This is a genomic window from Nodularia harveyana UHCC-0300 (assembly GCF_034931085.1).
Classification (GTDB): domain Bacteria; phylum Cyanobacteriota; class Cyanobacteriia; order Cyanobacteriales; family Nostocaceae; genus Nodularia; species Nodularia harveyana.
Map to the genome: position 1 here is coordinate 1 of NZ_JAYGHG010000041.1, position 40,704 is coordinate 40,704.

The window sequence follows — 40,704 nt, forward strand, 5'->3', positions numbered from 1 at the left end:
TCCAACTACAACAGAAATGGTTGATAAACTAATCTCAGTTGCACTCGACTTAATCAATCCTCAACATTTAAGAAACTGGTTTGCTAGTTGCTGCTACTGTACTTCATAATAGCCGGAAATGCTGTATAACTTTACCAAGCAGATAAAGCTAACTTACACCTCTTCAGAATTAGCTGCTAGAAACATCCTCTGAATATTTTCTCGCTTCTTCAACCCAGCTATCAAATAAAACTTGATTATTCTTAACCCACTCTTGGGCATGACCACGGACATCTGATATCCTACCTTCCCCCTCCTTGAACAGTTGATTTTGGACATTGATATCGTCAATGGGAATCTGGATAAGTTCAAAAAAACGTTTAGCAGCAGGGTTGCTATCCACAAATTCCTGATTAGCTAAAATTCGGATAGTATCAACGGCAAATCCGAGGTTTTTTCCATTAAATGAAGTATCTTTTTCTGTCAAATCTTTCTGAGATTCAGGTAAAGAAGTAAAAGGAACGTCTAGCCAGACGACATCTTTACCTAGTTTTAATACTGCACTCATCCACATAGGAGTCCAAGTGTAATAAAGGACTGGTTCACCTTGTTTCTGGCGAGTAATAGTATCTACAATCAGGGCTGAGTAATTTCCTCTATCTTGCTTCACTGTATCTTCTAATCCATAAGCTTTAATCTGATGCTGAATCGTTAACTCACAAGACCAACCCGAATTGCACCCAGTTAAATTCGCTTTCCCGTCGCCATCAAAATCAAAAAGTTTAGCAATTTCTGGATCTTTGAGTTGTGCAAGGCTGGTGATATTGTATTTATCCGCAGTTTTTTTATCAATCTGATAACCTTGCAGAGTATTGGGAGTCAGAAGCCCAACTTTTTCTAATTTCTCTTCGCCACCACCTTTTTCAAAAAATACCTGATGAGCTTTTGGCCAATAGGTAGGAGTATATTGTAAGTCGCCGTTTCCTAAAGCAACAAACATGGTCGCAAACTCAATTCGCTTTGGTTCTGGAGTTTCGTAACCAAGTTTTCTCAAACCGATGTTCACAATTTCGGTCTGGAATCGTTCTTCTTGTAAAGTGCTATGGGCAGACTGTACCGTCACATCTTGACCAGGCATTACTTTTCCACTGGATGTTGTGGAAATAGGTTGTTTGGTAATGGAAGCAATCAGTAACACTGATAAAATACTTGCCCCAAAGGTAGCGAAGGTAATTTTGGGGAATTTTGATTTGGACGTAAAAAGACCTATGAAACCGCGCTGTTTCCAGGGGACTTGATTACTATTGGTGTTAAAAACATTGGTCATCCGGTCTAGCATCACTGCAATTAAGACAATACTCAATCCCCCTACAGATGCTAATCCCACGTTTAACTGACCCAAACCCCGTAACACCATACCTCCCAGTCCTTCCACACCAATCATGGAGGTCACCACTGACATGGATAAAGCCAATAGGATGGCTTGATTTACCCCAGTTAAAATAGTAGGCATGGCTAAGGGAATTTGGATTTCCCAGAGAATTTGTCTGGGAGTAGAACCAAAGGCGATCGCCGCTTCCACTAATTCCTCTGATACTTGCCGAATTCCTAAGCTGGTCAGGCGAATTACGGGCGGTACAGCGAAGATAAATGTGGCTATAACTCCCGAAACTTTACCAATACCAAACAGCATCACCACCGGCACTAAGTACACAAATGAAGGCATGGTTTGCATGGCATCCAGTAGGGGTCGCAGCCATTTCTCTAAACGCTGATTACTGGCACTGAGAATACCAATTAAAATACCAACTAATAGACAAAAAGCTGCAGCCGTTACCACTAGCGATAATGAAACTATTGCCTGCTGCCAAGCCCCTAAAAAACCAATTAAACTCAGAGCGACAACGCTATAAATAGCAATCCTACCTCCCGCTATTTGCCAAGCTAGTAAACCAAGTAAAATTAGGAAAATTAATGGTGGAATGGATAGTAAAAACCATTGTATGCTCTCTAGGGTGAAAGCAATGGGAAGGCGAATGGCTTGGAAGAAGGGACGATAGTTATCAACAATGTAGTTAACACTGGAATTAATCCACTCAACTAATGGTAAGGTGTAAAGCTTAAAGGGGTTGAGAATTTTGTCTAAGCTCCCTTGATTAGTAGCAATCAAGTTAGAGCATAGGTTGAAAAAAAGTAACACAATTTAGTTTCTCCTGTTTAACTAAAATATTTTTGACCCTATTCATTTGTGTTGCTAATACTAGCAAGAGCATCCGTCAATCCTAGAATTCCTTGGAATTTACCTTGGTTATCAACTACTGCTACAGGTAGTCCTTGTTCGTAAAGAGGAAAAGTATTTTCTATGATGGTATTAGCTTTGACTTGAGGAAAGTCTATTTGCATTACTTCGGTAATGTCTAATTTCTCATGTTGTAGAGCGGATTCAAGGCTTTGTTTATTAAGTATGCCTACTGGTTTACCATGATTATCCACAACACAAATATCTTGGAGAAGATGGTGTGACATTTTCTCTAGTGCTACATTCGGCGAATCTTGAGAGAAAATGAAAGGAATAGTTTTATCGACTATTGATCCGATAGTGAGAACTTGGGCGCGGTTCACATCTTTGGTAAAGGTGCGGATATACTCATTCGCTGGTTGAGTAATTATTTCCTCTGGCGTACCAATTTGGACAATAGCACCATCTTTCATCACTGCGATGCGATCGCCAATTTTTAACGCCTCTTGGATATCATGGCTGATAAATACAATAGTTTTGTGTAGTTCTTTTTGCAATCGCAACAATTCACCTTGCATTTCCCGGCGAATTAAAGGATCGAGAGCGCTGAATGCCTCATCCATTAGTAGAATATCGGCATCTGTAGCTAAAGCGCGGGCTAAACCTACCCTTTGTTGCATTCCGCCACTGAGGGACGAAGGTAAATAATCGCCCCATTGAGCTAAACCCACCGATTCTAGAGTCTCTAGGGCTTTTTTACGGCGTTTGACCTGGTCCATCCCTTTAACTTTCAGACCATATTCGACATTTTCAGCCACCGTTTTGTGGGGAAATAGCCCAAATCCCTGAAACACCATAGACACTTTCGTGAGGCGAATCGACCGCATCCGTTTCTCATCAACATGAGCAATATCTTCGCCGTCAATATAAATATGCCCACTAGTAGGATTAATCAAACGATTAATACAGCGAACCAAAGTAGATTTACCTGAACCAGATAATCCCATTACCACAAACAATTCTCCTTCGTTAATGGTAAGAGATACATCAGCGATACCTAAAACATTACCTGTTGCCTCTAAAATAGAATCCCTAGTTCCACCTGAACGAAACAACTTGAGAGCCGCATGAGGTTTCTCTCCATAAATTTTAATCAGATGTTCAATTACAATTTTAGATTCTGGATGTTTCATTCCCTAAATTTCTATAGAAACCACTTGACATCTTTTACTGTTTTGAAGTAAGTCACCGCAAAAGTCGTATCCAGCAGTTATGTCATACTCTAACAGCCTAACAGACGAAGACCGGACAATCCTCCAATCCTTACTGCCTCAAATATTACCGCCTAATGGGACAAAGCCAGAAATTTTGGAGGCATCTTCTATCAACTCAAGAACGTCTGCAATTGCTTTTTGAGGTTTAGCCATCAGTCTGTATTTTACCAATGCTGAGAACATATATCCTTATTTTGATAATTTGAAACTCCTAGAATTTCCAAATAAATTAGCAAAAAAATCAATCATCACAGACATTGTATAGAGTAGGCTTTTGCAAATTTATTCTTCACTTATATTTTAGTTTCTAAGAAAATATCAAATAATTAACGCCAAATAAATATAAATGAAGATAGAGAAATATATGTTGCATCTAAATGAAATCTACGGTATAAAATTTAAATAATTTTTAACCACTTAAAACTCTTGCAAGAAGAAACTGTAAATTCATTAAAAGATATAAATTTAAGTTCTTATTACGCCCAAAATTTAGGAAAAGCATATTTGGGTGATAGCCTCGACCTGATTAAATCCATAAAGCCAGATAGTATTAATCTTATCCTCACTTCACCACCATTTGCCCTCACTCGTCAAAAAGAATATGGTAACGCCAGTGCTGATAAATACATTGAATGGTTTCTACCTTTCGCCCATGAGTTTAAAAGAGTTTTAGCAGATAATGGCTCATTTATTTTAGATTTAGGTGGCGCTTACCAGCGTGGTAATCCTGTACGCAGCATCTACCAATATGAATTGTTAGTAAAATTGTGTAAAGAAGTCGGCTTTTTTCTGGCGCAAGAATTCTATCATTACAATCCAGCGCGATTACCTACACCGGCTGAGTGGGTGACAATCAGACGCATTCGTGTGAAAGATTCAGTAAATGTAGTTTGGTGGTTATCAAAAACACCCAATCCTAAAGCCGACAATAGAAAAGTTTTAAAGCCATATAGCCAGAGTATGAAACAACTACTGAAAAATGGCTATCAAGCTAAAATCCGTCCCAGTGGACATGATATTTCTGATAAATTCCAAAAAGATAACCAAGGTGCAATTCCGCCAAATTTGCTAGAAATTGCCAATACAGAATCTAATAGCGCTTATTTACGACGCTGCAAATCACAGGGAATTAAACCCCATCCAGCGAGATTTCCGGCAGGTTTTGCAGAATTTTTCATCAAATTTTTAACTGATGAAGGTGATTTAGTATTAGATCCATTTTCAGGTTCTAATACAACTGGTTTTGTAGCCCAAAAATGGGAACGCAGATGGATTTCTTTTGAAATTAATGAGGATTATGTTAAGGGAAGTCGTTATCGATTCAGTGAATAGTCAGGTAAAATTACAAAATTAGGAGTGAAAAGCGAAAATTTATCACCAGGCGCTTAAATTTCTCCCTTGACCTGCATTTTATGAACTTGATCCGCTAACTCTTGACGGCTTTGATCATCTAGCTTGTCAATAGCTAACATTCCCATAAGAATAACCTCTTTGAGAGTTAACCGTGTAGAATGTGCCTGTTTCTGCACAATCTCTTTGATTATTGGACTGACACCAATTGCAGTACTAGCTCTAGCCACAGAATAAAAAAGAAACATTAATTACTTAGCCTAAATCTTAACACTTTCCACTAGTCTCTGGTATTTTTTAACTAAAAAAACCTTGTTAAATTAAACGGTTTTAGGACTGAGATTTAAAGAAATCGTAAATTCTCAAAGATAATCTGATGAACCTGCTTTACAGAACTCTACAATACAGGTAAATAGAAATAATCATGAAGCCTCAGTAAAATTTTCCTGAATGTAGCTGATTAGTACTGTGATAGGGAACAAAGATCAAGTAAAGGAAAGATAAAGCAATGAGGGAATATTATCTGTTGGCCGCAGGTTTGTTAGCAGGATTAGGAATACCAGCAGCAGCTTTAGCGCAAATGTCTATTATGCTGCCAGAAACTTCTAAATTTCTGCGGAATGTCACACAGAGTTCACCGACAGTAATAGATGAAAACGATATTAATCACCTTGAGATATCTGTACCGGAGTTAGCTACTTCACGATTACCAAGGTCATTACCTAATTTTAGTTCTCCACCATCTCACCTGCGTTTAATATCTGGTAGTCAACTTTACAACCAAAGATTTGCAGCGCTAAAAACAGGTCAGATTTATACACGTCTGGATGGTGATAGTTCGCAATTACCAAGAGATTCAAGTAAAAAGCGTCATCTCACTTATGAAGACTGGAAATATTTATTAGCTTTAGAAGCCAAAGCCATCAGCCGAGGACAAGGTAAAAATTATTTAGGTATCTTGGTGGGTGATTCTTTGAGTATGTGGTTTCCTCGAGAAAAACTCCCTACTGGCAAATTTTGGCTAAATCAGGGGATATCTGGAGATACATCTGATGGTATTTACAGAAGATTGCGAGCATTTTCCAGTACACGCCCCCATGTAATTTACATTATGGCGGGGATTAACGACTTACGTAAAGGGGAGAGTGACGGGGAAATTTTGCGTAATCATCGGCGGATTATCCGGAGGTTGAGGCAAAATCATCCGAATACTCAGATAATAGTGCAGTCAATTTTGCCTACGCGCTTACCAGCAATACCTAATAGCCGGATTGTTGAGATTAACAGACAACTGGCGCTGATTGCTAAGGCAGAAAATGCTAAATATCTCAACATTTATAATTGGTTTACGGATTTTGAAGGTAATTTGCGGGTAGAACTAACTACGGATGGTTTACATCTATCTGAGGATGGTTATGATGTTTGGCGTTCGGCATTAGAGTATACAGAATTGGCTCAATCAGAAAATTAATTTTCCAGTTGGTCAATTCCATGTTTTTACTAGTACAGAATGTATCCCATATTCAGTCAGGCTGTTGTTTTTTTATGTAGAAGCAGTGATGGTTGAGGACTGGAGAACTTGATTTAATTTGCCACTACGATAACCTTCTAAGTCGAGGGTGACGTAGATAAATCCCAGTTTCTGAAATGCTGAGACTACTGCTTGTAAATCTGTAGTTAAGACAAAATCTTTGATCTGTGCTGGTAATAATTCAATCCGGGCTGTATCTCCTTCGGAACGGACGCGCAAATTTTGCCAACCGAGTTTTCGCAGATAAATTTCTGCTCTCCCGACTCTTTGCAATTTGGCGACAGTAATCTCTTCACCGTAAGGAAAACGAGAACTGAGACAAGGTTGGGCTGGTTTATCCCACCAAGGTAAACCTAGTTGTTGTGAAAGTTGACGAACTTCTGCTTTTGTGACACCGACTTCTGCTAATGGCGATCGCGCTCCTCTTTCTGTAGCTGCTTGGATTCCGGGGCGATAATCGTGTAAATCATCGGCGTTCACCCCATCCATGACATAGGGATAACCTAGCTGTAAAGCTAAAGGTTTGAGAGTATCGTGTAATTCACTTTTGCAAAAATAACAACGATTTACGGGGTTAGAGGTGTAATTGGGATTGTCCATTTCATGAGTTGGGACAATTTTATGGTTAATTCCGATGGTTGCGGCTTGAATTTTGGCATCTTCTAATTCTTCAGGTAAGAGGGAAGGGGAAACAGCTGTGACAGCCAAAGCGCGATCGCCCAAAACATCATAAGCAATCTTAGCGACCAAAGTGCTATCAATACCTCCAGAGTAGGCAATCAAAGCCTGCTGCATTTCGCCGAATAAAACTTTTAATTGCGCCAGTTTTTTTGTTGACATGATTACCCCATCTGGGCAAGACCCTATACCATTCAAGCAATTCTATCTTAGCAAGGGTATTCAGTTTCTAGACTGCTGAATTTTATGGTAATTTAATATACTTGGCTACTAGATTCCCTAAATCAGATAAATCTAGGGGTTTAGAAATATAATCATTAACTCCAGCCGCCAAACAGGTTTCACGATCGCCTTTCATGGCCATGGCCGTTTGCATAATTATGGGAATCATCTCATATTCTGGTTCTTCCCGTAGCTGCTGCACCAATTTTAAACCATTGCCATCTGGCAGATAAACATCCATTAAAATCAGCATTGGCTGTAACCGTGTCAGCGCTGACCACATTTCGGTAGCATTTTTAGCCCAAGTCACCTGATATCCCAATCTACCTAGATAAATCGAAATTAACTCAGCATTAGGTAAATCATTTTCCACCAACAAAATATCTAGAGAAGAACTAGGGGTCATCAGTATAGATTGGGCTTCCTCATCCTGCTGATTTGCACTGCTAGCCGCCGCTATCCCCTCCATATCTCCCTGATCTCTCCTTGGTTTTCCCACAGGCTCCACAGGCAGGATAATTGTAAAACGGGAACCGTGATCAAATTCCGATTCCACTTCTAGACAACCACCATGAATTTCCACTAACTTCCGAGTCACCGTTAATCCTAAACCAGTACCTTCATGGCAATTAACTAGCGGATTGGCAATTTGAAAATAGGGTTGAAATAATCGCCTTTGGTTTTCTTTAGAGATCCCAATACCAGTATCCCAAACAATAAAATGTACAAATTCACCTTTAGCTACAACTTCTAAACCAACACTGCCTGTTTTGGTAAACTTCACAGAATTAAATAGCAAATTCAACAACATTTGCTTTAGGCGTAGAGGATCAGCAACTAAATTTGTGACATCGGGGTTGAGTTCGAGGCGCAGTTGCAAACCCTTATTAGCTGCTTTCTCTTTGACTAGTGCCAAAACATTACGACATATTTCCGGCACATTGATATTTTCCCATTCCACCTCCAGTTGGTTGGCTTCAATTTTGGAGAGGTCTAATATATCGTTAATCAGTGTCAGTAAATGCTTACCACTAGACTGAATGATCCTTAAATACTCTTGGTGGTTTTCTCTTGTGGGGTCATAGCCTTGAGCTAAAAGTAACTGGCTAAAACCAATGATAGAACTTAATGGCGTGCGGATTTCGTGACTAGTATTCGCCAAAAACTGGTTTTTTAGTTGATTACTACGCTCTAGTTTTTCATTAGAACTACTTATTTTTTGGGAGTATTGCTGTAAAGATTGTATTTTTTTGAGTTGTGCCAGTGCCGCTACACATTGCTGAATGGCTCGTAGCAGGAATTCTGATTTGAGTGGAGATGGGAATAATATGACTGATGGCTCGTCAGATTTGGGTGATGTTTGGGAGACTATGAGCCAACCAATTATACCCCCAGTATCATCAGTTAAGCGCCAGACATCATTTGTTTCTTGCTTTTCTAGCTGCTGTAGATCTAACACTGCTATAGCTGTTTGTAATTTCAATTGCAGTTGTTGATCTTTTGTCTTCAGAACTAATTGTGAGTATGGAGAGCAAGAAGCAGAAATATAGGCAACTTCAGCCATTTTAGCTCGCGCTGGAAATAGAGCGATCGCCACAGTTATACCATTTAAAGCCATGCTAAGTTGATTCACCACAGTTTGGAAAATCTCCGCCTCTGTGGTTCTAGACTGCGAAACGTTACTATAAGCAGAAACTAGACAATCATTGAGGCGACTTTGCAACTGGTTCAAGCTGCGTTCTAGCGACAACTCGGCACGAAATTGTTGCATTTTTCTTAAAAGACTGGGGGTGGCATCTACTGATGAGTTTGGTTCTGGTAAGCTTGAATATTGCTGCATTGTCAACTAGACCGTTGAACAAGTTGGGCTTGGCATAAAAAACAAAACAATATTTTATGTATATTAACTCACAATTGTCATTCGTTGATTTTCACCAGTAAAAGAAAAATTATTGTATAGAATTAACTCCCTCAATTTTGTTTCACTAAAAAAATTTTAATCACACTAATGGATACACAAATTCTTCAATTAATCGTCAATGGCATTGCCGTGGGAAGCATTATTGCTCTAGCCGCAGTGGGACTGACCCTCACCTACGGTATTTTACGGTTATCTAATTTTGCTCACGGTGATTTTCTCACTTTGGGAGCCTATTTGACCCTGTTAGTAAATACTGGGGGACTAAATATTTGGCTATCCATGATTATGGCAGCCATAGGCACAGTAGCAGCCATGCTACTTTCTGAAAAATTATTGTGGTCAAGAATGCGCTCTATAGGTGCTACTTCCACGACGCTGATTATTATTTCTATTGGACTGGCCTTATTTTTACGCAATGGGATTATTTTCTTTTGGGGTGGACAGAACCAAAGTTACGATTTACCAGTCACCACTGCTTTAAATATTTTTGGTCTTAAAATAGCGCAGAATCAATTATTGGTATTGGGGTTAGCAGTGGTAACAATTTTGGGGCTGCACTATCTCTTGCAAAACACCAAAATTGGGAAAGCGATGCGTGCTGTTGCTGATGATTTAGATTTAGCGAGAGTTTCAGGGATTAATGTGGAACAAGTCATCCTGTGGACTTGGATTATTGCTGGTACATTCACCTCTTTAGGTGGCAGTATGTATGGATTAATTACGGCTGTGCGTCCGAATATGGGCTGGTTTTTGATTTTGCCGTTATTCGCTTCCGTAATTTTAGGCGGTATTGGTAATCCCTACGGTGCGATCGCCGCCGCTTTCATCATTGGTATTGCCCAAGAACTTAGCACTCTCTGGATAGGTTCAGAGTATAAACAAGGTGTAGCCCTATTATTAATGATTTTGGTGCTGCTCATCCGCCCCAAAGGTTTATTTAAAGGAACGATTTAAGCAGCACCTCTCCACTTCTAATTAGTCAATGATGTGGAAATAATAAGCCGCTACCAAGAAGTTACCAGCTAAGAGCAGCAATGCCCAAGCACTACGAAAAGCGTAGGGTGGTTTAGCACCTGTGGCTGGAACTGGGGAATTTTGAACTTTAGCCATCAGTCATTCTCCTTCTTTGTTGACTTTCTCAGAAATACCAAACAGTTGCGCCAAAAACTCAAATTCTTTAGAAATATTTGTGTCTTTGGTCATTGGGAACTGGGAATTGGTCATTGGTCATTGGGAAGTTTTTTCTCCCCTGCACCCTGCACCCTGCCCCCCTGCCTCTTCCTACTCCCCAGCATGATAAGAACTCCGCACTAGGGGACCAGAACGGACATGGTTAAATCCCATTTTCCATGCTATTTTACCTAACTCATCAAATTCTTCTGGTGTCCAGTATCTTTGCACTGGTAAATGCTCTAAAGAAGGACGCATATATTGACCGATAGTCAAGCGATCGCATCCTACAGCCCTTAAATCCGCCATAGTTTCCACTACTTCCTCCCTGCTTTCCCCATGTCCCAGCATTAAACCTGATTTCGTAGAAATAGTCGGATCAAGTTCTTTAACCATCGCCAGCACTCGCAGCGAGCGATCATACTTTGCTCCTCGACGTACAGGGCCTGTTAGTCGCCTTACCGTTTCCACATTATGATTAAAACAAGCTGGCTGGGCAGCGACAACTATGGCTATCCTTTGCCGTTGTCCTAATTCTCCAGCACCAATACCACCCCAGAAATCTGGTGTCAGCACCTCGATTTGAGTTTCTGAATTTAACAAGCGAATAGTATCAATTGTCTTGACAAACTGCCCCGCTCCCTGATCTGGCAAATCATCACGGGCGACAGAAGTCAGCACCACATAACGCAATCCCAAAATTTGCACAGCTTCTGCTACTTTTCGCGGTTCCTCTGAGTCAATAGGCATCGGCGCATGACCTTTATCTACTTGACAAAAAGCACAAGAGCGTGTGCAGACTTGACCCAATAGTAAAAAGGTAGCAGTTTTTTGAGCATAGCACTCCCCCCGGTTAGGGCATCTTCCCTCCTCGCAAATTGTGTGAATTTGGCGCTGCTTAATGATACGTTGTACAGTAGAAAGCTCACTGGCTTTCCCAATGGGGCGACGTAACCAGCTAGGCATTGCCGTAATTTCCGACTTAAGTGGGGCTGGTTGTGGCGAAGTCATAGACATCCAAGCAATATCCAAAAGTACCTGCGGGCGAATTTCCTCTGTACTGGAGCAATATTCAAGCCCTAAGTATCACCATGACACAAATTTTATAAAATATAAGCACTAGTTTTTTAGAATACTGCCTTGACTGCCATTTATAGTGAAATATACTATTCCCTAATGACCAAAGAATTTGGATATAGTGGGAACACCATCAAAATCGATCAGCAAAGTCGTTATTTACACTTAAATTATCTGTTAGAGCAATAAGTCGTGGCAAGCAACAAAATTTTAGTTATCGATGACACTACCGTAGTCAGGTTAAAAGTAAGACAAATGTTGCCTCCCGGCAATTTTGAGGTATTAGAAGCAAAGGACGGTGTGGAAGGATTAAATTTGATCCGCCAAGAAAAGCTCAGTTTGATCATGTTGGACTTTATCCTCCCTAAAATGAGTGGTTGGGACGTTTTTCAGGAAGTTCAAGCACAGCCTGAATTAAGGAAAATTCCCTTGGTGATCATGTCTGGTAGTAAGGAAGAGGTGAGAGAAAAACTTACTGAACCCTTTGAGTACTTTGAATTTTTGGGTAAGCCTTTTGACCAAAAGCAGCTAATTAGTGCCATTAAGTTAGCAATGGCTAAATCTAAAAAGCCTCGCCCAGAAGCAAGTGCAGTTGCCGCTACACCTACTCAGAATGTTCCTGTAGCCGCTTCTCGTGTTCCCAATACGGTAGTAGTACCTTCTGATCATCAGTCAGCTCACCCAGCAGAAATTGAGCTGCTGAATCAAAAAATTATCAAAATGCAAGCGGAAATCGATGGTTTAAAGAAACAACTAACTCAGGTTGTGACTTTTATCAAACAAAAAATCAAGTAGTATCTGCAATGTTTTTTGTACCTGCCGTACCATAGCTCACAGAAGTAAATATGGATAGTTTTGATCACAGAGATGACTTAAAATTCAACAAAAAAGTCACTCAGGAATCTGGTAATCGAAACAGATTTTTATCGATGAAGGTGTCAACTAGTGGCACTCATAATTTGTAGGTATACGCCCTGTGAAGGGATAATATCTCCCTATTTTATATAGGAATGCGAGAATGAAGATTAGCAACCTCAAAATCTCTAATCAGTAGCGCATTTATCTATCTAATATTCCTGCCATAATTACTCTATTTCAGGGTAAAGGCAGGATTTTTTATGCAAAAACTCTGATTACGGAATTAACCCAGATATCCTACGCCAATAGTAATCATTGAGGCATTTTTGGGAAAAATAATGAATAAGGAGTAAAAAATAGCGATCGCCAATCCTGTTACACCGTTCTCCTTATTCTCATAAAAGCACATTAGATAAGTAGTTAAAACTGGTATCACCCACTCAGGCGATTAACTTAGGTCTCACAACACCTACTTACTCCGAAAGTACCACAAAATAATACCAAGGGATGTCAGTATATTTAATCAATAAATATAAACTTCATCAAAACCCTGAAAGAAAAATGTCTTACATACCAGAAAAAGCTCTAATTTTAATCGTAGATGATGCAAATACCAACTTAAAAGTGATCTCTGATGCATTAACTCATTCAGGCTTTGAAATTACTACTGCTATTGATGGAGAAATCGCCCTTCAACGAGTACAAGATAGGCTACCTGATTTGATTTTATTAGATGTCATGATGCCTAAAATAGATGGGCTAGAAACCTGTAAAAAATTGAAAGAAAATTTACAAACTCGTGATATACCTGTAATTTTTATGACAGCAGTTTCTGATACAGAAACTAAAGTTAAATGTTTTGGTTTAGGAGCAGTAGACTACATTACAAAACCTTTTCAAGAAGAAGAAATCTTAGCAAGAATTAATATTCATCTACAATTACGATATCTTAATAAAACCTTAGAACAACGAGTAGTAGCCAGAACAACAGCACTTTCAGAAGCATTAAAAGACCTACAAAAATCTCAAATCCAACTTGTACACAGAGAAAAAATGTCTGCTCTTGGTCAATTAGTAGCAGGGATTGCTCATGAAATTAATAATCCAGTTGGGTGCATTTCTGGCAATATTGGACATACTTCAGCATATTTCCAAGACATGATCAAGTTAATCAACCTCTATCAACAGCACTATCCTCAGCCAGTTACAGAAATTCAACAGCAAATCTCAGACATAGACTTAGATTTTCTTCAGAGTGATTTACCTAATTTAATTGCTTCTATGAAAGAGAGTGTGGAACGGATTCACAATATTAGCAATAGTTTACGCGTATTTTCTCGCCAAGATAGCGATCGCAAAGTTTCTTGTAATATTCATAACGGCATTGAAAGTACAATCATGATCCTCAAACATCGTTTAAAACCGTCCCAAAGTCGTCCTGAGATTAATATCATCAGAGACTACGACAAGTTACCTCTTGTCAAGTGCTTTAGCGGCCAAATCAATCAAGTCTTTATGAATTTATTAGCTAATGCTATTGATGCTTTAGAAGAGTCTAATATAGGGCGCAGCTATCCTGAGATTGCAACTCATCCCAATCAAATCACAATTAAAACTAGACTCAGTGAAGATTCCCATCATGTTGTGATTAACATCACAGATAATGGTGTAGGAATGTCAACCGATGTCCAGCAAAAAATATTTGAGCATTTATTTACTACTAAACCAGTGGGTCAGGGAACTGGCTTCGGATTATCAATTGCTCATCAAATTATTGTCGAAAAACATCAGGGAACTTTATCAGTGAAATCAACACCAGGTAAAGGTTCAGAGTTCATCATCACCATTCCCATTGATGAAAATTGGTCAGAACATTAAAACACTTGATTATATATCTCATATTTTTGAGACTTATAGAGTTAACTTTAAGCCTTTTTGGGGCAACATAAGTACATCATTCTTTATTCAAACTTATGTATCAGAGTATTAGTAGTAAACCAGTAAATACACTCAATTTAACTTGGAATCGTGATCTTTTTCTACGCACGTTGATTAGAACATTATCAGGTACTCTACAGGATATAGTCGGCTTAGAAGAAGCCTCTGGATTTATTAGCGTAGTTGGTCAAAGCATGGGTGGAGAGATGAACCAAGACTATAAATCTGCCTTAGAAGTCTCAAAGCTCTCTCGTCAGCAAATTGCTTATGTCTTAGTTGATTTAAAAAGACGAATCCAAGGAGATTTTTATGTTATTGAGCAGAATGATGAAAAAATAGTTTTTGGGAACCGTACTTGTCCATTTGCTGAACAAGTAATTAATCGTCCTGTAATGTGTATGATGACTTCAAATGTTTTTGGAACCATAACAGCTAATAATCTGGGTTACGCCAAAGTGGAACTACAAGAAACTATAGCAAAAGGTAATAGTGGATGCAGAATTACTGTTTACTTAAAACCCACTGAGGAAGCAGAAGACGCAGATGGTAGAGAATATTTTAAGGGAATAGAGGCTGAAGCTTGATTAACTTTTTCACCCTGAGCTAGCACTTTATGGTTAGCTCAGTATACTTTCACTAAGTATAGTAATACTTTAAACTTGAAAGCTTGATGACTCCTGAACAATTTCTTGAATTTGCTAGAGTTTTGCCAGAACCCTTACTCCTTGTCAATGGCGAGGGTCAGTTATTAGTTGGTAATCAACCAATGGCAAATATGCTAGGTTTACGCCGTCAAGAAATCTCAGGCAAAATACTCTTTGATATCGTCACTGATTCTTCTCAAGACCTGAAAAATTACCTCCAAGCTTGTGCAAGTAGTAGAGCAATGGTTATTGGTAGTTTGACTTTACGCAAACATGATGGACAAACTTTAATCTGTCGTAGTCAGGGAGCAGTTATTCAACCTTCTTCTCCCGAATCTCCACCATTAATTCTTCTTCGTTTAGAAACTAGAGCTACAGCCAGCAATAATTTTCTCATACTCAATAAAAAAATAGATGAATTAGCCCAAGAAATCCGCAAACGTAAAAGAGCCGAAGCAGCACTTTTAAAAGCTAATGAAGAGCTAGAAAACCGTGTAGAAGAAAGGACTATTGCCGTTAAGGAGGCACTAAAAAAACTGCAAATTACTCAGACTCAACTGATTCAAGCTGAGAAAATGTCTTCAATAGGTAATATGGTTGCGGGTGTTGCCCATGAAATTAATAATCCTATCAGTTTTATTGATGGTAACCTTCATTATGCTCAACAATATACTGAGAATTTATTTAAATTATTACAACTTTATGAACAGGATTGTCTGAATATTTCTCAAGAAATCCAAGAGCAAATAGAATTAATGGATTTAGATTTTATCATGCAAGATATGAATAAACTCTTCCAATCTATGAAGCGAGGGACAGAGAGGATTCAGGGAATTGTCAAATCTTTACGAAACTTTTCTAGACTAGATGAATCAGAACTCAAACGAGTGAATATTCATGAAGGAATTGACAGTACTCTAATGATTTTGCAGCACCGTTTACAGGCTAGAGGTCAATATGCAGAAATTAAAGTTAACTGCAAATACGGAAAAATTCCTCCGATTACTTGTTATGCTGGTCAATTGAATCAGGTATTATTTAATATTGTGGCTAATTCTATTGATGCACTACAAGAATCAGCCGTTAAAGGTTTGTTAATAAACTACCCGGAAATTCAGATTCAAACTCAACTAATCAATGAAGGTTGGGTGTGTATCTCTATTACCGACAATGGATCAGGAATGGATGAAAAAGTACGCACCAAAATATTTGATCCTTTTTTCACAACTAAACCCGTAGGTAAAGGTACAGGTTTAGGTTTATTTGTCAGTTATCAAATTGTCGAAAAACATGACGGAGAATTAAGTTGTTTTTCTACTCCGGGAAAAGGTACAAAATTTGTGATTAAAATTCCTATAAATAGGGGCGCAAATCTTTGCACCCCTAAAACGTCATTAATGACTTAAAAAGAGTTTAATCTACAACTCTTCTCTTTGGTTTGTGGAGATGGAACTGATCTGAGTTTTCTCAATTAGTGTTCCTTGTAGCATGGCAGTATTAGAGATAGAATTGTTAGCCAGTGTAAATAGGGGGTTGGATAAAATCCCGGCAATGGTAGTAGCAATTAAAGTTACTATCAGCCCCACTTGCAAAGGTCTAAATCCAGGCAACTTCCAGCTAATTTCTGGATAGTTTTTCACTACCTCGGACATTTCTTGGGGTTCTTTGACTACCATCATTTTAACCACGCGAATGTAGTAGTAGATGGAGACAACACTGGTAACTAAGCCCAGTAAAACTAACCAATAAAGTCCAGCTTGCCAACCTGCCCAGAATAGGTAAATTTTCCCAAAAAACCCAGCTAATGGCGGAATACCACCCAAAGATAGCAGGGAGATACTCAAGCCTAGTGTTAAGAGTGGGTCTTTTTGATACAAGCCAGAGTATTCGGCAATTTGGTCAGTTCCTGTGCGTAGAGAGAACAGAATGATGCAGGTAAATCCGCACAGGTTCATAAACAGGTAGACCATGAGGTAAAATACCATGCTGGCGTATCCTGCTTGAGTGCCGGCAATCATACCAATCATCACAAATCCAGCTTGAGCAATGGATGAATAAGCTAACATCCGTTTCATGCTGGTTTGGGCGAGGGCGACGACGTTACCCAATACCATACTGAGAACTGCAAGGGCGGTGAAAATAAATCTCCATTCGTCAGCGACGAGGGGGAAGACTGTTGTAAGTAGGCGAATGGCTAGGGCAAATCCAGCTGCTTTGGAACCGACAGATAAAAAGGCAATTACTGGGGTAGGAGCGCCTTCATAAACGTCTGGTGTCCACTGGTGAAAGGGTGCAGCCGAGATTTTAAAGCCGATACCTGCTATCACGAAAATGAGAGCAATTACCAAGCCTAAAGATTGACCAACATTAGCTGCGGCTATGCTATTGGCGATCGCACCTAATTCTGTTTCTCCACCGGATAAACCGTACAGCAGCGAAACGCCGTATAAAAATATTGCTGTACTGGAAGCTCCAATTAATAGATATTTCAGCGCAGCTTCGTTAGAGCGGGGATCACGCTTAGTATAACCCGTGAGTAAGTAAGAGGAAATACTGAGGGTTTCTAGTGAGATGAAAATCATCACCAACTCACTAGCACCGGATAAAAACATTCCTCCCAAACTTGCGGTCAGCAAAATAGCGATGAATTCCGCTAAAGCAGTACCAGTTTGCTCAATGTAGCGAATTGACATCAATATAGTGACGACAGCAGATAAAGCTATAATACCGCGAAACACAATACTGAGGTCATCACCAATAAAGCTACCGGTAAAAGAGATGGGATTAGTTGCATCCCATTGAAGATACAGCGCGACCACCGCAGTCATTAAACCTGCGATCGCCACATATCCAATCCACCGGGAAGATGTACGTCCCAAAATCAAATCAACAATCAAAACCCCTAAGAGGGTGACAATTACAATCCCCTCTGGCAAAATCGTTCCAGCATTCAACTGGGATGTAAGATTAGCAAAATCCATGAGATATATAGGTTTTGACGATTAGACATTAAGGCTAGCTGAGTTTATTCTATCTATTGTTATTCACCAAAGTTGTATTTATCTTTTTGGAAACGAGAATTTGGGGTTGGTGACACTTCGACAAACTCAGTGCATCGCTGGGGACTGGGGGTTGGAGACTGGGGAACAGGGAGAAAGTTTTTTCCCAATGACCAATTACCAATAAGTAAGCAGTTCAGTGAATCACTAAACTGCCGATCATGAAATAATTTTTTATCTATAAATTAGCAAATTGATGATGATTTGCCTTGAGGAATCAACGCCAGGTTTAATAGCGCTGTGAGTATCCACCACCACCAGAGCGGCTACCTCTGTCCTCCCGTGGTCTAGCTTTATTGACTTTAAGTTGACGACCCATCCATTCAGCACCGTCTAGAGCCTCAATTGCGGCATCTTCTGCGGCTTCTGATTCCATTTCTACGAAACCAAAACCCCGTGGCCGTCCTGTCTCTCTATCGGCGGGTAACTGCACCCGCTTGACAGTGCCGTAATCGGAAAATACTTTACTGAGGTCTTCGTCTGTGACGCTGTAGGATAGATTCCCTACGTAAATTGACATGAAACTCTCCAGAATCCATTGATGCAGAGATGTTTATCCGGAGAGCCACTTGTAATTATGACTAAAAACAAGATCCGCATCACCGAAATTCACTACTCCGACATTATTCTAACATAACTTGCATCTCTAAACAGCTAAAACTTTACCCTTTTTTTGCAAATGTATGGTAGGATTATCTGTGGTTTGATAAATTCCTTATTTACATTTATCAGCAAAACTAACCAGCCTGACTAAAACTTTCGGTTAATTTTGAGTCAGAGTTAGGATAGATTTTTGCTAAAAGAAAACTTAGAGACAAATAAATCAAGATGCATTTAAATCAAGATGCATTGATTTTCTCCCCCTCAATCACGTCTCCATTTTCAGTAAAGGAGTTAAGGTAAGGTATTAACGTTACTAAACTTCAGGGGTATTTTGAAAACTATATTCGCCAATCATGCCCTAGATAAGTTAAAGATTAAAATAGCTGGCAATTCACATCCAGCATTCCTCTAACCTACCCTCTAGGAAAAACGGGGTTATATATTGAGCATTGAGCGTATTTTCGCCCTAGCAGGCGGCTGGTGTGAGGATAAAATCACAGCCTTAAACGTGAATTTTATCTTGAAAATTCACCGAAATTACCTCAATTTCACTGTTTAGCTGGACAGCTACTCTTTTTATTGAAATTTCCATGTCAACTCTCGTCATCGTCGAATCTCCCACCAAAGCTCGTACCATTCGCAACTACCTGCCAAAAGACTATCGCGTGGAAGCGTCTATGGGTCATGTCCGTGACCTACCCCAATCAGCTAGTGAAATTCCCGCCGCAGTGAAAGCGCAACGCTGGGCGCAACTGGGGGTAAATGTAGACGCAGACTTTGAACCAGTGTATGTTGTCCCCAAAGACAAAAAGAAAGTTGTTACCCAGCTCAAAGATGCTCTCAAAGGTGTTGATGAACTGATCCTGGCAACTGACGAAGATCGGGAAGGTGAAAGCATTAGTTGGCATTTATACCAAATACTGAAGCCAAAAGTTCCCACCAAGCGGATGGTATTTCATGAAATTACTCAAGATGCCATCAAAAAAGCTTTGAAAAACTGCCGCAATATTGATGAGCAGTTAGTTCGCGCCCAAGAAACACGGCGTATTTTAGATCGATTAGTTGGCTATACCCTATCTCCCCTACTGTGGAAAAAAATCGCCTGGGGATTATCTGCGGGGCGAGTACAATCTGTAGCTGTGCGACTTTTAGTCAAAAAAGAACGCCAACGCCGCGCCTTTCATGAAGGAACATATTGGGACTTGAAGGCTAGCTTGGTGCAGGAAAAAACTGCCTTTAATGCCCAGTTAACCACACTGGGAGGAACCAAAATAGCCACTGGTAGCGATTTCGATGCCGCTACTGGAAAAATTACAGCAGGTCGTAATGTCTTGTTGCTCAACGAAGATCAGGCTTTAGCCCTCCAGGAACGCCTTAACGGTAAAACCTGGAATGTCAACAGCATTGATGAACGCCCAGTAACCCGTAAACCTGCACCACCGTTTACTACTTCAACACTGCAACAAGAATCCAACCGCAAACTCCGTCTCTCGGCTAGAGATACAATGCGAATTGCTCAAAATTTGTATGAGCAAGGGTATATCACCTATATGCGTACAGATTCAGTACATTTATCGGATCAGGCGCTGACAGCTGCTCGTAGCTGTGTAGAACAACTTTATGGTAAAAACTACCTCAGCCCCGAACCTCGGCAATACACTACTAAATCTAAAGGCGCACAAGAAGCCCACGAAGCCATTCGTCCGGCGGGGAGCATCTTCCGTACTCCTCAAGAAACTGGTTTAAGTGGTCGAGAACTGACGGTTTATGATCTGATTTGGAAACGTACCGTTGCTAGTCAAATGGCTGACTGTCGGCAAACTCAAATTACTGTACAGTTGCAAGTTGAAGACGCTGGCTTTCGTTCTGCTGGTAAACGCATCGATTTTCCGGGATTCTTGCGTGCTTATGTAGAAGGTTCAGATGATCCAGATGCGGCTTTAGAAGATCAAGAAATCATTTTGCCGAATTTGCAAGTTGGGGATCATCCTACTTGTACAGATTTACAAGCCGTGGGTCACGAAACTCAACCACCAGCTAGATATACTGAAGCTACGCTGGTAAAAACCTTAGAAAGTGAAGGCATTGGTCGCCCCAGTACCTACGCTAGTATTATCGGCACAATCATCGATAAGGGTTACGCCCAATTAGTAAGTAATGCTCTGATTCCTACCTTCACTGCTTTCGCTGTCACGAACCTTCTAGAAAAGCATTTCCCGGATGTTGTAGATCCTAGTTTCACCTCGAAAATGGAACAAACCCTAGATGATATTGCTACAGGGGAAGCTAACTGGTTGCCCTATTTGCGGGAATTTTATCTGGGAGACAAGGGTTTAGAAACTTTAGTCAAAGAACAGGAAAGTCAAATCGACGCTGGTCAAGCCAGAACGGTGTTACTGGAAAATTTGGAGGCTAAAGTCCGGATTGGGAAATATGGACCCTACATCGAAGTTGACCATGATGGTACTGTGGTTACTGCCTCAATTCCCAAAGACCTGACACCTTCTGACCTTGATCCAAAACAGGTGGAAGTCCTATTGCGCCAAAAAACCGTGGGGCCAGATCAGGTCGGACGACATCCTGAAACTGGTGAACCAATTTATCTGAAAATTGGTACTTACGGCCCTTATGTGCAGTTGGGTGACAAAACTGAAGAAAATCCCAAACCCAAACAAGCGTCTTTACCCAAAGGAGTCACACCAGAAAATGTCACCTTGGATATGGCTGTGGGTCTTTTGGCTTTACCTCGGACATTAGGGGTTCATCCGAATACAGGTAAGAAAATTCAAGCGAGTTTAGGGCGTTTTGGCCCTTATGTTGTTCATGACCAAGGTAAGGACGGTAAAGACTATCGCTCGCTTAAAGCTGCTGATAATGTGCTAACAGTTTCTCTGGAACGGGCATTGGAGTTATTATCTGAACCGAAAAAGGGACGTGGTTCTAGCGGTGGCAAGTCTAAGGCGGCTTTACGGGAATTGGGTATGCACCCTGATGAAGGTACGCCAGTCAATATTTATGATGGCCCCTATGGCCCTTATATTAAGCATGGCAAAATTAATGTGGGCATCCCAGAAGGTCAATCGGTAGAAAATATCACCTTATCTACAGCGCTAGAATTATTAGAAACCAAAGCATCTACGAAAAAAACTACTCGCAAAACGAGTAAATCAACAACTTCTCGATCTAAGTCAACTACTAAATCATCTCGGACTAGCCCTAAAAAAAATGATGCGGAAGATTAGTTAAAGGTCAAGAATCAAAAGTTCATAGTTGCTAACTATGGACTTTTGGCTTTTATAGCAGGTCACACTTCGACAAGTGTTACAGTTAGACAGGCTGGTAACTCGGCTGGTTTAATGATCTATTTTTGTGCTGGTTGAGCTATTGACATACCTCCTCGTCCTAAAGAAGCGAGGATTCCTTGACACTTCGCTGGAACACGCCACAAGTGGTCTTATCGTCCCTCCATGTCCGTTTAAAGTCTCCCAATGCCCTATGGCGACTATGCCCAAATTTTAACATAAAGCCGTCCTAGAACGCGATGCACTGAGCGTGTCGAAGTGACGGGGCTTGTATCCCATTATTTTCGGTCAGCACTTTTCATCTCTGCCTAAAGAAGCCGGGCTGTCAGCATATTTTCTTGTAATGTGATAATCTAAAAAACAAGGGGAATCACAAGGCCAAATTCTGGTAGTAGCTCACTCCCAGAATGAGGAATTTGTATCCGCCTCTTATCAAACTAGAGGTGCAAAAGTACGCCAGTTCTGCGTAGCTGCTAGTCAAAGTATTGAGGTAGTATCTCAGGAGCGATCAGTTCAATGGACTATATAGATAAAGTGCTAGAAAAGCTTAAAGCCTTGGCACGTAAGCTCATTGAAGGCTTATTAGGGCCAGAATGTGAGCCGGAACCAGAACTAATTCCTATTCCTGTCAATGAGCGTTCACGTCGTCGTTAAGTATCTGAAATAAGTTGAACTCGTCTTCGCCATTGATCAGCATTTTAGTGCTGCATGGGCCTAATCTAAATTTACTCGGACAGCGAGAACCAGGAATATATGGTTCATTGGGGCTGTCTGAAATTAATCGCTTGTTAAAGGAAGAAGCTTTGAGGTTTCAGACGCAAGTGATTCCTGTGCAGTCAAATCATGAAGGGGTTTTGGTAGATACTATTCATGGGGCTTTGGGACAACACCAGGGAATTTTGATTAATGCTGGGGCTTACACCCATACTAGTGTAGCTTTGCGTGATGCGATCGCTGGTGTTAACATACCTACAGTAGAAGTACATTTGAGCAATATTTATCGCCGGGAAGACTTCCGCCACCATTCTTTTATCGCGCCTATAGCCATCGGACAAATCAGTGGTTTTGGTGTGCAAAGTTATTTGCTGGGACTACAGGCTCTGGTGCATCATTTAAGGAATAAATAGGTTAAGTAAGATTTATTTTTTCTGAATATGCGCTATCTACTGATTAATCGGTTTAAAGGTGCTTTATTAGGGGCATTACTGGGGGAAGTTTTAGCTAAGGATGCTAAAGCCGAGTATGGTATTAGCTCTGATACTAGCCAAATAGCAGTTTTGGGTACTAAAAGTTTAATCGAGTTAGGCAAATTAGATATAGATAATTGGCTAAAGTCTGATCAAACAAAATCTCTTCAAGATAGAACTGATGGCGTTTTGCGAAAAGTGATGATTGCCACTTTACCGGTGGCTCTGTTTTTTCATGAGAATAGGACGACCCTGCGACAAAATTTGCTGTGTATGTTGCAAATATGGGGTGATGACCCAGTTATGAGAGATTGCACATTAGCAGTAGGATATGCGATCGCACAATGTCTCACGGAAAACATTAGTCCCCGAACCCTGATACCGGAAATCATCGCCTTTATTGGCGAAACACCAACACTCTTACCACAAAAATTATTAGAACTTAATGATTTGTTAGCCAAAGGAGTTGGTTTAGAAACGGCACAAGCTGCATTCAATAGACCAGAAGAGCCAACTCATGCGATTGCTATGGCATTTTACTGTTTTCTCAGCACCCTGGAAGACTTACATTTAGCGGTTTTGCGGGCTACTCACAAGCATAATACTCGGCGAGAAGAAACTGATAATTTAGATTCACAAATCATCAGCTTAATCACTGGCGCTTTATCAGGAGCTTACAACAGTACGGCTGGTATTCCCTTAAAGTGGCAGCTTTTATTATGTTCCGCTAACTTAGACACTGGGGAACGAAGAAATTTTTCTAAGGTGCTAGAATTAGCTGATGCACTTGTTGCTGTATGGTCAGGAGTGTATGATCCCGCCCTACATCTCAAAGATTACTCAGAGGAGGGATGTGCCAAATGTGCAGAACAGGACACGCTTCCTGTCTTTGCATCTCCTCGCGTTATCCAGTCGCGCTAATTTTATGGTCACTGTTCAACGTGTAGGTGCAAAATACCAGATCATAACTAGAAAATTTAGTACTTTCATACTAATAAAATATCACCTTAGTCTGTAGGTAGCTATTGTGTGCAATTGGCTTTAACCAGATCCCATTACCGATGTTTTCATAGAATCCAGCAACCCTGAGGATTTCTTGAGGATTATGTTGTTTTGAGTCATCAAAATCAACAGCCAGAGATTATGAAACAGCAGCCATTTGTTAAATCCCGTAATAGCGAACATCAAAAAGCAGAAGTAGCAATCAGAACAATGGCAAAAACGCTCAGAATTCGGCGGAGGATGGATGCAGTATGTCTAGGCTGGGTGCATGACCAGCGTTCCTCTGTTGTTTTGGCGATCGCTGTCATATCTCTTACAGGGGTAATGGGACATAAACTATACAATCAACCCCAGTTAGCAGTGGGTACTCCTGCACCAGAAACGATGAAAGCACCCTATACTGCTAACATTCAGGATCAAGAAGAAACAGAGGCGCAACGCCAAGCCGCTAGTAGAAGTTCCATTCCTGTGCTGATGGTCGATGTCCAAAGGACCGAAAGAATCAACAAAAACTTACAGCAACTCCTGAATGAAGGCGATAAAATTCGCACTACTGCCGGGGTTTTTCCTTTTTTTGATACATCAGTGGTATCCATTCCTACCCAGCATTATCTGCGCTCATGTTCTGCTTCAGAATGGAAAACCCTACTGATCACTTTAAAAAATACTAGGGAAGGAAAATCAGACTTATCAGTTAGGGGAAACAAAAATAATTTGGGAAATAAACAACTAGGGGGAATAGCAGAAAAACTTCCCACGTCTGACTATTTGCCTTTGTTTCCATCATCGACGGGTTCAGTGATTCCTGAACAGCAATCACTACCTACTTTCCTCAATTCAGGTAATTTACCCCTACTTCTCTATCCTTTAGAGGAAAAACCAGTTAACTTTACCCAAAAAACTGAGTTTACTCAAGCAGTAGCGGAACTAAAAGCTTATCGCACTAGAACCTCAGAGCCAAACTTAGATTCACTCATAGTTCAAACTTCCCAAGTTCGCCAAGCATACAGCCAAGCCAAAATCCAAATTTTATTGGCCAACAAGCCCAATATTCAGAGAGTTTACACCGAAACTGCGCTGCTGAAATTATCAGATAAGGAATGGGTAAAAGCAAAAACAGGCGTTCAACAGAGTGCGGATAGGATGTTGGCTCAGGGTATTCCCGAAGGTTTACCCTTAAGCATTTTACAGAATGCGGTTAGCCTACAGGTACAGGAATTTGTCCCCAAAAATGCCGAACCCTTAGCAACTAAATTGCTTTTAGCTGTACTACAACCAAATCTTAAGAATGATGAAGAAAAAACGAAACAACAAATACAGCAAGCATCAGATAGAGTAGCACCCGTGATGGTGGAGGTGCGGGAAGGAGATGTGATTGTTACCAAGGGCGAGGGTATTACTAAATGGCATTTTGATGTATTAGAGCATTATCAATTAATTAGCCAGAACAATAATTGGCTACAACTGACAAAATTAGCCTGTATTGTGACTATAGGAATTGGCGTTTTTGTTTTAGTAAAAAGACAAATCAAGTGCAAATTGCGTCAGCGTGATTACTTGTTAATACTGCTGCTGACTTTAAGTATCCCAGGAGTGCTGGCCTTTGGCTTACCATATACCACTTGGAGCGCTGTTGGTTTATTGTTAGGTAGTTTCTATGCACCTGCTTTGGGTGCGACTGTTGTGGGACTACTACTGCTAATTTTACCTACCACTGTGGAGATTAGTCTTATTTCGCTGTTGGCTGGTGGGGCGGCGGGAATATTGGGTAGCAGTATGGCACAAAAATTGCGATCGCGCGAAGAATTAGCCTTATTGGGTGTGGCGATCGCAGTAACTCAGGGTGGTATCTACCTGATCATCAAGTTCCTCATCGGTGCAGGGTTTGGTGGAGGTTGGTATATCGTACTTCAAGAATCAGGATTATTTGCTTTATCTGGTTTAGTTTGGAGTATTATCGCCTTGGGCTTAAGTCCTTATCTGGAAAAGGTATTTGATCTAGTTACCCCCATTCGATTAGCGGAATTAGCCAATCCTAATCGCCCCTTATTAAAACGACTGGCGACTGAAACACCTGGAACCTTTCAACATACTTTATTGGTGGCAACTCTAGCTGAAGCTGCTGCTAAAAAGCTGGGATGTAATGTAGAACTGGTCAGGGCTGGAACTTTATATCATGATATCGGCAAAATGCATGACCCCCTGGGCTTCATTGAAAATCAAATGGGGGGACCGAATAAACATGAAACAGAAATTAAAGATCCGTGGAAGAGTGCCGCAATTATCAAAAAGCACGTAACTCAGGGATTGGTAATGGCACAAAGACATCTTTTACCTACAGCGATTCAAGCTTTTATTCCTGAGCATCAAGGAACAATGTTGATTGCCTATTTTTATCACCAAGCACAACAAATGTCCCAGGAAGACCCCAGCTTAGTGGTAGATGACGCAGATTTTCGCTATGACGGACCTACTCCCCAATCACGAGAAACCGCCATAGTCATGCTAGCAGACTCCTGTGAAGCGGCGCTGCGATCGCTCAAAGATGCCACACCAGAACAAGCCTTAACCATGCTCAATAATATTCTCCGTGCCAAATGGCAAGATAATCAAATGGTAGATTCAGGACTGACACGGCAAGAAATGTCAGAAATCAGCCAAATCTTTGTCGATGTTTGGCAACAATTTCACCACAAGCGCATTGCTTATCCCAAATTAAAGGCCGGTAAAAATGGGTAATTCGTAATTCGTAATTCGTAGTTCGTAATTCGTAATTCGTAATTCGTAATTCGTAATTCGTAATTCGTAATTCGTAATTCGTAATTCGTAATTCGTAATTCGTAATTCGTAATTCGTAGTTCGTTAAGCTTGGGTAAACATTAAAATTCCTACTTGGAATAACCCAATAATAAAACCTAACACACCACCCAAAGTTACAATTGCCTGTAATTCATTTTTGACAATTCCCTCAATTGCAGCTTCTAAATCAGCAGGTGAAGTTGATTTTACACGGTCAATAATAACTTGGTCTATGGATAATATAGGAATTACCTGGGCGACAATTTTTTCTAAATCTTTTTCTAAATAGCGCTCTAAAATTTTAGCTAATTCTTGACTGACAACTTCTAAGGAAGAATTGACCACAGGGGAAGTGCTAAGACGATTAAGTAGTAATGTGGCGATATTTTCCCAGTTCACAGAATCAGTTAAACCTTGGAGTAAATCTCCTCCACTAGCCTGGATATAATGACGTACACTTTCCCGTGTAGTCTTTCGCAGTTGGCGGACTGTCCCAATAGGTAGGTTTTGTAACGATAAATCAAGGAGAACTTTTTTCAGGCGATCGCGCATTTGCAAGACTTGAATTAGTTCTGCTAAACGAGCATTTGTAGCATCTTTCTCATCTAAACAAAAAGTTCTCAGCCTTGTGAGAGTATTTCGTAAACCAAATAAATTTGCTACGACCCAATAAGTACCACTTGTCTTTTCTCGAAAGCTTTCATCAATAGTTTGAATAGTGCGATCCGTCAAAAAATCAACAATTACTTGGCGCAAGACATCTGGAGGTAAAACTACCTGTAACAACCAATCAGCGAGCCTTTTAGATTGTTCTTCACTCAGTTGTAATTCCAGCAATACTTGATCAAAAATTTGATTAATCTGTGCCTCTAAAAAATCTTCTCGCCTGGCTAAAACTTTCAGCAATCGCGGTAATGATTCTCCTAACAAATCGCGTAAAATTCCCGCCACAATTTTGGCGCTTTTCTCATTTTTATCAGCTTTAATTTGTTCAATTGCCAATTGTAATAACCACAAAATAGCTGACTCTACTCGTTCTGTTTGTAACAAGCGTCGTGCCAGATTTTGCAATTCTCCTGGAGTCAACAACGACCCCATAATTGTATTAGAAATATTCTTTGCTAGACGTTCCTGGTTGCGAGGAATCAAGCCAGGAGTAAATGGGATTTTTCGCCCAGCTATATAAATTGCTCTGTAGGGGCGAAATAACATTTTTATGGCTATATCGTTAGTGAAATAGCCAATGATGCCACCCAGTACCGGGGGTAATAAATAAAACCAAACGTGAGACCAATCCAAAGTAAAAATTAATAAAATTGGCATTGATAGACGATAAGAGATGAGTTTTATGCAAAACTCTGAACTCATTTACTGACTACCAGCACTCCCATCATATCGTTCGCAATGGGGTAGTGTGTAACCAATGTAAAACCAGCTTGACTGGCTAACTCTACTTGCTCTTGTCCGGTGGGGAATCGATCTAAACTGGGACTAATGTAGGCGTATTCTTCTTTTAAACCCATGTTTTGAGCAAGTGGTACAACTATACTATTTAAATACCATTGTTGAAAAGCGCGAATTTGCTGATTTCTGGGACGATGAAAATCTAAAATTGCTGCTTTCGCACCAGGCTTGAGAACGCGATGTAATTCTTGGAGACTACGGGGAATATCTGTAACATTTCTTAAACCATAGCCCATTGTGGCAGCATGGAAGTAGTGATCATCGAAAGGTAAATTGAGTGCATCCCCTTCTATCCAAGAAATAGGCGGTTGGGGGTACTGATTTTGGCAGCGTTTTTCAGCAGCCGCTAGCAGGTTGGGAGAGAAATCGAGACCATAGACCTTTCCCATACTGCCGACAGATTTAGCTAAACGAAAAGCCAAATCACCACTCCCGCAACATAAATCCAGGCAGGTGTCGCCTGGTTTAGCTGCACTCCATTTGACTGTCATTTCCTTCCATATCCGATGTTGTCCCAGGCTCAACCAATTATTTAAATCGTCATAAACTGGAGCAATACGGTCAAAAATATCACGAATTTCTGGATTCATTGGTTAAGATTGCCGACTAAAAATATTAGTGATTACCATGACCTCCACCGAGAGTTTGGTTTCCATTGAATGTTGCTGTAAAGCAGATGGCTACTAGTTCTACTGATAGACGAATCAGGTTCAATTCATCTTCTCGCAAAGAGAATGGTTTGTGCCACTGGAGGGATAAAATGCCCAATATATTATGGCGATATCTGATAGGAATTACTAAATGTGCTTCCACACCAGTATTCTTATAGTGACTGACATCAGCTAGTTTGGGATCTTTGGCTACATTTAATGAAACTTGCATTTCCTCACTGGCGATCGCCTCACTGGTGAGTGGATCTTGATCTAGCCAGTTTTCGACGGGACTCTCAGGAGAATAAAAACCTTGATTTGGTACTAACTGATTTTCCTGAACTAGCTGTAAAATGCACCTGTCTGTGGCAAAACTATCACTAAACACCTTAGCAATTCTTGTTAAAGCGTCTTCTAAGCTATTATCTAGCTGTGTTAACTGTACTAAAACAGTCAGCAATGCCATTTGAGCATTAGCACGGCTTAATTCTTCTGTCCGTTGCTTGAGTAGGTCGTAAGTTTCTGCGGCTCTTTGTACAACTGCCTTCAGTTCCCCTGGGTCCCAAGGCTTGGTAATGTATTTGTAGACTTGGCCAGCATTAATCGCTTCCACCAAATCTTCAATATCTGTAAACCCTGTGAGGATTATTCTGACAGTATCTGGAAACTGGGGTACAGTCTTGCTGAGAAATTCAGTTCCTTTCATTTCTGGCATTCGCTGATCGGAGATGATCACAGCGACTTCACCTTCTGTAGCCAATATTTTGAGAGCATTAATACCACTATCGGCTTTCAGAACATTAAATTCCCGCCGAAAGGTGCGATATAGCAAATCGAGATTATCTGGCTCATCATCCACTACCAGGATTTTGAGTTTTTGCGGTCGTGCCAAATTTGATAATTGACGGAGACTGGTCTGAGTTTCAGCAATGGGATTATCCATAAAATAGTTCTGGTCAGTGTGAGGCATTTTGTTATATTCCATACCTAGATTAATAGAGAATAGGCTGGAACACTTGCGTAAATCCACGGTTGTAATTCTGCATTATTACTAGTTTACGGAAAATGTGACAACTATTAGCACCTCCAGTCCAAGTCATAGGAAAGGTGATAGGATTACTAGGCTTAGGCATATTAAAATATTGTTTTAATATATTGTTTTAATATAAAGTTTCCTGAAGAGAAATTAAAGTCACGCTTTCAAGTTGAAGCTCCCACGCCAGAATTATGACTAATCTACCTTTCAATGCTCCAAATCCTGAAAATGCTGTGAACGACGATGTAGTTAAAGAGTTACTACGAAAGCTGAGGCAGAAGCAAGGTAACTGGGTAGAGTGGGGAGAGGCGATCGCCTCTTTGCAAAAACTTGGTTACAATCCCCAGGAGATTTTTGAGGAAACTGGATTTGAGCCAATTCAACAAAATCAGGTAATTGTTGGTTCTCAAGTATATAATTCTTTGGCACAAGGTGGTGCAACGGATGCAACGCGATCGCACTACGCTACACGGGGTAGTGATATTTTATATGAATTACGCTTGCTGACCCACGAAGAACGGGCGGCGGCGGCTGAACTGACCTTTATCCACAAACTAGATATGGATGAAGCGCGGGAAGTAGCAAAAGCAATTAAAGATTTCTCCCGCTTTAAAACTTTACCCGCAGGTTTTTCTGAACATCCAGGGGATGCTGTAGCTTATCAGTCTTGGAAACTAGCACGGCAATATACAGATTTGCAAGAGCGATCGCGTTTAATTGCCAAAGGGTTACGTTTTGCTCACACGCCCACAGCCAGAAACCAAATCGAACAGTTACTAGTGGATTTTACTGTCGTCTCCCAGCGACAAGCACCCATCTTACCTTTTTATCGCTTTGAGTCGGAAGAAGAATTACCTCGCATCGTTCCAGTAGCGGGTAAGTTACCATTAACACCAGAAGACCTACAAGGTGTGCCTATGGTAGAAAGCATTCAACCATTTGGTTTAGTTAAATTTGCTGGGGAACAAGCTTGGGTACCATTACCTGGTTGGCAAGTGTTGTTAAGTGCAGAAGATCCAGTGGTAATTTTATGTAATAGCGATCGCTTCCCTAACCAGGAAACAAATCCGCCCAGACCATTGCTGGTTGTCGTAGACCGCGCCGCGCGACAATGGGATGATTCCAACTACTTCGTTGTGGAACATGGCGGTGAATTAGACTTTCAGTGGTTTGAAACAGATCCCCAAATTCCCCTGCTAGGACGCATTATTGTCATTGTCCGTCCTAAGAAAATCTTCGATGAAGTGATCAGCAAAGATTTCTGGCAAATTGACGAATAATTAAGTGAGGATTTAAAAAATTCGGCGTTGCTGATTTCAAATATGAATTAGGTTCACGCAAAGGCGCACCAGCGTAGCGAAGCACGAAGTGCGTTAGGCGCAAAGGTAGGAAGAAAATAAAGGTAATTTTGGAGTTTCATACTTTAGTTCAGCAACGCCAAAACCTTAATTCCCATCCTTATTGACACCGATAAAGCTGATAGGGAACACCTATGCGATAGTGTTGTGAACTGTCTATAGTGCAAATACTCTCCCCAGACAGTCCCACCTCCTGGGGATATTCCTTTCTTCTCATTCCGGGGCCAACTATCCATAAATTCATCTGAGATGTGACTGATATTGGCATTTCATCAAGTCTATTCCAGAAATCAGGCGACTTGGGCGACCTGTTTAAAAAAGCCAAACTATCTGAACCGTTTGTCTGATTCCTAACTTTCTCTAATTCCAAAGCGAAACTTAATCCCAAAGCCACATCCTGATAATTGTTGTATCCCACTACCAACATCAGAGGAACAGAGGGTTCTAAATTTATGTTTCGTGCAGTTTCTTCAGGCTGAAAAGGTTTTTGAAAGACAAAATTAGAAACTACAAAAACACAGCTGAGAACACCCACAAACAAAACGATAAATTTTGACTTGTGATTTTTGCTAATACTAGCTGCTAATAAAGCGCAAAAACTAGGATAATAAACAAAGCTATAGCGAGGAATAATAGTGATATCTTTGCCTAATAAATAGGCTATAGCCAAAAATTCAATTAATACAACAATAGTAAAACTTAAAAGAGTTAATGTTGCTAAATGGGTTCTATCATCTAAACACAGTATTTTTAAACCTTTCCATACCTGCCAACCTAACCACAGAGCAAAACTTACCATCAAAAATCCACAGATAGCTGTAATTAGCAAAGGCTGATTTTCTACAGGTAAAGCAATCACCATTAAAATCCAACTAATTAAAGTTTGATATATGGGCGCAATGTGCATAGTGGCTGGTAACCAGTTGGTTTCAGCAGTTTTAAAATGAAGCAACGTTACCCGCAGCCAGGGAATAAAAGTAATTATAATTCCAGTAATTGATATAACTAAAGTCAGGTAAATTTGGCGTTTATTAATAATCTTAATGTTACACCAATAGGTTAATAAGATTAATGTGATAACTTCAGCAATGAAAGCCAAAATAAAAAAGTAGTGAACATAAAGACCAATACTATTAATAATTGACCATAAAAAAACTACCCAAATTCTGAGGCATTTTTGCTGAAAAATATCTTGCTGAATTTGCATTAGTCCCAATAACGCTAAAGTTATCAGAAACATAGGCATGGTGTAGTGGCGTGCTTCTTGAGATAGGTATACAGCAAAGGGAGAAATAGCCATAATAAATGCGGCGATAATTCCAGATGCTGGGTAAAAAGCAATGCGATTTATACCATAAATGGCGGCGATCGCACCTACGCCAAATAAAGCCGATAGCGATCGCAATTTTGCCACCCACTCGGAACCCAAAGGAATCATCCACCCTAACCAACGATACATTCCACAAAAAAACAACGGCGGATGGGTAGACTGATTAACCAGATTTTCGGCAATTTGATGACAACTAACCCCAGGCTGGTAAGTAAAAATTTCTGGGACTTTTTGCAGGGGAAATAATACATCTAAGGGCAAATCATCATAATTTTTCCCTAAACTGAAAATAGCAGTAATTACCTCATCCATCCACAGAGGTTTTAAACCTAAATGCCAAAAGCGTAAGACAGCACCCAGTGAGATCGCTCCAGCTAAAATTAGATAATGTAGATAGGGTTTGCGATTTGTCATTATTTATTCATACTGAAAAATTATTGCCTAAATATAGATAAATTTATACTTTATTTTGATCAAAGTTGCTAAATCGACCATTAAATAATTTAATTTAAAATCTTAAACTTTATGTCAGACAATTATTCTAGGGCTACTGTGTCTCCAGAATCTCTCCAGGCACAATTACAAGAGAAAATTTTATCTATCCGCAATGGTCTACGCCCAGGACAACAGCAGATGGCTGATTGGGAATCGGGGCCTTTGGCTATTTCCGCCGTTCCTGGGGCTGGTAAATCTACTGGGATGGCCGCAGCAGTAGCGATCGCCATCGCCCGTCAGTACCAAGTTAAAGCGGAATCACGCCCGTCTTCCCGTAGTCAAATTGTAGTTGTTACTTTTACTCGTTCAGCAGCTGCTAATATTAAAGCCAAAATTCGCAAATACCTACGAGATGATTTATCTTTACCGCCAACAGGCTTTGCTGTCTATACTCTGCATGGTCTAGCTTTAAATATTGCCAGTCGTCATCCTGATTTATCCGGTTTAGAACTAGATAAAGTGACATTAATTACACCTAATCAAAGCCACCGTTTTATTCGCACAGCCGTAGAAGAATGGATTAGTAATAATTCCGGGATTTATTTGCGGTTGTTAGAAGGTAATCAGTTGGACGGTGAAGAGACAGAAAAGTTACGTCGTCAGTCAGTGTTACGAACGGAAGTTTTACCAGATTTGGCTAGTACAGTCATTCATGAAGCTAAAAGTTCTGGAATATTACCAGAAAAACTGTGGCAGTGGAGTCAAAGCACTACAAATGAATATGGCATTTTAAGGATAGCGGCGGGATTATATGCAGAATATCAAAATTTAATGCGATCGCGTGACTTCATTGACTACGACGATATGATTTTAGCCGCCCTCCGTGTCCTGGAGAATCACAGCGCCCGTCGCATTGAACAAAACCAAGTTTTTGCCGTATTTGAAGACGAAGCCCAAGACTCTAGCCCTTTGCAGACACAGCTATTAGAGATTTTGGCAAGTCAGGAAGGAGATAATTCTTCACTCCCTACTCCCCACTCCCTACTCAACCTAGTGCGAGTTGGTGATCCTAATCAAGCGATTAACTCAACTTTTACACCTGCTGATCCGATTTATTTTCGGGATTTTTGCGGAGTATGCGATCGCGTGGGGAAATTAGCCACAATGGATCAAGCCGGACGCAGTAATCAAATGATCATCGCTGCCGCTAACTTCGCTTTAGAATGGGTAAATAGCTTTTATCAACAGAAAAACCCGCACTCATTACCCTTTCTTGCTCAAAAAATCCGCCCTGTTGATAGTAGCGACCCTCAACCCCATGCTAATCCAGCACCGATAGGAACAGGACTAGAACTTTATACGCCCCGTGATATTTATCACACAGTTGAATTACTTTCCCAAAGAGTGGTTGAGTTATTTGCTGAAAATCCCCAAGATATTAGTGCAGCAATTTTGGTGCGAGAAAATCGTCAAGGACGCTGGCTGGGAGAAAAGTTAACTTCTGTGTGTAAGGAGCATAAAATTACACTTTATGACGTGGGGGAAAGCGATCGCCGTTCTCATATACCCCAGGAAATTTTGGCATTATTGCAATTTTGCGATCGCCCTCATTCTCCTGACTATCTCAAAGCAGCTTTAGAAGTATTGGTACAGCGTCAATTGATTCCTACCCAAGACCTCAACCCCCTCGCCACTGTACCAGAAGAATTTTTGTATCCCAGTCCTCTCGCAGCACCCCAGACAGAGATAGTACAAAAAGCTGCTCATTTGTGTCGGAGTTTACTCCGCGCCCGCTTAGAACTGCCTCTATATCACCTGATTGGCTTTTTGGGCTTAACCTTAAAGTACGATAAACCAGAACTAGCAACTGCTCACAAACTGGCAGAACGGCTAACCCAGCAAATAACTGATAAGCTTTCTCTGGAAGGAATGCTGTCAGTGTTAAATGAAATCGTCACTTCTGAACGGTTTGAACCAGTGGAAACCGATGATTTAGACGCGCATTACACCCGTCGCGGTCAACTGACAATCATCACCATGCATAAAGCTAAGGGCTTGGATTGGGACTGTGTATTTATGCCCTTTTTACATGAAAACTTGATTCCTGGTAAGTTTTGGGTTCCGCCCAAAAGCAAATTTTTAGGTGAGTTTACTTTATCAGAAGTAGCTCGCGCCCAAATTCGCACTGCAATTCACGGCGAATCTGATATACCTAATGTCTTTGCAGCTTGGAGACAAGCAGAACATTTAAAAACCTCTGAGGAATATCGTTTACTCTATGTTGCTATGACAAGAGCAAAGCGCCTATTGTGGATGTCTGCATCACAGCAAGCGCCTTTTACCTGGAGTAAACCAGAAAATTTACAAGCACAACCGCCTTGTCCGGTGTTTCCAGCGTTAACAAGCCAGTTCCCTGAATCTGTAGTCAGTTTGACAAGTTAAATGGATGAAGATTCAGGTAAATAGTATATAATTATGGATTGTGTCGAATTAAAGTGAGACCATGCCTAAACTCAAGACTCGTAAAGCAGCGGCCAAGCGATTCCGTGCCACTGGTAGCGGTAAAATTGTCCGTCGCAAAGCTTTCAAAAATCACCTTTTAGAACATAAGTCTTCTAATAAAAAGCGTAGCCTGTCCAAGTCCACACTTGTGAACGAACGCGATGAAGATAATGTGCGCTTGATGCTTCCTTATTTGTAAGTTCTTCAGGAAATAAAATATGACAAGGGTAAAACGCGGTAATGTAGCTCGTAAACGCCGCAATAAAATTCTCAAACTAGCGAAAGGTTTTCGTGGTTCCCATTCAACTTTGTTTAGAACCGCTAACCAACAGGTAATGAAGGCGCTACGCAGTGCTTACCGCGATCGCAAAAAGAAAAAGCGCGATTTTCGTCGCCTGTGGATCACTCGTATCAACGCGGCATCTAGACAACATGGTTTGAGCTACAGTCAGTTGATGGGTAATCTCAAAAAAGCTGATATCCAACTAAACCGCAAAATGTTGGCACAATTGGCAGTTCTCGATCCCGCTAGCTTCGGCAAAGTTGCTGAATTGGCACTTCAAGCTAAAGGATAAGGATGGTAACGGATGAATCACCGATGTAACAGATGGCTGGCTCTAAGGCTAAAAATTAATCCGTTACATCTGGTATTATCCGCTACCATTTTTTGTGTAATTTCCTTTGCTTGGGGATTTATGGTATCTGCCGCCCCAATGCCGGAAATTCAGCGTCGGGGTTATTTAAATATTGCCGTTAAGGATAACTTACGACCCTTGGGATTTAGAGATACTGAGGGGAATTTACAAGGTTTAGAAATTGACTTAGCAAAACGTCTGGCATCAGACTTGTTAGGTAAACCAGATGCTGTAAAATTGCAACCAGTAGCCAACCGCGATCGCCTATCTGTGGTCTTGGACAAAAAAGTTGATTTAGCGATCGCCAGGGTAACAGCCACCGAGTCCCGCGCCCGGATAGTCAGTTTAAGTTTTCCTTACTACTATGATGGTGCTGTAATAGTCACAAAAGATGCCTCTGTTAGTCAGCTAAGTGACTTGGAGAACCGCAAAATTGCCGTAATTAAGAATTCCAGCACAATTGCCCAAGTGCGGTACTATGTGCCAAAAGCCAAGTTAGTGGGAGTTAATTCCTATCGGGAAGGGCGATCGCTTACAGAAAATAATACAGTAGTAGCCTTTGCCGCCGATGCTAGTGTTATTACTGGTTGGGTCCAAGAATATCCTCAATACCGAATTTTACCCACCAAGCTATCCACAGAACCATTGTCTGTAGTCATGCCCAAGGGGTTGCAGTACGATCAGTTAAGACGACAAGTAAATCAAGCGATCGCTCAATATACAGCAGAAGGTTGGCTAACAGAACGTGCTAAATATTGGGGCTTACCGTTAATCAGTCCATAATTATAAACTAAAGAAATATCTCCCTCATCTCCCCAGTGTCCGATAATAGATACAGAAGTAGCTGTTAAAATTTGTATTTGCAGGCAATGGATAAAAATTTAGTCACTATTTATTTGTCAATTTTTGTAGGTCTGCTTTCATTTGCAGTTGTGAATGTTTTCCGCCAAATCTTCAAAACTCGCAGGCGTGAAAGTGCATTGTCACGGTTACGCAAGAAATTGGAGAAAGAAAAAGGTACAGCTCAAGAATATTACGAGTTAGCCAGTATTTATTCCGAAAAAAAAGTATTTTCTCAAGCAATAGTGCTATTTCAAAAAGCTATTAAAGCTGCTGAAGAAGAAGAGGAAGAAGAAATTAGCGCCCCTATTTACAACGGTTTAGGCTATGTTTACTTTAGCCAAGAGCAATATGACCTAGCAATTCGTCAATATAAAGAAGCTCTAAAAATTAAACCAGACTATGTGACAGCACTAAATAATCTCGGACACGCCTACGAACGGAAAAAACTCACGACTCAGGCGCTACAAATGTATGAAGAAGCCTTAAAACTTGCCCCCAATAATACCATTGCCAAGCGCCGGGCTGAATCTTTACGACGTTTAGTTTCTGCTTGATATTGTCCAGAATCTTTTATCTATAGGAATCATATTTGATTTCTGAAAAAAATAAGTATTGTAGGGTGCGTTAGGATGAAATCCGTAACGCACCGTTATTAAGGCTTTGGTGCGTTACTAAATTAACCAGACATCATATTAAATTTTATTGATGATCCTGACTTTCACCGAACTTCAACCCCCTAATCCTGATATCGCTGTAGCTTTTACCCTCCCACTCACAGCAGAAGAACGCCATCGCAGTCGTCATCGCTGGGAAACTGAGGATGGTAAAGTAGTATTTTTCCGTTTACCCAGAGGAACGTTACTACGCGATGGTGATATTTTGCAAGATGAAACCAATAGCTGTTTACTAAGAATTACTGCCAAACCAGAATCAGTTTTAACGGTTTCTGCTGAAACATCACTTTTGTTAATGCGGGCTGCATACCATTTAGGAAATCGTCATGTACCTGTAGAAATTACCTCTACCTATTTACGGTTATTACCAGATTCAGTGTTACGGACAATGCTAGAACAACTGGGACTAGAAATTACAGAGGAAATCTTACCATTTCAGCCAGAATTAGGCGCTTATGGACACCATCACCCTCACTAATACCAACTTTTTATACATATTACAGTTAGCTAGTCCAGCGTTGCCTGTAGGAGCATATAGCTATTCTGAAGGATTAGAAATTTTAGTGGAAAAGGGCATCATTTCAGATCAAGCCAGCCTGAAACATTGGATAGAGGCAGAACTGTATTATGGAGCGATTCGGTTAGATGGGGCGGTGATGGTACGTGCCGAGAAATCAGCCAGTATAGGCGATAGGTCAGCTTTATCTCATTTGAATATGTGGTTATCTGCTACTAGAGAAACCCAAGAATTACGGGCATCTAGTTGGCAAATGGGGCGATCGCTTACCCAGTTGCTTGGTAAACTACAACCAGAGATTATACCTTTGGTGAATGCTGTGGGTAATCCTTGCAATTATGCGATCGCTTTTGGTATTGCTATTGCTCATTGGCAAATTGATATTCAAGCTGCTTTACTGGCATATCTGCATAGCTGGACAAGTAATTTGATTACTGCTGGAGTCAAACTCATTCCCCTCGGTCAAACTGCGGGACAGGAGTTATTGTTGGCATTACAACCATTAATTAGCACTGCTGTATCGGAAATACTAGCTTTAGAGGATGACCAACTCAGCTGTTGTAGTTGGGGTTTATCCTTAGCTAGTATGCAGCACGAAACGCAGTATACAAGATTGTTTAGGAGTTAGATAAAAGATAATGAGTGCATTGCGTGTTGGGGTAGCTGGCCCAGTGGGTTCGGGAAAGACAGCTTTAGTAGATGCTTTGTGTAAAGCTTTGCGCCAGCAGTACCAGCTAGCTGTAGTAACCAATGATATTTACACCCAAGAAGATGCTCAGTTTTTGGTGCGTTCTCAGGCCTTGACAAGCGATCGCATTTTGGGAGTAGAAACTGGTGGTTGTCCCCACACCGCAATTCGGGAAGATGCTTCCATGAATTTAGCTGCTATTGAACAATTAGAAAACCAATTTATTGATTTAGATGTAGTATTTTTGGAAAGTGGCGGCGATAACTTAGCAGCTACCTTCAGTCCCGAATTAGTAGATTTAACAATTTACGTTATTGATGTAGCTGCTGGTGATAAAATTCCCCGCAAAGGTGGACCCGGTATTACTAAATCTGACCTGTTGGTGATTAATAAAATTGACCTTGCACCCTATGTTGGTGCAAATTTAGAGGTCATGAAACGAGATACGCAAAAAATGCGCGGTGATAAACCTTTTATTTTAACCAATCTAAAGACTCAAGCCGGGTTAGCAGATGTAATTAAATTTGTATCTTTACATATATAGAGATAGTTATATAGAAATCCTAGCCCAAATGTAAGAAAATACTGAGATAAAAACTCTTATTTTATAGGCGTTTGAGGCTTATTGAACTCTCAGATATTATTCAGGATTGCTATACTTGGTGAGTAAGCCAATTTTTAACTATAGATACTACTGAAATCCTATGCCTATCTTGTTTTGACCATGCTTGTCGCCCCCTCGAGTCATCCATCTCTTAGGTTAGTAGTTGCGTTCTGGTAAATTCATATCTACGCATTTGGTTATGTTTTTTCTTTGCCAATAAACAAGAATAAATATTCCATTAAAGATGTTGAATCAGCAAAATAATTGGGATAACCTTTTTTAAGATCCTGGATTGATTTAGCTTCAACTAATACGATATCAATATTTTCTTTTTGGTGTTTTTGTTCAAGCTCCATATATTTTTCTGTTGCTTCTGATAATTGGTTATTATTAAAGTTTTCAATATTTACTGTTCTATTATCTATTCTATTATCTATGTCAAGCATCAATAAAAATCTTCCTTTAGTTTTTTCTATTTGTTCTGTAAAATTTGCAAAAACAGTATAAGTAGTCAACTTCTCCAAAACTTTTAGTTCTTCGTCTAATTGCTTTAAATTTCTTGCTTTCTCAGCATTAATCGGCTCGTTGTTTTCAAGGTTTGATACTAAAGAACTAACTAATTGAAAAAATAATAGCCATTTTTGCTCTCCTATACCTGCTTTTAGTTGCTGATTTGTAAATGTTCCTATTATTTCTACTCCTGTCGCCCAGTAATGCTGAAGTTTACTTCTTAGTTGGATTTCTATTTTAAATCCCTCAAAGGATTCTTTTTTACCACAATACTCTGATATTAAATGAATACCTTTATATCCTGTATCCTTTGGCTTTTGAATATAATCATATTCTTTAATAATATTAAAATTTTTCTTATTTACTATCTCATCTTTCAATTCATAAATTAATTCGTTATCCGATAATATTGCTCTACATCCTCCAATTTTGTTTCCAATCCTCATTCTGCCTTCATTTGAAAAAACAAGCAAAGATAAAAAAACAAAAACCCCTTCTGTTAAAGAAGAGGCTTTGTTGTAAAGATAAACCTGGCATCGAGCTATTTTTGCGTAGGGCTACCCCTAAACTATCGTCGCCGCAGTAGCGTTTCACCTCTGAGTTCGGGAAGGGATCAGTGTGGTTC

At 40.4% G+C, this 40,704-nt stretch carries 35 protein-coding genes and 1 rRNA gene; 21 read left to right on the plus strand and 15 right to left on the minus strand.

Annotated features, from left to right (window positions below):
• Positions 1–169 precede the first annotated feature (169 nt).
• Together proX and VB620_RS18685 are read right to left on the minus strand one after the other, a co-directional pair.
• Positions 170–2,179: a glycine betaine/L-proline ABC transporter substrate-binding protein ProX gene (proX, locus tag VB620_RS18680; RefSeq protein WP_323197657.1), complete on the minus strand. Its 2,010-nt coding sequence runs from the start codon at positions 2,177–2,179 to the stop codon at positions 170–172.
• A 38-nt stretch (positions 2,180–2,217) separates the two neighbouring features.
• Positions 2,218–3,411 carry a quaternary amine ABC transporter ATP-binding protein gene (locus VB620_RS18685; RefSeq protein ID WP_323197658.1) on the minus strand — a complete coding sequence of 398 codons (1,194 nt, stop codon included), beginning with the start codon at positions 3,409–3,411 and terminating at the stop codon, positions 2,218–2,220.
• A 507-nt stretch (positions 3,412–3,918) separates the two neighbouring features.
• Between VB620_RS18685 and VB620_RS18690 the strand changes: the two genes are divergently transcribed.
• The gene (locus VB620_RS18690) at positions 3,919–4,824 is read left to right on the plus strand and encodes a DNA-methyltransferase (protein WP_323197659.1); all 906 of its coding nucleotides are present in this window, start codon (positions 3,919–3,921) and stop codon (positions 4,822–4,824) included.
• A 53-nt stretch (positions 4,825–4,877) separates the two neighbouring features.
• On the opposite strand, the gene VB620_RS18695 is transcribed toward VB620_RS18690, so the two are convergent.
• Positions 4,878–5,090, minus strand: a complete 213-nt coding sequence (locus VB620_RS18695; protein ID WP_323197660.1) for a hypothetical protein — start codon at positions 5,088–5,090, stop codon at positions 4,878–4,880.
• A gap of 260 nt (positions 5,091–5,350) precedes the next feature.
• Between VB620_RS18695 and VB620_RS18700 the strand changes: the two genes are divergently transcribed.
• Complete coding sequence (locus VB620_RS18700; RefSeq protein ID WP_323197661.1) at positions 5,351–6,313, plus strand: SGNH/GDSL hydrolase family protein; 963 nt, start codon at positions 5,351–5,353, stop codon at positions 6,311–6,313.
• Positions 6,314–6,385: 72 nt separating this feature from the next.
• Here the strand turns inward: VB620_RS18700 and larE are convergent, their stop codons facing one another.
• Positions 6,386–7,213, minus strand: a complete 828-nt coding sequence (gene larE / locus VB620_RS18705; protein ID WP_323197662.1) for an ATP-dependent sacrificial sulfur transferase LarE — start codon at positions 7,211–7,213, stop codon at positions 6,386–6,388.
• Between the two features lie 82 nt (positions 7,214–7,295).
• Positions 7,296–9,113, minus strand: coding sequence for a hybrid histidine kinase/response regulator HrmK (gene hrmK / locus VB620_RS18710; RefSeq protein ID WP_323197663.1), 1,818 nt, complete (start codon positions 9,111–9,113; stop codon positions 7,296–7,298).
• Between the two features lie 168 nt (positions 9,114–9,281).
• On the opposite strand from hrmK, the gene VB620_RS18715 reads away from it, so the two are divergent.
• The gene (locus VB620_RS18715; protein WP_323197664.1) at positions 9,282–10,148 is read left to right on the plus strand and encodes a branched-chain amino acid ABC transporter permease; all 867 of its coding nucleotides are present in this window, start codon (positions 9,282–9,284) and stop codon (positions 10,146–10,148) included.
• 21 nt (positions 10,149–10,169) lie between these two features.
• Here VB620_RS18715 and psaX read toward each other — a convergent pair whose 3' ends face one another.
• Positions 10,170–10,304 (minus strand): photosystem I protein PsaX, encoded by a 135-nt coding sequence (gene psaX / locus VB620_RS18720; protein ID WP_323197665.1) that lies wholly within the window; start codon positions 10,302–10,304, stop codon positions 10,170–10,172.
• A 171-nt stretch (positions 10,305–10,475) separates the two neighbouring features.
• Positions 10,476–11,375, minus strand: coding sequence for a lipoyl synthase (gene lipA / locus VB620_RS18725; protein ID WP_323197686.1), 900 nt, complete (start codon positions 11,373–11,375; stop codon positions 10,476–10,478).
• Between the two features lie 258 nt (positions 11,376–11,633).
• On the opposite strand from lipA, the gene VB620_RS18730 reads away from it, so the two are divergent.
• The 4 genes from VB620_RS18730 (at position 11,634) to VB620_RS18745 (ending at position 16,287) form a co-directional block, all read left to right on the plus strand.
• The gene (locus VB620_RS18730) at positions 11,634–12,236 is read left to right on the plus strand and encodes a response regulator (protein WP_323197666.1); all 603 of its coding nucleotides are present in this window, start codon (positions 11,634–11,636) and stop codon (positions 12,234–12,236) included.
• A 624-nt stretch (positions 12,237–12,860) separates the two neighbouring features.
• On the plus strand, positions 12,861–14,177 hold the full coding sequence (locus VB620_RS18735; RefSeq protein WP_323197667.1) for a sensor histidine kinase: 1,317 nt from the start codon (positions 12,861–12,863) through the stop codon (positions 14,175–14,177).
• Between the two features lie 95 nt (positions 14,178–14,272).
• On the plus strand, positions 14,273–14,821 hold the full coding sequence (locus VB620_RS18740) for a methanogen output domain 1-containing protein (protein ID WP_323197668.1): 549 nt from the start codon (positions 14,273–14,275) through the stop codon (positions 14,819–14,821).
• An 86-nt stretch (positions 14,822–14,907) separates the two neighbouring features.
• The gene (locus VB620_RS18745; RefSeq protein ID WP_323197669.1) at positions 14,908–16,287 is read left to right on the plus strand and encodes an ATP-binding protein; all 1,380 of its coding nucleotides are present in this window, start codon (positions 14,908–14,910) and stop codon (positions 16,285–16,287) included.
• A gap of 12 nt (positions 16,288–16,299) precedes the next feature.
• Here VB620_RS18745 and VB620_RS18750 read toward each other — a convergent pair whose 3' ends face one another.
• Together VB620_RS18750 and VB620_RS18755 are read right to left on the minus strand one after the other, a co-directional pair.
• On the minus strand, positions 16,300–17,862 hold the full coding sequence (locus tag VB620_RS18750; protein ID WP_323197670.1) for an NAD(P)H-quinone oxidoreductase subunit N: 1,563 nt from the start codon (positions 17,860–17,862) through the stop codon (positions 16,300–16,302).
• 307 nt (positions 17,863–18,169) lie between these two features.
• Positions 18,170–18,460 (minus strand): RNA recognition motif domain-containing protein, encoded by a 291-nt coding sequence (locus VB620_RS18755; protein WP_323197671.1) that lies wholly within the window; start codon positions 18,458–18,460, stop codon positions 18,170–18,172.
• A 673-nt stretch (positions 18,461–19,133) separates the two neighbouring features.
• Between VB620_RS18755 and topA the strand changes: the two genes are divergently transcribed.
• The 5 genes from topA (at position 19,134) to VB620_RS18780 (ending at position 26,773) form a co-directional block, all read left to right on the plus strand.
• Positions 19,134–21,785, plus strand: a complete 2,652-nt coding sequence (gene topA, locus VB620_RS18760; RefSeq protein WP_323197672.1) for a type I DNA topoisomerase — start codon at positions 19,134–19,136, stop codon at positions 21,783–21,785.
• A gap of 576 nt (positions 21,786–22,361) precedes the next feature.
• Positions 22,362–22,499, plus strand: a complete 138-nt coding sequence (locus VB620_RS18765) for a hypothetical protein (RefSeq protein ID WP_017804373.1) — start codon at positions 22,362–22,364, stop codon at positions 22,497–22,499.
• Between the two features lie 14 nt (positions 22,500–22,513).
• Positions 22,514–22,972, plus strand: coding sequence for a type II 3-dehydroquinate dehydratase (gene aroQ / locus VB620_RS18770; RefSeq protein WP_323197673.1), 459 nt, complete (start codon positions 22,514–22,516; stop codon positions 22,970–22,972).
• Positions 22,973–22,999: 27 nt separating this feature from the next.
• Entirely contained in the window at positions 23,000–23,953 is a 954-nt protein-coding gene (locus tag VB620_RS18775) for an ADP-ribosylglycohydrolase family protein (protein ID WP_323197674.1), read from the plus strand.
• A gap of 222 nt (positions 23,954–24,175) precedes the next feature.
• A complete protein-coding gene (locus tag VB620_RS18780; RefSeq protein ID WP_323197687.1) occupies positions 24,176–26,773 on the plus strand; it encodes an HD family phosphohydrolase in 2,598 nt (865 codons plus the stop codon).
• Between the two features lie 123 nt (positions 26,774–26,896).
• Here the strand turns inward: VB620_RS18780 and VB620_RS18785 are convergent, their stop codons facing one another.
• From VB620_RS18785 to VB620_RS18795, 3 genes are all read right to left on the minus strand, one after another.
• A complete protein-coding gene (locus VB620_RS18785) occupies positions 26,897–28,132 on the minus strand; it encodes a DUF445 domain-containing protein (RefSeq protein WP_323197688.1) in 1,236 nt (411 codons plus the stop codon).
• A gap of 65 nt (positions 28,133–28,197) precedes the next feature.
• Positions 28,198–28,887: a bifunctional demethylmenaquinone methyltransferase/2-methoxy-6-polyprenyl-1,4-benzoquinol methylase UbiE gene (ubiE, locus tag VB620_RS18790; protein WP_323197675.1), complete on the minus strand. Its 690-nt coding sequence runs from the start codon at positions 28,885–28,887 to the stop codon at positions 28,198–28,200.
• A gap of 25 nt (positions 28,888–28,912) precedes the next feature.
• Positions 28,913–29,890, minus strand: a complete 978-nt coding sequence (locus tag VB620_RS18795; protein ID WP_323197689.1) for a response regulator — start codon at positions 29,888–29,890, stop codon at positions 28,913–28,915.
• 284 nt (positions 29,891–30,174) lie between these two features.
• Between VB620_RS18795 and VB620_RS18800 the strand changes: the two genes are divergently transcribed.
• Positions 30,175–31,263, plus strand: a complete 1,089-nt coding sequence (locus tag VB620_RS18800) for a RuBisCO accumulation factor 1 (protein ID WP_323197676.1) — start codon at positions 30,175–30,177, stop codon at positions 31,261–31,263.
• A gap of 178 nt (positions 31,264–31,441) precedes the next feature.
• Here the strand turns inward: VB620_RS18800 and VB620_RS18805 are convergent, their stop codons facing one another.
• A complete protein-coding gene (locus VB620_RS18805) occupies positions 31,442–33,085 on the minus strand; it encodes a glycosyltransferase family 39 protein (RefSeq protein ID WP_323197677.1) in 1,644 nt (547 codons plus the stop codon).
• A 111-nt stretch (positions 33,086–33,196) separates the two neighbouring features.
• Here VB620_RS18805 and VB620_RS18810 point away from each other — a divergent pair, with 111 nt between their 5' ends.
• The 8 genes from VB620_RS18810 to ureG all read left to right on the plus strand — a co-directional run bounded on the left by VB620_RS18810 (position 33,197) and on the right by ureG (position 39,509).
• The gene (locus tag VB620_RS18810) at positions 33,197–35,548 is read left to right on the plus strand and encodes an ATP-dependent helicase (RefSeq protein ID WP_323197678.1); all 2,352 of its coding nucleotides are present in this window, start codon (positions 33,197–33,199) and stop codon (positions 35,546–35,548) included.
• Between the two features lie 61 nt (positions 35,549–35,609).
• Complete coding sequence (gene rpmI, locus VB620_RS18815; RefSeq protein ID WP_323197679.1) at positions 35,610–35,807, plus strand: 50S ribosomal protein L35; 198 nt, start codon at positions 35,610–35,612, stop codon at positions 35,805–35,807.
• A 19-nt stretch (positions 35,808–35,826) separates the two neighbouring features.
• Positions 35,827–36,183, plus strand: coding sequence for a 50S ribosomal protein L20 (rplT, locus tag VB620_RS18820; RefSeq protein ID WP_323197680.1), 357 nt, complete (start codon positions 35,827–35,829; stop codon positions 36,181–36,183).
• A 12-nt stretch (positions 36,184–36,195) separates the two neighbouring features.
• The gene (locus tag VB620_RS18825) at positions 36,196–37,026 is read left to right on the plus strand and encodes a transporter substrate-binding domain-containing protein (protein WP_323197681.1); all 831 of its coding nucleotides are present in this window, start codon (positions 36,196–36,198) and stop codon (positions 37,024–37,026) included.
• Positions 37,027–37,112: 86 nt separating this feature from the next.
• Positions 37,113–37,640 carry a tetratricopeptide repeat protein gene (locus VB620_RS18830; RefSeq protein WP_323197682.1) on the plus strand — a complete coding sequence of 176 codons (528 nt, stop codon included), beginning with the start codon at positions 37,113–37,115 and terminating at the stop codon, positions 37,638–37,640.
• Positions 37,641–37,794: 154 nt separating this feature from the next.
• Positions 37,795–38,238 carry an urease accessory protein UreE gene (ureE, locus tag VB620_RS18835; protein WP_323197690.1) on the plus strand — a complete coding sequence of 148 codons (444 nt, stop codon included), beginning with the start codon at positions 37,795–37,797 and terminating at the stop codon, positions 38,236–38,238.
• Positions 38,216–38,905 carry an urease accessory protein UreF gene (locus VB620_RS18840; protein ID WP_323197683.1) on the plus strand — a complete coding sequence of 230 codons (690 nt, stop codon included), beginning with the start codon at positions 38,216–38,218 and terminating at the stop codon, positions 38,903–38,905. Before ureE ends, VB620_RS18840 begins: the two co-directional genes overlap by 23 nt.
• 10 nt (positions 38,906–38,915) lie before the next feature.
• A complete protein-coding gene (gene ureG / locus VB620_RS18845) occupies positions 38,916–39,509 on the plus strand; it encodes an urease accessory protein UreG (RefSeq protein ID WP_323197684.1) in 594 nt (197 codons plus the stop codon).
• 257 nt (positions 39,510–39,766) lie between these two features.
• Here ureG and VB620_RS18850 read toward each other — a convergent pair whose 3' ends face one another.
• Positions 39,767–40,525 (minus strand): RelA/SpoT domain-containing protein, encoded by a 759-nt coding sequence (locus tag VB620_RS18850; protein WP_323197685.1) that lies wholly within the window; start codon positions 40,523–40,525, stop codon positions 39,767–39,769.
• 82 nt (positions 40,526–40,607) lie between these two features.
• Positions 40,608–40,704 (minus strand): 5S ribosomal RNA (gene rrf / locus VB620_RS20950); the annotation flags it as partial.

Excerpts from the sequence above, each read along its gene's own strand:
- VB620_RS18830 (WP_323197682.1), top strand. The coding sequence starts at position 37,113 with ATGGATAAAAATTTAGTCACTATTTATTTGTCAATTTTTGTAGGTCTG.
- VB620_RS18695 (WP_323197660.1), bottom strand. The coding sequence starts at position 5,090 with ATGTTTCTTTTTTATTCTGTGGCTAGAGCTAGTACTGCAATTGGTGTC.
- larE (WP_323197662.1), bottom strand. The coding sequence starts at position 7,213 with ATGTCAACAAAAAAACTGGCGCAATTAAAAGTTTTATTCGGCGAAATG.
- VB620_RS18795 (WP_323197689.1), bottom strand. The coding sequence starts at position 29,890 with ATGGATAATCCCATTGCTGAAACTCAGACCAGTCTCCGTCAATTATCA.
- VB620_RS18775 (WP_323197674.1), top strand. The coding sequence starts at position 23,000 with ATGCGCTATCTACTGATTAATCGGTTTAAAGGTGCTTTATTAGGGGCA.
- VB620_RS18685 (WP_323197658.1), bottom strand. The coding sequence starts at position 3,411 with ATGAAACATCCAGAATCTAAAATTGTAATTGAACATCTGATTAAAATT.
- VB620_RS18780 (WP_323197687.1), top strand. The coding sequence starts at position 24,176 with ATGAAACAGCAGCCATTTGTTAAATCCCGTAATAGCGAACATCAAAAA.
- ureG (WP_323197684.1), top strand. The coding sequence starts at position 38,916 with ATGAGTGCATTGCGTGTTGGGGTAGCTGGCCCAGTGGGTTCGGGAAAG.
- VB620_RS18745 (WP_323197669.1), top strand. The coding sequence starts at position 14,908 with ATGACTCCTGAACAATTTCTTGAATTTGCTAGAGTTTTGCCAGAACCC.
- VB620_RS18825 (WP_323197681.1), top strand. The coding sequence starts at position 36,196 with ATGAATCACCGATGTAACAGATGGCTGGCTCTAAGGCTAAAAATTAAT.
- lipA (WP_323197686.1), bottom strand. The coding sequence starts at position 11,375 with ATGACTTCGCCACAACCAGCCCCACTTAAGTCGGAAATTACGGCAATG.
- topA (WP_323197672.1), top strand. The coding sequence starts at position 19,134 with ATGTCAACTCTCGTCATCGTCGAATCTCCCACCAAAGCTCGTACCATT.
- VB620_RS18840 (WP_323197683.1), top strand. The coding sequence starts at position 38,216 with ATGGACACCATCACCCTCACTAATACCAACTTTTTATACATATTACAG.
- VB620_RS18700 (WP_323197661.1), top strand. The coding sequence starts at position 5,351 with ATGAGGGAATATTATCTGTTGGCCGCAGGTTTGTTAGCAGGATTAGGA.
- rpmI (WP_323197679.1), top strand. The coding sequence starts at position 35,610 with ATGCCTAAACTCAAGACTCGTAAAGCAGCGGCCAAGCGATTCCGTGCC.
- VB620_RS18810 (WP_323197678.1), top strand. The coding sequence starts at position 33,197 with ATGTCAGACAATTATTCTAGGGCTACTGTGTCTCCAGAATCTCTCCAG.
- VB620_RS18735 (WP_323197667.1), top strand. The coding sequence starts at position 12,861 with ATGTCTTACATACCAGAAAAAGCTCTAATTTTAATCGTAGATGATGCA.
- VB620_RS18750 (WP_323197670.1), bottom strand. The coding sequence starts at position 17,862 with ATGGATTTTGCTAATCTTACATCCCAGTTGAATGCTGGAACGATTTTG.
- VB620_RS18755 (WP_323197671.1), bottom strand. The coding sequence starts at position 18,460 with ATGTCAATTTACGTAGGGAATCTATCCTACAGCGTCACAGACGAAGAC.
- hrmK (WP_323197663.1), bottom strand. The coding sequence starts at position 9,113 with ATGCAGCAATATTCAAGCTTACCAGAACCAAACTCATCAGTAGATGCC.
- VB620_RS18850 (WP_323197685.1), bottom strand. The coding sequence starts at position 40,525 with ATGAGGATTGGAAACAAAATTGGAGGATGTAGAGCAATATTATCGGAT.
- VB620_RS18805 (WP_323197677.1), bottom strand. The coding sequence starts at position 33,085 with ATGACAAATCGCAAACCCTATCTACATTATCTAATTTTAGCTGGAGCG.
- psaX (WP_323197665.1), bottom strand. The coding sequence starts at position 10,304 with ATGGCTAAAGTTCAAAATTCCCCAGTTCCAGCCACAGGTGCTAAACCA.
- VB620_RS18765 (WP_017804373.1), top strand. The coding sequence starts at position 22,362 with ATGGACTATATAGATAAAGTGCTAGAAAAGCTTAAAGCCTTGGCACGT.
- VB620_RS18800 (WP_323197676.1), top strand. The coding sequence starts at position 30,175 with ATGACTAATCTACCTTTCAATGCTCCAAATCCTGAAAATGCTGTGAAC.
- VB620_RS18740 (WP_323197668.1), top strand. The coding sequence starts at position 14,273 with ATGTATCAGAGTATTAGTAGTAAACCAGTAAATACACTCAATTTAACT.
- ubiE (WP_323197675.1), bottom strand. The coding sequence starts at position 28,887 with ATGAATCCAGAAATTCGTGATATTTTTGACCGTATTGCTCCAGTTTAT.
- VB620_RS18715 (WP_323197664.1), top strand. The coding sequence starts at position 9,282 with ATGGATACACAAATTCTTCAATTAATCGTCAATGGCATTGCCGTGGGA.
- rplT (WP_323197680.1), top strand. The coding sequence starts at position 35,827 with ATGACAAGGGTAAAACGCGGTAATGTAGCTCGTAAACGCCGCAATAAA.